Source organism: Pseudomonas sp. DVZ6 (genome assembly GCF_024259445.1).
Taxonomy (GTDB): Bacteria; Pseudomonadota; Gammaproteobacteria; order Pseudomonadales; family Pseudomonadaceae; genus Aquipseudomonas; species Aquipseudomonas peradeniyensis.
Genome location: NZ_JANCLM010000007.1, coordinates 1 through 54,468, shown reverse-complemented (window position 1 = coordinate 54,468; position 54,468 = coordinate 1). Strand labels below are relative to the sequence as shown.

At 64.6% G+C, this 54,468-nt stretch carries 57 protein-coding genes (1 of these 57 only partly in view); 33 read left to right on the top strand and 24 right to left on the bottom strand.

Annotated features, from left to right (window positions below):
* Both NMG10_RS05965 and NMG10_RS05960 read left to right on the top strand, forming a co-directional pair.
* Positions 1 to 879, top strand: partial view of an FAD/NAD(P)-binding oxidoreductase gene (locus NMG10_RS05965; RefSeq protein ID WP_254463961.1) — the 3' portion only. 402 nt of this gene lie to the left of the window's left edge; 879 of the gene's 1,281 nt are visible here — the last part of the coding sequence; the start codon falls outside the window, past its left edge; its stop codon occupies positions 877 to 879.
* Positions 876 to 1,694, top strand: a complete 819-nt coding sequence (locus tag NMG10_RS05960; protein WP_254463960.1) for a sulfite exporter TauE/SafE family protein — start codon at positions 876 to 878, stop codon at positions 1,692 to 1,694. The genes NMG10_RS05965 and NMG10_RS05960 overlap by 4 nt, the downstream gene beginning before the upstream one ends.
* Here NMG10_RS05960 and NMG10_RS05955 read toward each other — a convergent pair.
* On the bottom strand, positions 1,683 to 2,570 hold the full coding sequence (locus NMG10_RS05955; RefSeq protein ID WP_254463959.1) for a LysR family transcriptional regulator: 888 nt from the start codon (positions 2,568 to 2,570) through the stop codon (positions 1,683 to 1,685). The genes NMG10_RS05960 and NMG10_RS05955 overlap by 12 nt on opposite strands.
* 239 nt (positions 2,571 to 2,809) lie before the next feature.
* On the opposite strand from NMG10_RS05955, the gene NMG10_RS05950 reads away from it, so the two are divergent.
* A complete protein-coding gene (locus tag NMG10_RS05950; protein WP_254463958.1) occupies positions 2,810 to 4,459 on the top strand; it encodes a GMC family oxidoreductase in 1,650 nt (549 codons plus the stop codon).
* Between the two features lie 97 nt (positions 4,460 to 4,556).
* Positions 4,557 to 6,176 carry an MFS transporter gene (locus tag NMG10_RS05945; RefSeq protein ID WP_254463957.1) on the top strand — a complete coding sequence of 540 codons (1,620 nt, stop codon included), beginning with the start codon at positions 4,557 to 4,559 and terminating at the stop codon, positions 6,174 to 6,176.
* Between the two features lie 278 nt (positions 6,177 to 6,454).
* On the opposite strand, the gene NMG10_RS05940 is transcribed toward NMG10_RS05945, so the two are convergent.
* The 4 genes from NMG10_RS05940 to glyQ all read right to left on the bottom strand — a co-directional run bounded on the left by NMG10_RS05940 (position 6,455) and on the right by glyQ (position 10,821).
* Complete coding sequence (locus NMG10_RS05940) at positions 6,455 to 7,225, bottom strand: 1-acyl-sn-glycerol-3-phosphate acyltransferase (RefSeq protein WP_203649224.1); 771 nt, start codon at positions 7,223 to 7,225, stop codon at positions 6,455 to 6,457.
* Between the two features lie 65 nt (positions 7,226 to 7,290).
* Positions 7,291 to 7,818 carry a D-glycero-beta-D-manno-heptose 1,7-bisphosphate 7-phosphatase gene (gmhB, locus tag NMG10_RS05935; RefSeq protein WP_254463956.1) on the bottom strand — a complete coding sequence of 176 codons (528 nt, stop codon included), beginning with the start codon at positions 7,816 to 7,818 and terminating at the stop codon, positions 7,291 to 7,293.
* A 4-nt stretch (positions 7,819 to 7,822) separates the two neighbouring features.
* On the bottom strand, positions 7,823 to 9,877 hold the full coding sequence (glyS, locus tag NMG10_RS05930; protein WP_186712236.1) for a glycine--tRNA ligase subunit beta: 2,055 nt from the start codon (positions 9,875 to 9,877) through the stop codon (positions 7,823 to 7,825).
* On the bottom strand, positions 9,874 to 10,821 hold the full coding sequence (gene glyQ / locus NMG10_RS05925; protein ID WP_011531473.1) for a glycine--tRNA ligase subunit alpha: 948 nt from the start codon (positions 10,819 to 10,821) through the stop codon (positions 9,874 to 9,876). The genes glyS and glyQ overlap by 4 nt, the downstream gene beginning before the upstream one ends.
* 83 nt (positions 10,822 to 10,904) lie before the next feature.
* Here glyQ and NMG10_RS05920 point away from each other — a divergent pair, with 83 nt between their 5' ends.
* Positions 10,905 to 11,456: a DNA-3-methyladenine glycosylase I gene (locus NMG10_RS05920; RefSeq protein ID WP_050707617.1), complete on the top strand. Its 552-nt coding sequence runs from the start codon at positions 10,905 to 10,907 to the stop codon at positions 11,454 to 11,456.
* A gap of 41 nt (positions 11,457 to 11,497) precedes the next feature.
* Positions 11,498 to 12,385, top strand: a complete 888-nt coding sequence (locus NMG10_RS05915) for a lysophospholipid acyltransferase (RefSeq protein ID WP_203649220.1) — start codon at positions 11,498 to 11,500, stop codon at positions 12,383 to 12,385.
* A 108-nt stretch (positions 12,386 to 12,493) separates the two neighbouring features.
* Here NMG10_RS05915 and NMG10_RS05910 read toward each other — a convergent pair whose 3' ends face one another.
* The 5 genes from NMG10_RS05910 to def all read right to left on the bottom strand — a co-directional run bounded on the left by NMG10_RS05910 (position 12,494) and on the right by def (position 17,136).
* The gene (locus NMG10_RS05910; RefSeq protein ID WP_186712233.1) at positions 12,494 to 12,802 is read right to left on the bottom strand and encodes a tetratricopeptide repeat protein; all 309 of its coding nucleotides are present in this window, start codon (positions 12,800 to 12,802) and stop codon (positions 12,494 to 12,496) included.
* A gap of 125 nt (positions 12,803 to 12,927) precedes the next feature.
* Positions 12,928 to 14,301, bottom strand: a complete 1,374-nt coding sequence (gene trkA / locus NMG10_RS05905) for a Trk system potassium transporter TrkA (protein ID WP_050707620.1) — start codon at positions 14,299 to 14,301, stop codon at positions 12,928 to 12,930.
* Positions 14,302 to 14,327: 26 nt separating this feature from the next.
* A complete protein-coding gene (gene rsmB, locus NMG10_RS05900; protein WP_232855442.1) occupies positions 14,328 to 15,638 on the bottom strand; it encodes a 16S rRNA (cytosine(967)-C(5))-methyltransferase RsmB in 1,311 nt (436 codons plus the stop codon).
* Entirely contained in the window at positions 15,635 to 16,567 is a 933-nt protein-coding gene (fmt, locus tag NMG10_RS05895; RefSeq protein ID WP_254463955.1) for a methionyl-tRNA formyltransferase, read from the bottom strand. The genes rsmB and fmt overlap by 4 nt, the downstream gene beginning before the upstream one ends.
* Positions 16,568 to 16,629: 62 nt before the next feature.
* Entirely contained in the window at positions 16,630 to 17,136 is a 507-nt protein-coding gene (gene def, locus NMG10_RS05890) for a peptide deformylase (RefSeq protein WP_028690050.1), read from the bottom strand.
* A 208-nt stretch (positions 17,137 to 17,344) separates the two neighbouring features.
* On the opposite strand from def, the gene dprA reads away from it, so the two are divergent.
* From dprA to NMG10_RS05875, 3 genes are all read left to right on the top strand, one after another.
* The gene (gene dprA / locus NMG10_RS05885; RefSeq protein WP_232855444.1) at positions 17,345 to 18,442 is read left to right on the top strand and encodes a DNA-processing protein DprA; all 1,098 of its coding nucleotides are present in this window, start codon (positions 17,345 to 17,347) and stop codon (positions 18,440 to 18,442) included.
* Positions 18,443 to 18,481: 39 nt separating this feature from the next.
* A complete protein-coding gene (locus NMG10_RS05880; RefSeq protein ID WP_028690052.1) occupies positions 18,482 to 19,039 on the top strand; it encodes an L-threonylcarbamoyladenylate synthase in 558 nt (185 codons plus the stop codon).
* Positions 19,040 to 19,472: 433 nt separating this feature from the next.
* Positions 19,473 to 19,784, top strand: a complete 312-nt coding sequence (locus NMG10_RS05875; protein WP_254463954.1) for a DUF3077 domain-containing protein — start codon at positions 19,473 to 19,475, stop codon at positions 19,782 to 19,784.
* Between the two features lie 98 nt (positions 19,785 to 19,882).
* Here the strand turns inward: NMG10_RS05875 and NMG10_RS05870 are convergent, their stop codons facing one another.
* Positions 19,883 to 20,860, bottom strand: coding sequence for an NADPH:quinone reductase (locus NMG10_RS05870; protein WP_254463953.1), 978 nt, complete (start codon positions 20,858 to 20,860; stop codon positions 19,883 to 19,885).
* Positions 20,861 to 20,992: 132 nt separating this feature from the next.
* On the opposite strand from NMG10_RS05870, the gene hemF reads away from it, so the two are divergent.
* Both hemF and aroE read left to right on the top strand, forming a co-directional pair.
* On the top strand, positions 20,993 to 21,904 hold the full coding sequence (hemF, locus tag NMG10_RS05865; protein ID WP_232855447.1) for an oxygen-dependent coproporphyrinogen oxidase: 912 nt from the start codon (positions 20,993 to 20,995) through the stop codon (positions 21,902 to 21,904).
* Between the two features lie 25 nt (positions 21,905 to 21,929).
* Positions 21,930 to 22,754, top strand: a complete 825-nt coding sequence (aroE, locus tag NMG10_RS05860; protein WP_254463952.1) for a shikimate dehydrogenase — start codon at positions 21,930 to 21,932, stop codon at positions 22,752 to 22,754.
* Between the two features lie 124 nt (positions 22,755 to 22,878).
* Here aroE and NMG10_RS05855 read toward each other — a convergent pair whose 3' ends face one another.
* The 3 genes from NMG10_RS05855 to betC form a co-directional block, all read right to left on the bottom strand.
* On the bottom strand, positions 22,879 to 24,444 hold the full coding sequence (locus tag NMG10_RS05855) for a SulP family inorganic anion transporter (protein WP_254463951.1): 1,566 nt from the start codon (positions 24,442 to 24,444) through the stop codon (positions 22,879 to 22,881).
* Positions 24,445 to 24,593: 149 nt separating this feature from the next.
* Positions 24,594 to 25,517, bottom strand: coding sequence for a choline ABC transporter substrate-binding protein (choX, locus tag NMG10_RS05850; protein WP_232855451.1), 924 nt, complete (start codon positions 25,515 to 25,517; stop codon positions 24,594 to 24,596).
* A gap of 14 nt (positions 25,518 to 25,531) precedes the next feature.
* Positions 25,532 to 27,049 carry a choline-sulfatase gene (betC, locus tag NMG10_RS05845; RefSeq protein WP_232855452.1) on the bottom strand — a complete coding sequence of 506 codons (1,518 nt, stop codon included), beginning with the start codon at positions 27,047 to 27,049 and terminating at the stop codon, positions 25,532 to 25,534.
* Between the two features lie 108 nt (positions 27,050 to 27,157).
* On the opposite strand from betC, the gene NMG10_RS05840 reads away from it, so the two are divergent.
* Both NMG10_RS05840 and NMG10_RS05835 read left to right on the top strand, forming a co-directional pair.
* The gene (locus NMG10_RS05840; RefSeq protein ID WP_232855453.1) at positions 27,158 to 28,054 is read left to right on the top strand and encodes a LysR family transcriptional regulator; all 897 of its coding nucleotides are present in this window, start codon (positions 27,158 to 27,160) and stop codon (positions 28,052 to 28,054) included.
* Between the two features lie 160 nt (positions 28,055 to 28,214).
* On the top strand, positions 28,215 to 28,547 hold the full coding sequence (locus NMG10_RS05835; protein WP_254463950.1) for a DOPA 4,5-dioxygenase family protein: 333 nt from the start codon (positions 28,215 to 28,217) through the stop codon (positions 28,545 to 28,547).
* 119 nt (positions 28,548 to 28,666) lie between these two features.
* On the opposite strand, the gene trpA is transcribed toward NMG10_RS05835, so the two are convergent.
* Together trpA and trpB are read right to left on the bottom strand one after the other, a co-directional pair.
* Entirely contained in the window at positions 28,667 to 29,476 is an 810-nt protein-coding gene (gene trpA, locus NMG10_RS05830) for a tryptophan synthase subunit alpha (protein ID WP_203649191.1), read from the bottom strand.
* Positions 29,473 to 30,690: a tryptophan synthase subunit beta gene (gene trpB, locus NMG10_RS05825; protein ID WP_110736082.1), complete on the bottom strand. Its 1,218-nt coding sequence runs from the start codon at positions 30,688 to 30,690 to the stop codon at positions 29,473 to 29,475. The genes trpA and trpB overlap by 4 nt, the downstream gene beginning before the upstream one ends.
* 214 nt (positions 30,691 to 30,904) lie before the next feature.
* Between trpB and NMG10_RS05820 the strand changes: the two genes are divergently transcribed.
* The gene (locus NMG10_RS05820) at positions 30,905 to 31,801 is read left to right on the top strand and encodes a LysR family transcriptional regulator (RefSeq protein WP_232855455.1); all 897 of its coding nucleotides are present in this window, start codon (positions 30,905 to 30,907) and stop codon (positions 31,799 to 31,801) included.
* Here NMG10_RS05820 and NMG10_RS05815 read toward each other — a convergent pair.
* Positions 31,798 to 32,121 carry a YqjD family protein gene (locus NMG10_RS05815; RefSeq protein WP_203649189.1) on the bottom strand — a complete coding sequence of 108 codons (324 nt, stop codon included), beginning with the start codon at positions 32,119 to 32,121 and terminating at the stop codon, positions 31,798 to 31,800. The two genes, NMG10_RS05820 and NMG10_RS05815, sit on opposite strands and share 4 nt — an antisense overlap.
* Positions 32,122 to 32,271: 150 nt before the next feature.
* On the opposite strand from NMG10_RS05815, the gene NMG10_RS05810 reads away from it, so the two are divergent.
* Positions 32,272 to 32,487 (top strand): dodecin, encoded by a 216-nt coding sequence (locus tag NMG10_RS05810; protein WP_011531496.1) that lies wholly within the window; start codon positions 32,272 to 32,274, stop codon positions 32,485 to 32,487.
* 102 nt (positions 32,488 to 32,589) lie between these two features.
* Positions 32,590 to 32,811 carry a DUF1161 domain-containing protein gene (locus NMG10_RS05805; RefSeq protein ID WP_110736077.1) on the top strand — a complete coding sequence of 74 codons (222 nt, stop codon included), beginning with the start codon at positions 32,590 to 32,592 and terminating at the stop codon, positions 32,809 to 32,811.
* Between the two features lie 99 nt (positions 32,812 to 32,910).
* Here NMG10_RS05805 and NMG10_RS05800 read toward each other — a convergent pair whose 3' ends face one another.
* Complete coding sequence (locus NMG10_RS05800) at positions 32,911 to 33,915, bottom strand: LLM class flavin-dependent oxidoreductase (protein ID WP_203649187.1); 1,005 nt, start codon at positions 33,913 to 33,915, stop codon at positions 32,911 to 32,913.
* A 152-nt stretch (positions 33,916 to 34,067) separates the two neighbouring features.
* On the opposite strand from NMG10_RS05800, the gene NMG10_RS05795 reads away from it, so the two are divergent.
* Both NMG10_RS05795 and NMG10_RS05790 read left to right on the top strand, forming a co-directional pair.
* On the top strand, positions 34,068 to 34,493 hold the full coding sequence (locus NMG10_RS05795; protein ID WP_203649185.1) for an OsmC family protein: 426 nt from the start codon (positions 34,068 to 34,070) through the stop codon (positions 34,491 to 34,493).
* 75 nt (positions 34,494 to 34,568) lie between these two features.
* Positions 34,569 to 34,802: a DUF1161 domain-containing protein gene (locus NMG10_RS05790; protein ID WP_203649183.1), complete on the top strand. Its 234-nt coding sequence runs from the start codon at positions 34,569 to 34,571 to the stop codon at positions 34,800 to 34,802.
* Between the two features lie 137 nt (positions 34,803 to 34,939).
* Here the strand turns inward: NMG10_RS05790 and NMG10_RS05785 are convergent, their stop codons facing one another.
* Positions 34,940 to 35,353: a hypothetical protein gene (locus tag NMG10_RS05785; protein WP_203649181.1), complete on the bottom strand. Its 414-nt coding sequence runs from the start codon at positions 35,351 to 35,353 to the stop codon at positions 34,940 to 34,942.
* A gap of 55 nt (positions 35,354 to 35,408) precedes the next feature.
* Positions 35,409 to 35,828 carry a hypothetical protein gene (locus NMG10_RS05780; RefSeq protein WP_254463949.1) on the bottom strand — a complete coding sequence of 140 codons (420 nt, stop codon included), beginning with the start codon at positions 35,826 to 35,828 and terminating at the stop codon, positions 35,409 to 35,411.
* Positions 35,829 to 35,916: 88 nt separating this feature from the next.
* On the opposite strand from NMG10_RS05780, the gene NMG10_RS05775 reads away from it, so the two are divergent.
* Positions 35,917 to 37,008, top strand: coding sequence for an aminopeptidase (locus tag NMG10_RS05775; RefSeq protein ID WP_254463948.1), 1,092 nt, complete (start codon positions 35,917 to 35,919; stop codon positions 37,006 to 37,008).
* 57 nt (positions 37,009 to 37,065) lie between these two features.
* Here NMG10_RS05775 and NMG10_RS05770 read toward each other — a convergent pair whose 3' ends face one another.
* A complete protein-coding gene (locus NMG10_RS05770; RefSeq protein WP_203649175.1) occupies positions 37,066 to 37,713 on the bottom strand; it encodes an HAD family hydrolase in 648 nt (215 codons plus the stop codon).
* Between the two features lie 103 nt (positions 37,714 to 37,816).
* The gene (locus tag NMG10_RS05765) at positions 37,817 to 38,365 is read right to left on the bottom strand and encodes a gamma carbonic anhydrase family protein (protein WP_232855458.1); all 549 of its coding nucleotides are present in this window, start codon (positions 38,363 to 38,365) and stop codon (positions 37,817 to 37,819) included.
* A 102-nt stretch (positions 38,366 to 38,467) separates the two neighbouring features.
* Between NMG10_RS05765 and prlC the strand changes: the two genes are divergently transcribed.
* The 5 genes from prlC to NMG10_RS05740 all read left to right on the top strand — a co-directional run bounded on the left by prlC (position 38,468) and on the right by NMG10_RS05740 (position 44,753).
* Positions 38,468 to 40,519 carry an oligopeptidase A gene (gene prlC / locus NMG10_RS05760; protein WP_254463947.1) on the top strand — a complete coding sequence of 684 codons (2,052 nt, stop codon included), beginning with the start codon at positions 38,468 to 38,470 and terminating at the stop codon, positions 40,517 to 40,519.
* Positions 40,516 to 40,794 carry a YheV family putative zinc ribbon protein gene (locus NMG10_RS05755; RefSeq protein ID WP_110736062.1) on the top strand — a complete coding sequence of 93 codons (279 nt, stop codon included), beginning with the start codon at positions 40,516 to 40,518 and terminating at the stop codon, positions 40,792 to 40,794. The genes prlC and NMG10_RS05755 overlap by 4 nt, the downstream gene beginning before the upstream one ends.
* A gap of 159 nt (positions 40,795 to 40,953) precedes the next feature.
* Positions 40,954 to 42,012 carry a PA0069 family radical SAM protein gene (locus tag NMG10_RS05750; RefSeq protein ID WP_254464000.1) on the top strand — a complete coding sequence of 353 codons (1,059 nt, stop codon included), beginning with the start codon at positions 40,954 to 40,956 and terminating at the stop codon, positions 42,010 to 42,012.
* 297 nt (positions 42,013 to 42,309) lie between these two features.
* Complete coding sequence (locus NMG10_RS05745) at positions 42,310 to 43,029, top strand: carbonic anhydrase (protein WP_203649169.1); 720 nt, start codon at positions 42,310 to 42,312, stop codon at positions 43,027 to 43,029.
* Between the two features lie 191 nt (positions 43,030 to 43,220).
* Positions 43,221 to 44,753 (top strand): SulP family inorganic anion transporter, encoded by a 1,533-nt coding sequence (locus NMG10_RS05740; protein ID WP_254463946.1) that lies wholly within the window; start codon positions 43,221 to 43,223, stop codon positions 44,751 to 44,753.
* A 136-nt stretch (positions 44,754 to 44,889) separates the two neighbouring features.
* On the opposite strand, the gene NMG10_RS05735 is transcribed toward NMG10_RS05740, so the two are convergent.
* The gene (locus tag NMG10_RS05735) at positions 44,890 to 45,531 is read right to left on the bottom strand and encodes a hypothetical protein (protein WP_232855460.1); all 642 of its coding nucleotides are present in this window, start codon (positions 45,529 to 45,531) and stop codon (positions 44,890 to 44,892) included.
* 381 nt (positions 45,532 to 45,912) lie between these two features.
* Here NMG10_RS05735 and coxB point away from each other — a divergent pair, with 381 nt between their 5' ends.
* The 4 genes from coxB to NMG10_RS05715 are packed head-to-tail and all read left to right on the top strand — an operon-like array spanning position 45,913 to position 50,145.
* Entirely contained in the window at positions 45,913 to 47,040 is a 1,128-nt protein-coding gene (coxB, locus tag NMG10_RS05730) for a cytochrome c oxidase subunit II (protein ID WP_203649163.1), read from the top strand.
* 43 nt (positions 47,041 to 47,083) lie between these two features.
* A complete protein-coding gene (gene ctaD, locus NMG10_RS05725; RefSeq protein WP_203649161.1) occupies positions 47,084 to 48,673 on the top strand; it encodes a cytochrome c oxidase subunit I in 1,590 nt (529 codons plus the stop codon).
* Positions 48,674 to 48,683: 10 nt separating this feature from the next.
* The gene (locus NMG10_RS05720; protein ID WP_203649159.1) at positions 48,684 to 49,241 is read left to right on the top strand and encodes a cytochrome c oxidase assembly protein; all 558 of its coding nucleotides are present in this window, start codon (positions 48,684 to 48,686) and stop codon (positions 49,239 to 49,241) included.
* A gap of 16 nt (positions 49,242 to 49,257) precedes the next feature.
* Positions 49,258 to 50,145 carry a cytochrome c oxidase subunit 3 gene (locus tag NMG10_RS05715; protein ID WP_203649157.1) on the top strand — a complete coding sequence of 296 codons (888 nt, stop codon included), beginning with the start codon at positions 49,258 to 49,260 and terminating at the stop codon, positions 50,143 to 50,145.
* Between the two features lie 149 nt (positions 50,146 to 50,294).
* On the opposite strand, the gene NMG10_RS05710 is transcribed toward NMG10_RS05715, so the two are convergent.
* The gene (locus NMG10_RS05710) at positions 50,295 to 50,498 is read right to left on the bottom strand and encodes a twin transmembrane helix small protein (protein WP_110736050.1); all 204 of its coding nucleotides are present in this window, start codon (positions 50,496 to 50,498) and stop codon (positions 50,295 to 50,297) included.
* Between the two features lie 63 nt (positions 50,499 to 50,561).
* Between NMG10_RS05710 and NMG10_RS05705 the strand changes: the two genes are divergently transcribed.
* The 5 genes from NMG10_RS05705 to NMG10_RS05685 are packed head-to-tail and all read left to right on the top strand — an operon-like array spanning position 50,562 to position 54,445.
* A complete protein-coding gene (locus NMG10_RS05705; RefSeq protein WP_232855463.1) occupies positions 50,562 to 51,305 on the top strand; it encodes an SURF1 family protein in 744 nt (247 codons plus the stop codon).
* The gene (locus NMG10_RS05700; protein WP_232855464.1) at positions 51,271 to 51,849 is read left to right on the top strand and encodes a hypothetical protein; all 579 of its coding nucleotides are present in this window, start codon (positions 51,271 to 51,273) and stop codon (positions 51,847 to 51,849) included. Before NMG10_RS05705 ends, NMG10_RS05700 begins: the two co-directional genes overlap by 35 nt.
* Before the next feature lie 9 nt (positions 51,850 to 51,858).
* A complete protein-coding gene (locus NMG10_RS05695; protein WP_254463945.1) occupies positions 51,859 to 52,932 on the top strand; it encodes a heme A synthase in 1,074 nt (357 codons plus the stop codon).
* On the top strand, positions 52,917 to 53,816 hold the full coding sequence (gene cyoE, locus NMG10_RS05690) for a heme o synthase (RefSeq protein WP_232855466.1): 900 nt from the start codon (positions 52,917 to 52,919) through the stop codon (positions 53,814 to 53,816). The genes NMG10_RS05695 and cyoE overlap by 16 nt, the downstream gene beginning before the upstream one ends.
* The gene (locus NMG10_RS05685; RefSeq protein WP_028688687.1) at positions 53,813 to 54,445 is read left to right on the top strand and encodes an SCO family protein; all 633 of its coding nucleotides are present in this window, start codon (positions 53,813 to 53,815) and stop codon (positions 54,443 to 54,445) included. Before cyoE ends, NMG10_RS05685 begins: the two co-directional genes overlap by 4 nt.
* Positions 54,446 to 54,468 lie beyond the last annotated feature (23 nt).

Genomic DNA, 54,468 nt, shown 5'->3' with positions numbered 1-54,468 from the left:
CGCAACGGCGTCACCTCCAACTACCGCTACGACCTGGCGCCCTACACCTGGCAACTGGTGCAGAACCTCAAGCAGGGGCGCGCCCTCTTCACCCAGCCGCCGATGCCGATCAAATGCGCCGGTGCGCCGCAGAAGGCGCTGTACCTGTCCTGCGATCACTGGTTGCGCAATGGGCACCTGGGCAATGTCAGGGCCAGCTTCTTCAATGCCGGGGCGGTGCTGTTCGGTGTACCGGACTATGTGCCGGCGCTGATGAGCTACATCGACAAGTACGGCGTGGACCTGAACTATCAGCATCGCCTGACGGCGGTGGATGGTCCGAACAAGCGCGCCACGTTCATCCGTACCCTCCCCGACGGCAGCACCGAGACCCGGGTCGAGGCCTTTGACATGCTGCATGTGGTGCCGCCCCAGGTGGCGCCTGACTTCATCCGCCAGAGCCCGCTGGCCGATGCGGCGGGCTGGGTGGATGTCGATCCCCATACCCTGCGTCATCGCCAGTTCGGCAATGTCCACGCGCTGGGTGACGTGGCCAATACCAGCAACGCCAAGACCGCCGCCGCCGCCCGCAAGCAGGCGCCGGTGGTGGCCAACAATGTGCTGGTGGCACTCGGTCGCCTGTCGACCCTGGCCCAGTACGACGGCTACGGCTCCTGCCCGTTGACGGTCGAGCGCGGCAAGATCGTCCTGGCCGAGTTCACCTATGGCGGCAAGGTCGCGCCGAGCTTCCCGCGCTGGCTGCTCGATGGCCGCAAGCCAACCCGCCTGGCCTGGTTGCTCAAGGCGCAGATCCTGCCGCCGCTGTACTGGAAGGCCATGCTCAAGGGCCGCGAGTGGCTGGCCCGGCCGCAACCTCTGGTGGTCGAGGCGCAGCAGTGATCGAACAGCAACTGCTGGGCGCCGGGCTCGGCGCGATCATTGGCGCGGTGCTGGCCCTGACCGGCGCAGGCGGCGGCATCCTCGCGGTGCCGCTACTGGTGTTCGGCCTGGGGCTGAGCATGGTTGAGGCGGCGCCGATCGGCCTGCTGGCGGTGGGGCTGGCAGCTGCGGTCGGTGCGGTGCTCGGCCTGCGCCAGGGGCTGGTGCGCTACCGGGCGGCCCTGTTTATCGCGGTGATCGGGATTGCCTGTGCGCCCTTCGGGCTTATGCTCGCTCACCGAGTCCCCAATACGCCGTTGGCCTTGGTGTTCGCCGGGGTGCTGGTGTACGCCTGCCTGCGGATCTGGCGCAAGGCGGCGCGTGAGCTGCGTGGCGAGTCACCCTGTGGTGAGCGGGAGATCATGCCCTGTGTGCTTAACCCGCTGCAGGGGCGCTTGCGCTGGACCCTGCCCTGCGCCCGGGCGCTGGCATTCACCGGGATGCTGTCGGGGTTGCTGTCAGGCCTGCTGGGTGTCGGTGGTGGCTTCGTGATCATCCCGGCACTGAACCGCTATACCAACCTGAACATGAAAAGCATCGTCGCCACCTCGCTGGCGGTGATCGCCCTGGTGTCCATCGGCAGCGTGGTCAGCGCCAGCGTGGCGGGGGTGATGCACTGGAGGGTCGGGGCGCCGTTCGCCGTGGGGGCGGTGCTGGGTCTCTTGCTGGCGCGGCCATTGGCGAGCAAGCTGGCCGGCCCTCGTCTGCAGCAGCTGTTCGCCGTGGTGGGCTGTAGCGCTGCGGTACTGCTGGCCGGCAAGGCGCTACTCGGCTAGCAACTCGTCCTGTTCGGCAGCGCACAGCGCCAGCAGGTAGTCCCACAACACCCGCAGGCGTACCGACTTGTGCAGCTCGCGGCGGGTGCAGATCCAGTAGCTGCGCTGGATGGTCTCGCTGGGCAGCACACGCACCAGCTTGGAGTCGTGGCGAGCCATGTAGTTGGGTAGCACGGCAATACCCAGCCCAGCCTGCGCGGCTTGCTGCTGGGCGATCACGCTGGTGCTGCGGAACACCACGTTGGGCGCCCGGCAGAAACTGTTGAGGAACAGCAGCTCCTGGCTGAACAGCAGGTCGTCGACATAGCCGATCCAGCTGTGCCGGGCCAGGTCTTCGCGGCTGTGCAGCGGTGGCGCGCGGTCCAGGTAGTCCTGGCTGGCATACAGGGCCAGGCGATAGTCGGTGAGCTTGCGGGTGATCAGCAGGTCGGCGTTGGGGCGTTCCAGGTGAATGCTGATCTCGGCTTCGCGGTTGAGGATGCTGACGAACCGCGGCACCGCCACCAGTTCCACTTCGAGCCCCGGGTAGCGCTGGAACAAGGCTTTCATGCGCGGGGTGAAGAACATGATGCCGATGCCTTCGGTCACCCCCAGGCGGATCTTGCCCAATGGCGTGATGGCCTGGGTGATTTCTTCCTGCGCCAGCAGGGCGACGTTCTCCATGGCTTCGGCATGCTTGAGCAGGGCCTGGCCGGAAGGCGTGAGTTCGTAACCCTGGGCGTGCTGGACGAACAGCGCGGTGCCCAGGTGCTTTTCGATGCTCTCGATATGCCGGGCCACGGTGCTGTGGGTGGTGTTGAGGCGCTTGGCGGCGGTAAGCAGGCGACCGCTGCGCTGCAACTCGAGGAAAAACCGCAGATCGTTCCAGTCGAACATGCTTGTTCCTTTGGCTGTTCGCGCTGGCCCTTTCGCCGGTAAACCCACTCCCACAGGCTCACCGCCGACCCTGAATTCGGCGATAACCCTGTGGGAGCGGGTTTACCCGCGAAGGGGCCGGCTCAGGTATGGCGCTGTGCTAAAACGCACAACGGCTGCGCGAAATCTCGTGTTTCCTCGGCGAAATTAATCAATAAGATGGATCGGGACAAGAATAATAATCAGGCGCGAGGTTGCACATGCCATCAGCCGATCCTGTCTACGACTATGTGGTCGTGGGTGCCGGTCCCGCCGGTTGCCTGCTGGCCAACCGCTTGTCCGCCGACCCTTCGTGCCGCGTATTGCTGCTCGAGGCGGGTGGCCGCGACAATTATCCCTGGATTCACATCCCCGTCGGTTACCTCTACTGCATCGGCAACCCACGCACCGACTGGTGTCTCAAGACCGAGGCCCAGCCCGGCCTGAACGGTCGCAGCCTGGGTTATCCACGGGGCAAGGTGCTGGGCGGCTGCTCGTCGATCAACGGCATGATCTACATGCGTGGCCAGGCCGCCGACTACGACCGCTGGGCCGAGCAAGGCAATGACGGGTGGGCGTGGAAGGATGTGTTGCCCTTGTTCAAGGCCAGCGAGAACCACTTCGCCGGCTCCAGCGACAGCCACGGCGTCGAGGGGGAATGGCGGGTCGAGAAGCAGCGCTACAGCTGGCCGATCCTCGATGCCTTCCGCGATGCCGCCGAGCAGAGTGGCATTGCCAAGGTCGGCGACTTCAATACGGGTGACAACGCCGGCTGTGGATACTTTCAGGTCAATCAGCGCAGCGGTGTGCGCTGGAACTCGGCCAAGGCGTTTCTCAGGCCCATCCTCAAGCGCCCCAACCTGACAGTGTTGACGGGCGTACAGGTCGACCAGGTGCTGCTCGACAATACCCGCGCCCGGGCGGTGAAGGCCTTGTGGCAAGGTGCCTGGCATGAGTTCGCCGCCCGTCGAGAGATCATCCTGTGCGCGGGCTCCGTGGGCTCGCCCGGCATTCTGCAACGCTCCGGCATCGGCCCACGCAAGCTGCTCGAAGACCTGGGTATCGGTGTACGCCACGATATGCCCGGGGTTGGCGGCAACCTTCAGGACCATCTGCAGTTGCGGTTGATCTACCAGATCCGCAACACCCGCACCCTCAACCAGATGGCCAACAGCCTGTGGGGCAAGCTGGGCATGGGCCTGCGCTACGCCTACGACCGCAGCGGCCCGCTGGCCATGGCGCCGAGCCAGCTGGGCGCCTTCGCCCGTTCAGGCCCCGAGCAGGCAACCGCCAACCTGCAGTACCACGTGCAGCCGTTGTCGCTGGACCGTTTCGGCGAACCGCTGCACCGCTTCCCGGCCTTCACCGCCTCGGTGTGCAACCTGCGCCCGGCGAGCCGTGGGCGCATCGACATCCGCTCGGCGGACATGAATGCCGCGCCGGTGATCGACCCCAACTACCTCAGTGACCCCGAGGACCTGCGCGTCGCCGCCGAGGCCATCCGCCTCACCCGGCGCATCGTCCAGGCCCCTGCCCTGGCGGCGTTCGATCCTCGCGAGTACTTGCCAGGCCCTGCCCTGCAGAGCGACGAAGATCTGCACCAGGCCGCCGCTCAGATCGGCACCACCATCTTCCACCCGGTGGGCACCTGCCGCATGGGCAGCGGCACGCTCGACGTTGTGGATAACCAGCTGCGCGTGCATGGCATCCCAGGCTTGCGCGTGGCCGACGCTTCGATCATGCCGCAGATCGTTTCCGGCAATACCTGTTCACCCACGTTGATGATTGCCGAAAAGGCGGCACAACTGATCCTCAAGGGGGCCAATACCCAGACCAACCTCAGCGACGCCAGCGCGATACCGACGCCCTGACCCGGGTGTTTGCAACAGCGGCGGCTTGTGGTCGCAAGTCGCCGGCAGTGGAACAACAAGAATAATCACTGTGGCCTGCGGGCCGAGGACAGCAACGATGTCGGATTACATCCAGGAACAGGGGGCGGCGGCGAGCAGCCCAAGCCGTCGTGAAGAGCGCAAGATCATTTTCGCGTCATCCCTCGGGACGGTGTTCGAGTGGTATGACTTTTTTCTCTATGGCGCGCTGGCTGCGGTCATCAGCAAGCAGTTCTTCGCGGGGGTCAACGACACCACCGCCTTCATCTTCGCCCTGATGGCCTTCGCCGCCGGCTTCCTGGTGCGCCCGTTCGGCGCGCTGGTGTTCGGCCGGCTGGGCGACATGATCGGGCGCAAGTACACCTTCCTGGTGACCATCGTGCTGATGGGCTTGTCGACCTTCGCGGTGGGGTTGTTGCCGACCTACGCCAGCATCGGCATCGCCGCGCCGATCATCCTGGTAGTGCTGCGCATGCTCCAGGGATTGGCGCTGGGCGGTGAATACGGTGGTGCGGCCACCTATGTCGCCGAACACGCGCCTCATGGCAAACGTGGCTTCCACACCGGCTTCATCCAATCCACTGCCACACTGGGCCTGCTGTTGTCGCTGACCGTCGTCCTGGCCAGCCGCTATATCAGTGGCGACCAGTTCGAAACCTGGGGCTGGCGCCTGCCGTTCCTGCTGTCGATCGTGCTGCTGGCGATTTCCACCTGGATCCGCATGAGCATGCACGAGTCGCCGGCCTTCGTGAAAATGAAGGCCCAGGGCAAGGTGAGCAAATCGCCGATCCGTGAGTCGTTCACCTCGTGGCCCAACCTCAAGGTGGTGCTCACCGCGCTGTTCAGTATCAACGCCGGGCAGGCGGTGACCTTCTACACCGCGCAGTTCTACGTGCTGTTCTTCATGACCCAGATGCTCAAGATGGACCCGGCCCAGGCCAACACCCTGCTGATCATCAGCGTGGTGATCGGTGCGCCGTTCTTCGTGTTCTTCGGCTGGCTGTCGGACCGGGTCGGGCGCAAGCCGATCCTGATGCTTGGCCTTTTGCTGGCGACGGTGTTGTACTTCCCGCTGTTCAAGGCCCTGAGCCATTACGCCAATCCGCAGATCGACGCTGCCAGTCGCCAGGCGCCGATCGTCGTCACCGCCGATCCCAAGGGCTGCACCTTCCAGTTCGACCCGGTGGGCAAGGCACGCTTCGACAGCCCGTGCGACAAGGTCAAGACGTTCCTGGTCAAGCAGGGGCTGCCCTACAGTTCGGTGAATGTCGCTGGCAGCGAGGTGATCGTCAGCATCGGCGACAAGACCATCAATGGCTTCGACGAGACGGCCATGCGCAGTGCCATCGATAGCGCCGGCTACCCGGCCAAGGCGGATCCTGCGCATGTGAACCAGGTGATGGTGGTGGTGCTCATCGTCGCCATGATCCTGATCGCCACCATGACCTACGGGCCGTTGGCGGCGGTTATGGTCGAACTGTTCCCGACGCGTATCCGCTACACCTCGATGTCCCTGCCCTACCACATCGGCAACGGCTGGTTCGGTGGTTTCCTGCCGACGGTGTCGTTCGCGTTGGTGGTGTACACCGGGGATATCTTCTATGGGCTGTGGTACCCGGTGCTGATCACCGGGGTGAGCCTGGTGGTGGGGATCTTCTGCCTGAAAGAGACTCGGGATGTGGATATCGACAAGGTTTAGGCAGTACAGATGACACGACGTGGGAGCGGGCTTGCCCCGCGATACCGGCGCAGCCGGTGCCATCCATCGCGGGGCAAGCCCGCTCCCACGTACTCGCTATGCCACCATCAAACGAGCACAAAAAAACCGGCGTAAAAGCCGGTTTTTTTATCGCGGGAAAAAACTTATGCACGATTTTCGAAAAAACGTCATACATGGAAATAAATATCTAATTCAATAACTTAGCTATGTTTGGAGACGCTTAATCCAAAAATTGCTAACACGTTATCCACAGATCGTCAGGCAGGCTGCTGCTCGGGTTTTTCCGCCGCGGGCGGCAGCGAACCCATGGCGCGTTGGGCCGCCTCGTTCCATGCCTGGGCTCGGTCGTTGAGCTCAGCGATGGCTCGCGGACCTGTCCCCTCCGGGTACATCGGCTCGCCAATCACCACCTCGATGGTGCCCGGGCGCTTGCCCCAGCCTTCACGCGGCCAGAACTTGCCGGCATTGTGGGCGATCGGCAGCACCGGCAGGCCTGCGTTCACCGCCAATGCGGTACCACCACGGGAGAACTTGCCGATCTGACCGTGCGGCACGCGGGTGCCTTCGGGGAAGATCAACACCCAGGTGCCCTGCTTGAGCAGCTCGTCGCCCTGGCTGGCAACCTGGCGCAGGGCCTCCTTCGGGTTCTTCCGGTCGATGGCGATCGGTCGCAGCATGGCCATGGCCCAGCCGAAGAACGGCACATACAGCAGCTCGCGCTTGAGCACCTGGCTCAGCGGCGAGAAATACGCCGACAGGAAGAACGTCTCCCAGGTGCTCTGGTGGTTGGACAGGATCACGCAAGGTACCTCAGGCACGTTCTCGGCGCCGGTGATCTTGTAGTCGATCCGCAGGATCGTCCGTACCAGGAACAGCGCGCAGCGGCACCAGTAGACGTTGATGAACCGGTAGCGCTTGGGGAACGGCAGGAAAGGCGCGACAAAGAAGCTCAGCGAGCACCACAGCAGCGAACTGGTGCCCAACAGCAGGTAAAAAAGAAAGATTCTGATCGCCTGCAGGATCGACATAGTGGCATGTACCGTTGCGGGGCGTGCCCGCCTAATGAAAAGTGCGCCGTTCCTGGCGCACTCATTTAAATAAGTTCTCTGGCGATGGCTGCCAGATCGTCGAAAATCAGTGTAGTTTGCGGGACACCTTTTTCCAGGGTCCTTTCACCCTTGCCGGTTTTCACCAACACGGGTTGTGCATCGACGGCCAGGGCCGCCTCCAGGTCACCTTTGCTGTCACCGACGAACCATACGTCGGCCAGCGGTACCTGGTAGTGCTCGGCAATGGTCCGCAGCATGCCAGGCTTGGGCTTGCGGCAGTCGCAGCCCTCGTCCGGGCCGTGCGGACAATGCACGATCAGGCCAACTTCGCCGCCCTGCTCGGCCACCAGCGCGCGCAGGCGTGCATGCATGGCCTCGAGGGTTTCCAGCGGGTAGTAGCCGCGGGCAATGCCGGACTGGTTGGTGGCAACCGCCACCGTCCAGCCCGCCTTGCTCAACTGCGCGATGGCCTCGATCGAGCCGGGAATGGGGATCCACTCCTCCAGCGACTTGATGTAGGCGTCGGAGTCGTGGTTGATCACTCCGTCTCGATCAAGAATCAGCAGTTTCAACGACTCACCCCAGCAGCGAGATATCGGCCACGCCCAGGAACAGACCGCGCAGGCGGCTGAGCAGGGCATAACGGTTGGCGCGTACCTTGGCGTCCTCGGCGTTGACCATCACCGCCTCGAAGAAGGCGTCGACCGGGTCACGCAGGGCCGCCAGGCGGGCCAGGGCCTCGCTGTACTGACGCGCGGCCGCCATCGGTTGCACGGCCTGGTCGGCCTGCTGGATGGCCGAGTACAGGGAGAACTCGTTGGCGTTGTCGAAGTACTTCGGCTCGACCTGGTCGGCGATGGCGCCTTCGGCCTTGCCCAGCAGGTTGGATACGCGCTTGTTCGCCGCGGCCAGGGCTTCGGCTTCCGGCAGCTTGCGGAAGGCCTGCACGGCCTGTACGCGCTGGTCGAAGTCCAGCGCCGAGCCCGGCTTCAGGGCACGCACCGACAGGTAGGTGGAGACGTCGATGCCTTCGTCCTCGTAGCGCGCGCGCAGGCGGTCGAAGACGAACTCCAGCACCTGCTCGGACAGGCCGGCGGCCTTGACCTTGGCACCGAACTGCTTGACCGCGAACTCGACCGCGACGGCCAGGTCCAGGTCCAGCTGCTTCTCGATCAGGATGCGCAGCACGCCCAGGGCGGCACGACGCAGGGCGTACGGGTCCTTGCTGCCGGTGGGCAGCATGCCGATGCCGAAGATGCCGACCAGGGTGTCGAGCTTGTCGGCGATGGCCACGGCGGCACCGGTGAGGGTCTGCGGCAGCTCGGCGCCGGCGCCGCGCGGCATGTACTGCTCGTTCAGCGCCAGGGCGACGTCTTGCGGCTCGCCGTCGTTCAGGGCGTAGTAGTAGCCGGCGATGCCCTGCATTTCAGGGAATTCGCCGACCATTTCCGAGGCCAGGTCGCACTTGGACAGCAGGCCGGCACGGCCGGCGTTGGCGGCGCTGCCGCCGATGTACGGGGCAATGAAGGCGGCCAGCTTGGAAACGCGCTCGGCCTTGTCGAACACGGTGCCCAGCTGAGCCTGGAACACCACGTTCTTCAGGCGCTCGTTGAAGCTTTCCAGCGGCTGCTTCTTGTCCTGCTTGAAGAAGAACTCGGCGTCGGTCAGGCGTGGGCGCACGACCTTCTCGTTGCCTTCGACGATCTGCTTCGGATCGCGGCTCTCGACGTTGGCCACGGTGATGAAGCGCGGCAGCAGCTTGCCTTCGCTGTCCAGCAGGCAGAAGTACTTCTGGTTGTCCTGCATGGTGGTGATCAGGGCTTCCTGCGGCACCTCGAGGAAACGCTCCTCGAACGAGCACACCAGCGGCACCGGCCACTCGACCAGGGCGGTCACTTCGTCCAGCAGCGCCGGTGGCACGATGGCCGTGCCTTCCTGCTGCATGGCCAGCTCGGCGGTGCGCTTGCTGATCAGCTCGCGACGCTCGGCGAAGTCGGCCAGCACGTGGGCCTTGCGCAGGTCCTCGACGTAGTTGGCCGGGGTGGTGATGAGCACGTTTTCCGGGTGGTGGAAGCGGTGGCCACGGGATTCACGGCCGGCCTTCTGGGCCAGGATGGTGCAATCGACCACCTGGTCGCCGAGCAGCATCACCAGCCACTGGGTCGGGCGCACGAACTCTTCACGGCTGGCGCCCCAGTGCATGCGCTTGGGGATCGGCAGGTCGTTGAGCGAATCCTCGACGATGGTCGGCAGCAGGCTGGCGGTGGCCTTGCCCGGAATGTGCTGGGAGAAGCGCAGCTTGGGGCCGCTCTGGTCGATGTCCGACAGCTCCACGCCGCACTTCTTGGCGAAGCCCAGGGCGGCCTGGGTCGGCTGGCCTTCGGCGTTGAACGCGGCCTGCACCGGCGGGCCGTCGATGTTGATGCTGCGGTCCGGCTGCTGCACGTCCAGCTGGCGGATCAGCACGGCCAGGCGGCGCGGCGCGGCGTAGACCTGCTTGCCGGTGTAGTTCAGGCCGGCGGCCTGCAGGCCTTTCTCGATACCGGCGAGGAACGCGTCGCCCAAGCTGGCGAGGGCCTTCGGTGGCAGCTCTTCGGTGCCCAGTTCAACCAGGAAATCTTGAGCACTCATTGTGCAGCCTCCAGCTTAGCCAACACTTCGTCACGCAGTTCGGGAGAGGCCATCGGGAAGCCCAGGCGTGCGCGGGCTTGCAGATAGCTTTGCGCCACGTCCCGGGCCAGGGTACGTACGCGCAGGATGTAGCGCTGGCGCTCGGTCACCGAGATGGCGCGGCGGGCGTCCAGCAGGTTGAAGGTGTGCGAGGCCTTCAGGACCATTTCGTAGGTCGGCAGCGGCAGGTCCAGCTTGATCAGGCGGTTCGCTTCGCTTTCGTAGAAGTCGAACAGTTCGAACAGCTTCTCGACGTTGGCGTGCTCGAAGTTGTAGGTCGACTGTTCCACTTCGTTCTGGTGGAACACGTCGCCGTAGGTGACCTTGCCGAACGGACCGTCGGCCCATACCAGGTCGTAGACCGAGTCCACACCCTGCAGGTACATGGCCAGGCGCTCCAGGCCGTAGGTGATCTCACCGGTGACCGGGTAGCACTCGATGCCACCGACCTGCTGGAAGTAGGTGAACTGGGTCACTTCCATGCCGTTCAGCCAGATTTCCCAACCCAGGCCCCAGGCACCGAGGGTCGGCGATTCCCAGTTGTCTTCGACGAAGCGGATGTCGTGAACCAGTGGATCCAGGCCGATGGCTTTCAGCGAGCCGAGGTACAGCTCCTGGAAGTTGGCCGGGTTCGGCTTGAGTACCACCTGGAACTGGTAGTAGTGCTGCAGGCGGTTGGGGTTTTCGCCATACCGCCCGTCGGCGGGGCGACGGCTGGGCTGCACGTAGGCGGCGTTCCAGGTCTCCGGGCCTACGGCGCGCAGGAAGGTAGCGGTGTGGAAAGTGCCGGCGCCTACTTCCATATCGTAGGGCTGAAGCACCACACAACCTTGCTCGGCCCAGTAGTTCTGCAGGGCGAGGATCAGGTCTTGGAAGGTACGCACGGCTGGCGTAGGCTGGCTCACGAAATTCACCTGTATCTGGGGATGCGGATGTAAAGAGCGGGAGTATACCCGATTCGCCTCGCCCTCTACGTTATTGGAGCCTTATGCCACGCTGCTTTTGGTGTTCCGACGATCCGTTGTACCAGGCCTATCACGACCATGAGTGGGGAACGCCGCAGCGCGATCCGGCGTTGCTCTTCGAGATGCTTTTGCTCGAAGGGTTCCAGGCGGGGTTGTCGTGGATCACGGTACTGAAGAAACGCGAGCGCTATCGCCAGGTGCTGGATGGCTTCGATCCGGTGAAACTGGCGCGCCTGAGCGACGAGCGCATCGAGGAGCTGATGCTTGATCCCGGCATCATTCGCAACCGCCTCAAGCTCAAGGCCGTGCGCCGCAATGCCCAGGCCTGGCTGGCTGTGGATAACCCCGCCGAATGGCTGTGGTCGTTCGTCGGCGGTGCGCCGAAGATCAACCAGTTCCAGGGGCGCGGCGACGTGCCGGCGGTCACCGATGAGGCCAAGGCCATGAGCAAGGCCCTGCAGAAGGCCGGCTTCACCTTTGTCGGGCCGACCATCTGCTACGCCTTCATGCAGGCCACCGGCATGGTCATGGACCACACCACCGACTGTGATCGTTACGCCGCGCTGGTGCGCTGACGGGGTACAATGCGCGCCTTGCTGAAATAAGGAATTCGCCTGTGGAAAAGTTCAAGGGCGCCCTGATGGTCGGGGTGCTGCGCCTGTTTGCCAAGCTGCCCTGGGGCGCTGTGCAGCGCGTCGGCGCCGGTATCGGCTGGCTGATGTGGAAAATCCCCAATGGCTCGCGCAATGTCGTGCGGATCAACCTGGCCAAGTGTTTCCCGGAGATGGACCCGGTCGAGCGCGAGCAGCTGGTTGGCCGCGCGTTGAAGGATATCGGCAAGTCGTTTGTCGAGAGCGCCTGCGCCTGGATCTGGCCGCCGCAGCGCTCGCTGGAGCTGGTCAAGGAAGTGCACGGCCTGGAAGTGCTGGAGCAGGCCCTGGCCTCGGGCAAGGGCGTGGTCGGCATCACCAGCCACCTGGGCAACTGGGAGGTGCTCAACCACTTCTACTGCAACCAGTGCAAACCGATCATCTTCTACCGCCCGCCCAAATTGAAGGCTGTGGATGACTTGCTGCGTGAACAGCGCGTACAGATGGGCAACCGCGTGGCGCCTTCGACCAAGGAAGGCATCCTCAGCGTGATCAAGGAAGTGCGTCGGGGTGGCCAGGTGGGGATTCCGGCCGACCCGGAGCCGGCGGAGTCGGCGGGCGTGTTCGTGCCGTTCCTCGGCACCCAGGCGCTGACCAGCAAGTTCGTGCCGAACATGCTGGCTGGCGGCAAGGCGGTGGGTGTTTTCCTGCATGCCCTGCGGTTGCCGGATGGCTCGGGCTTCAAGGTGTTCCTGGAAGCGGCGCCGGAAGCGATGTACAGCACCGATGTGACTGAATCGGCGGCGGCCATGAGCAAGGTGGTCGAGCGTTATGTGCGCGAGTACCCGAGCCAGTACATGTGGAGCATGAAGCGCTTCAAGAAGCGTCCGGCGGGCGAGCCGCGCTGGTATTGAGATTGCTGGGGGCGCTTCGCGGCACAAGGCCGCTCCTACAAGGTGACCGCGATCCCCTGTAGGAGCGGCCTTGTGCCGCGAAAGGGCTGCAAAGCAGCCCCGGCGATCTCAGATCTTGTTCAATTTCTTCAGGAACACGGTCATCTCTTTCTCAGCCTGCTTGTCGCCATGGGCCTGCGCCGCGACGATCCCCTCTTCCCAGGCCTTGCGCGCGCCGTCCAGATCCCCGCTCAACTGATACGCCTTCCCCAGCAGTTTCCACGCCGCCGAGTACTTCGGATCCTGCTTCACACAAGCTGCCAGGTGCACCGCTGCTTCAGCCCCATTGCCCTCGTCCAGCCAGGCCTTGCCCAGCCCGAACCTCAGCAGCGGGTTATCCACACCCTTGGCCAGCATCTTCTCCAGCGATTCGCGCATAGGTTTCTCTCCCGAATCCATGATGTTGCGGGCGCCTGTGGGAGCGGGTTCACCCGCGAATGCGTCGCTGAATCGGCAATCGTATTCGCGGGTAAACCCGCTCCCACAGGGGTTGGCTTTCTCTTCTAGAAAAAACTCAGGCCCACGTGGAACAGCTTCTCCACGTCCCGAATATGCTTTTTATCCACAACGAACAGGATCACATGGTCGCCCGACTCGATCACCGTGTCGTCGTGGGCGATCAGCACTTCCTCGTCGCGGATGATCGCGCCGATGGTGGTGCCCGGCGGCAGCGAGATGTCCTCGATGGCCTTGCCCACTACCTTGCTCGACTTCGAATCGCCATGGGCCACCGCCTCGATGGCCTCGGCCGCGCCGCGGCGTAGCGAGTGCACGCTGACGATATCGCCGCGGCGCACGTGGGCCAGCAAGGTGCCGATGGTGGCCAGCTGCGGGCTGATGGCGATGTCGATCTCGCCGCCCTGCACCAGGTCGACGTAGGCCGGGTTGTTGATGATGGTCATCACCTTGCGCGAGCCCAGGCGCTTGGCCAGCAGCGACGACATGATGTTGGCCTCGTCGTCATTGGTCAGGGCCAGGAAGATGTCGGCGTCGGCGATGTTCTCTTCGAGCATCAGGTCGCGGTCGGAGGCGCTGCCCTGCAGCACCACGGTGCTTTCGAGGGTGTCGGAGAGGTAGCGGCAGCGCGCCGGGTTCATCTCGATGATCTTTACCTGGTAGCGACTCTCGATGGCCTCGGCCAGGCGCTCGCCGATCTGTCCGCCGCCGGCGATGACCACGCGCTTGTTGGTCTCGTCGATACGCCGCAGCTCGCCCATCACCGCGCGGATGTCCTTCTTCGCGGCGATGAAGAACACCTCATCGTCGGCCTCGATCACCGTGTCGCCCTGGGGCGTGATCGGCCGGTCACGACGGAAGATCGCCGCCACGCGGGTGTCGACGTTGGGCATGTGGGCGCGGATCTGGCGCAGTTGCTGGCCCACCAGCGGGCCGCCGTAGTAGGCCCTGACCGCCACCAGTTGGGCCTTGCCTTCGGCGAAGTCGATCACCTGCAGCGAGCCCGGGTGTTCGATCAGGCGCTTGATGTAGTTGGTCACCACCTGCTCGGGGCTGATCAGCACGTCCACCGGGATGTGGTCGTTGTCGAACAGCTCTTCGCGGGTCAGGTAGGCCGACTCGCGCACCCGGGCGATCTTGGTCGGGGTGTGGAACAACGAATAGGCGACCTGGCAGGCGACCATGTTGGTCTCGTCGCTGTTGGTCACCGCCACCAGCATGTCGGCGTCGTCGGCGCCGGCCTGGCGCAGCACCGTCGGCAGCGAGGCGCGGCCCTGCACGGTGCGGATGTCCAGGCGATCGCCCAGGTCGCGCAGGCGCTCGCTGTCGGTGTCGACCACGGTGATGTCGTTGGCTTCGCTGGCCAGGTGCTCTGCCAGCGTACCGCCTACCTGGCCTGCGCCGAGGATGATGATCTTCATCCGCTACTCCCTACCCTTTTTGTTCTTTACCCGCGCGAGGCGGCAATCTTGATCAGCTTGGCATAGTAGAACCCGTCGTGGCCGCCTTCCTGGGCCAGCAGCTGGCGGCCGTGGGGCTGGCGCAGGCCGGCCTCAAGGGCCAGGTCCAGCTCGCGGGCGCCGGGGGTGCGGGCGAGGAAGGCGTCGATCACTTCGGTGTTCTCGGTTGGCAGGCTCGAGCAGGTCGCGTAAAGCAGCATGCCGCCCACTTCCAGGGTCGGCCACAAGGCATCGAGCAGCTCGCCTTGCAGCGTTGCCAGGGCCGGGATGTCCTCGGCCTGGCGGGTCAGCTTGATGTCCGGGTGGCGGCGGATCACGCCGGTGGCCGAGCAGGGCGCATCGAGCAGGATGCGCTGGAATGGCTTGCCGTCCCACCAACTGGTGGTGTCGCGGGCGTCGCAGGCGATCAGCTCGGCGTCGAGCTTGAGGCGGTCGAGGTTCTCGCGCACGCGGGCCAGGCGTTTGGCTTCCAGGTCGATGGCGACCATGTGGGCCAGGCCAGGTTCGGCTTCCAGCAGGTGGCAGGTCTTGCCGCCCGGGGCGCAGCAGGCGTCGAGCACGCGCTGGCCGGGGGCCAGTTCGAGCAGGTCGGCGGACAGTTGCGCGGCTTCGTCCTGCACGCTCACCCAGCCGTCGGCGAAGCCCGGCAAACCACGTACGTCGCAGGCTTCGGCCAGGACGATACCGTCGCGGCTGAACTGGCAGGCGCTGGCCTGGATGCCAGCCTCGGCCAGCAGCACCAGGTAGGCGTCGCGGCTGTGGTGGCGGCGGTTGATCCGCAGGATCATCGGCGGGTGGGCGTTGTTGGCGGCGCAGATGGCTTCCCATTGCTCCGGCCAGAACGTTTTCAGCGCCTTCTGCAGCCAGCGCGGGTGTGCGGTGCGTACCACGGGGTCGCGTTCCATGCCGGCGAGCAGCTCCTCGCCTTCACGCTGGGCGCGGCGCAGCACGGCATTGAGCAGGCCCTTGGCCCACGGCTTCTTGAGCTTGTCGGCGCAACCCACGGTCTCGCCGATGGCGGCGTGGGCCGGGATGCGCGTGTAGAACAGCTGGTACAGGCCGACCAGCAGCAGCGCCTGTACATCGGCGTCGGCGGCCTTGAACGGCTTCTGCAGCAGTTGCGCGGCCAGCAGGTCCAGGCGCGGCTGCCAGCGGGCGGTACCGAAGGCCAGGTCCTGGGTCAGGCCACGGTCGCGCTCTTCGACCTTGTCCAGTTGCGCCGGCAACGAGCTGTTCAGCGAGGCCTTGCCGCTGAGCACGGCGGCAAGGGCGCGGGCGGCGGCCAGGCGTGGGTTCATTGGCCAAGCACCTTGCCGCTGGCGAACTTCTCGCGGCGGCTGTTGAACAGGTCGCTGAAGGCCAGGGCCTTGCCGCCGGGCAGTTGCAGGCGGGTCAGGCTCAGGGCGCCGTCACCGCAGGCGACGACCAGGCCGTCCTTGCTGGCGGAGAGGATTTCACCGGGGGCGCCCTGGCCTGTGGACAAGTTGGCGGCCAGCACCTTCACGCTTTCGCCGTCGAGGGTGCTGTGGCACACCGGCCAGGGGTTGAAGGCACGGATCAGGCGCTCCAGCTCCACGGCCGGGCGGCTCCAGTCGATGCGTGCTTCGTCCTTGTTCAGCTTGTGGGCGTAGGTGGCCAGGGCATCGTCCTGGACTTCACCTTGCAGCGAACCGTCGGCCAAGCCGGCAATTGCCTGGACTACAGCAGGTGGGCCCATTTCGGCGAGGCGGTCATGCAGGGTGCCACCGGTATCCTCGGCGCTGATCGGGGTGACCACCTTGAGCAGCATCGGGCCGGTATCCAGGCCGGCTTCCATGCGCATCACGGTCACGCCGCTCTCGGCGTCGCCGGCTTCCACGGCGCGCTGGATCGGCGCCGCGCCGCGCCAGCGTGGCAGCAGGGAGGCGTGGCTGTTGATGCAACCCAGGCGCGGGATATCCAGCACAGCCTGGGGCAGGATCAGCCCGTAGGCGACCACCACCATCAGGTCCGGCTTCAGTGCGGCGAGTTCGGCTTGTGCATCGGCATTGCGCAGGGTCTGCGGCTGGTACACCGGGATGTCATGGGCCACGGCCAGCGCCTTGACCGCGCTCGGCATGAGCTTCTGGCCACGGCCGGCCGGGCGGTCGGGCTGGGTGTAGACGGCCACGATCTCGTACGGGCTGTCGAGCAGGGCCTTGAGGTGTTCGGCGGCAAACTCTGGAGTGCCTGCGAAGACGATGCGCATGGAGTTCTCGCTTCTTCAAAAAGAAAAAGGCTTGCCGGAGCAAGCCTTCTGGAAGGTGGGGATCAGGCTTGCTGGCGGTGCTGCTTTTCCAGCTTCTTCTTGATCCGGTCGCGTTTGAGCTGGGACAGGTAGTCGACGAACAGCTTGCCGTTGAGGTGATCGAACTCGTGCTGCACACACACCGCCAGCAGGCCTTCGCATTCCAGTTCGTAGGGCTTGCCGTCGCGGTCCTGGGCCTTGACCCGAACGCGCAGCGGGCGGTCGACGTTCTCGTAGAAGCCGGGCACCGACAGGCAGCCTTCCTGGTACTGACCCATGTCGTGGGTCAGTTCCTCGACCGTGGGGTTGATGAAGACGCGCGGCTCGCTACGGTCTTCGCTCAGGTCCATCACCACGACCTGCTTGTGCACGTTGACCTGGGTGGCGGCCAGGCCGATGCCAGGCGCCTCGTACATGGTCTCGAACATGTCGTCGATCAGCTGGCTCAAGGCGTCGTCAAACTCCGTCACCGGTTTGGCGATGGTGCGCAGGCGCGGATCGGGGAATTCGAGAATGTTCAAAATGGCCATGGTGGTCAGGCAGTCACTGTGCGGTCGGTTGAAAACTGAGCACACATAATAAAGGGAAATGGGGCGTTCGGCACCTGTGAAGCTTGGCTAGGGTCTCTATGGGCTTGATAGCTGCCATTTCATGGACAGCTTTTCAAAGTGTTATTCACAAAGATATCCACAGGTTGTGCCACGTATCTGGCCCCCTGTCGATCAAGGACGATCCACCATGAACCCATCCCGTTCGTCGCCTTGTCCGCCTGCGGAACTGGAGGCGCGACTGCGTCTTCATAGCCTTCCGGATATTGGCTTGCGTCGTTTCCATACCCTCATCGACGCGTTCGGCAGTGCCTCGTCGGCACTCAGCGCGCCGGCCAGCGCCTGGCAGGCGTTGGGGCTGAAGGATGCCAGTATAGACGCCCGGCGCAGCCCGCAAGTGCGCGACGGCGCATTGGCTGCAATGCGCTGGATAGAGCGTCCGGGCCAGCATTTACTGATGTGGGACAGGCCTGGCTACCCGGCGTTGCTGGCCGAGATAGACGATCCGCCGCCGCTGTTGTTCGTCGCGGGCGAGCCCGCTTTGCTCGAGCAACCGCAACTGGCGATCGTGGGCAGCAGGCGTGCTTCACCCCCGGCGCTGGATACCGCGGGCGCGTTTTCCCGATGCCTTTCCCAGGCGGGTTTCACCATCACCAGCGGGCTGGCACTGGGCGTCGACGGTGCCGCTCATCGGGCTGCGTTGAAGGCTGGCGGGTACACCATCGGGGTGCTCGGCACGGGGTTGCAAAAACTTTATCCACAGCGCCACCGTGACCTGGCCAGGGCGATGATCGACAGCGGTAGCGCGCTGGTTTCCGAGTATCCGCTGGACGCTGGGCCACTGGCCGGCAACTTTCCGCGCCGTAACCGGATCATCAGCGGCTTGTCGCTGGGTGTGCTGGTGGTCGAGGCCAGCCTCGCCAGTGGCTCGTTGATCACCGCACGGCTCGCCGCCGAACAGGGGCGGGAGGTGTACGCGATTCCTGGGTCCATTCATCACCCCGGCGCCAAGGGCTGCCACCAGCTGATCCGCGATGGCGCCCTGCTGGTGGAAAGCGTGGAGCAGATCCTCGACAGCCTGCGCGGTTGGCAGAACCTGCCGCCCGCAGTTGTGGATAAACCCGCCCATCCCCTGCTCGCCCTGCTCCACGCTGCCCCCCACACCAGCGAGGGCCTGGCCCACAGCAGCGGCCTGCCGTTGGCCCAGGTGCTTGCCAGTCTCACCGAGCTGGAGCTCGAAGGCCGGGTGAGCAACGAAGCCGGGCGTTGGTTTGCCCGTGCCGGCTAAGTACACTGCGCGCACGGCGTTTATGCGGAGAGACGGAAAATGGTGAGCAGTTGGCGTGTGCAACAAGCCGCGCGCGAGGTGAAGGCGGGTGCGGTGATCGCCTATCCGACGGAAGCGGTCTGGGGCCTGGGCTGCGACCCGTGGAACGAGGACGCGGTGTATCGCCTGCTGGCGCTCAAGTCGCGCCCTGTGGATAAAGGGCTGATCCTGGTCGCCGACAACATCCGCCAGTTCGACTTTCTGTTCGAGGATTTCCCCCAGGACTGGATCGACCGCATGAGCGCCACTTGGCCAGGGCCTAACACCTGGCTGGTGCCGCACCAGGGCCTGCTGCCCGAATGGGTGACCGGGCAGCACGACACCGTGGCGCTGCGGGTCAGCGATCATCCACAGGTGCGGGAGTTGTGCGCGCTGGTCGGGCCGCTGATCTCCACCTCCTGCAACCCGGCCGGGCGGCCGGCGGCCAAGAGTCGGTTGCGGGTGGAGCAGTATTTCCACAACGAGCTGGATATGGTGCTGGGTGGGGCGTTGGGTGGGCGGAAGAACCCGAGCCTGATTCGCGACCTGGCGACCGGCGAGGTTGTGCGCCCGGGTTGATACCGCTGGCGAGGGCTTCGCCCTCGTTTCGCGGCACAAGGCCGCTCCTACAGGCAATCGCGATCCCCTGTAGGAGCGGCCTTGTGCCGCGAAAGGGCCGCAAAGCGGCCCCAGAATCCCCGCCGATTTTTCTGATTTGCACCCAGATGGCTGCCCATTCTGAATTCAGAGAAATATCCTACGCAGTCTGTCGACTGCCATTACCTTCTCAGTGGGAACTCCTGCCTCTAGGCTCCAGACCATCGCCGAATAATTTGGCGATCGGGTGTGGTAGCCCGGGTATTCGATTTCCCATGTCAGTCCATGGCGGCTGTGCGTGGGAGGCTTTCGAGCCTGCCTGGTTTGGGAATCGCCCGGGTCTACCACCTCGCGTACAGTCGCCACCCAATTCGCGTGGTAGCGGGGCCGGTGGTTTTTTAAGGAGCGAATTCCCATGACTAGAAAGCTTGTTCCCGATCCACCACTCCCAAACACCACAACCCACCCTTTCGGCCGCTGCGACGCCGGCCACCCTCCACTCTTCACCGTAAACCCCAACATCGAAGCCCACGACGCCCTGGTACACGTCGCGCTCTACCTGCGCTGTGCCTACGACACCGGCATCAAGGCCCTCGACCACCTGCGCGATGAGGGGCGAGGCATGTACTGGTCCAGCCTGCATTCGCTGGAAATGGCGGAGGGGTTGGTGGAGGCGATGCTCGATGGCCTCGAGTCGGCTCCAGCGTTGAAGAAACCCGCCGGCTGAACTGACGCAATCGCGGGGCAAGCCCGCTCCCACGCCGGTCTCTGATTATGGCGTGGGAGCGGCGGTGCGCCGCTGCGACTTGCCCCGCGATAGGGCCCTCAAGGTAGAAGCACAGTCGAGCCAACAGTCCGCCGCGCCGACAACTCCGTCTGCGCCTTGGCCGCCTCGCTCAATGGATACCGCTGCTGGATATCCACAGCGAGCTTGCCACTGGCGATCATCGCGAACAGGTCGTCAGCCATTGCCTGGGTGTTCTCGGCATTGTTGGCGTAGCTCCCCAGCGTCGGCCGGGTGACATACAACGACCCCTTCTGCGACAGGATCCCCAAGTTGACCCCGGTTACCGCGCCGGAGGCATTGCCAAAGCTGACCATCAAACCGCGCGGCCGCAGGCAATCCAGCGAAGTCAGCCAGGTATCGGCGCCCACTCCGTCATACACCACCGAGCACTTCTGACCGTCGGTCAGCTCCAGCACGCGCTCCGCCACGTCTTCATGGCTGTAGTCGATGGTCGCCCAGGCGCCGAGGGCCTTGGCCCGTTCGGCTTTCTCAGCAGAGCTGACGGTACCGATCAGCTTCGCCCCCAGTGCCTTGGCCCACTGGCATGCCAGCGACCCCACACCGCCGGCGGCGGCGTGGAACAGCACGAAGTCCCCCGGCTGCACGGCATGGGTCTGCTTGAGCAAATACTGCGTGGTCAGCCCCTTGAGCATCACCGCTGCCGCCTGTTCGAAGCTGATCGCCTCCGGCAGCTTCACCAGGTTGGCCTCCGGCAGCGTATGCACCTCGCTGTAGGCCCCCAGCGGCCCACCGGCATAGGCCACGCGGTCGCCGACCTTGATCCGGCTGACGCCCTCGCCCACCGCCTCGACCACGCCGGCCGCTTCGGTGCCCAGGCCAGACGGCAGCGCAGGCGGCGCATACAGCCCGCTGCGGAAATAGGTGTCGATGAAATTCAAGCCGATCGCATGGTTACGCACCCGCACTTGCTGCGGGCCGGGCGGTGCCGGGTCGAACTCCACCAGTTGCAGGACTTCCGGGCCGCCATGCTGGCTGAACTGGATACGCTTGGCCATCACACACTCCTGTTGTCGAGGGTCGCAAAGGCCTTCTATCGGACGCCTTTGCTTGACCGCCGTCAACTGCGACGCGGCGTCGGCCGGTGGTATGCTACGCGGCGAATTTTCCCGCTCCTTCCAGGTGACCCGATGACCAGCCGCACCGAGGCCGTAAAAGCCTACCTGCTCGACCTGCAAGACCGCATCTGCTCTGCCCTCGAAACCGAAGACGGCGGCGCCCGCTTCGTCGAGGATGCCTGGGTGCGCGATGCCGGCGGCGGCGGTCGCACACGGGTGATCGGCGAGGGCAAGGTGATCGAGAAAGGTGGGGTGAATTTTTCCCACGTGTTCGGCGCCGGCCTGCCGCCGTCGGCCAGTGCCCACCGGCCGGAGCTGGCGGGCCGTGGTTTCGAGGCCCTGGGCGTGTCGCTGGTGATCCACCCGCACAACCCGCATGTGCCGACTTCCCACGCCAACGTGCGCTTCTTCATCGCCGAAAAAGAAGGCGAAGAGGCGGTATGGTGGTTCGGCGGTGGCTTCGACCTGACCCCGTACTACGGCAATGAAGAAGACTGCGTGCACTGGCACCGCGTCGCCGAGCAGGCCTGCGCGCCGTTCGGCGCCGATGTCTACCCACACTACAAGGCCTGGTGCGACCGCTATTTCCACCTCAAGCACCGTGGCGAGCCGCGTGGCATTGGCGGCCTGTTCTTCGACGACCTGAACGAGTGGGACTTCGACACCTGCTTCGCCTTCATGCGCGCCATCGGCGACGCCTACGTCGATGCCTATCTGCCGATCATCCAGCGCCGCAAAGACACGCCGTACACTGCCAAGCAGCGTGAATTCCAGGAATACCGCCGTGGCCGCTACGTCGAGTTCAACCTGGTCTACGACCGCGGCACCCTGTTCGGTTTGCAGTCAGGCGGTCGCACCGAGTCGATCCTGATGTCGCTGCCGCCGCAGGTACGCTGGGGTTACGATTGGAAAGCGGAGCCTGGCAGCGAGGAAGCGCTCCTGACCGACTACTTCCTGCAGGACCGCGACTGGCTCGCCCAGTAAGCCAGTGGATAACCGAGGAGCCCTCATGGACCAATACGTCGTATTCGGCAACCCCATCGGCCACAGCAAGTCGCCGCTGATCCACCGCCTGTTCGCCGACCAGACCGGCCAGGACCTGGAGTACGGCACCCTGCTGGCGCCGCTGGATGAGTTCAGCGACTGCGCCACAGGCTTCTTCAAGCAAGGCAGCGGCGCCAACGTCACCGTGCCGTTCAAGGAAGAGGCCTATCGCCTGTGCGACAGCCTCACCCCGCGTGCACAGCGTGCCGGTGCGGTGAACACCCTGACCAAGCTGGCTGACGGCACCTTGCAGGGTGACAACACCGACGGTGCGGGGCTGGTGCGTGACCTGACGGTGAACGCCGGGGTGGTCTTGACTGGCAAGCGCATCCTTATCCTTGGCGCCGGCGGTGCTGTTCGAGGTGTGCTGGAGCCTATCCTGGCGCACAACCCGCAATCGCTGGTTATCGCCAACCGCACCGTGGAAAAGGCCGAGCAACTGGCGCGCGAATTCGATGAGCTTGGGCCGGTGGTGGCCAGTGGTTTCGGCTGGTTGCAGGAGCCGGTGGACGTGATCATCAACGCCACTTCGGCGAGCCTGTCCGGCGAGCTGCCGCCGATTGCCGACAGCCTGGTCGAGGCGGGGCGCACGGTCTGCTATGACATGATGTATGGCAAGGAGCCGACGCCGTTCTGCCAGTGGGCCACCAAGCTTGGCGCGGCCAAGGTGCTGGATGGGCTGGGGATGCTGGCCGAGCAGGCGGCTGAGGCGTTCTTTATCTGGCGGGGAGTTAGGCCGGAGACTGGGCCGGTCTTGGATGAGCTGCGCCGACTACTCGCTCGTAGCTGAGATTGCTGGGGCCGCTTTGCGGCCCTTTCGCGGCACAAGGCCGCTCCTACAGAGGACCGCGCACTCTTGTAGGAGCGGCCTTGTGCCGCGAAAGGGCTGCAAAGCAGCCCCAGGATCTAAAAGGTCAATCATCGAACCGGATCGGACACTGCTCCACCCCCTCCAGCTTCTGTAACTCCTCGATCACTTGCGGCCGGGCCCGGTGCAGCGTCAGGCTGCCGCCAAGGCGCATCAGCCGACGCGCCTCGCGGTGCAACATATCCACACCCGAATAGTCGATGAAGTTCACCTGTCGCGCATCGATCACCACATGCGGCCCCTGGCAGCGCTGCAAGCGCACCTGCAGGTAATGCGCCGCGCCGAAGAAGATCGACCCGCCCACCCGCAACACGTCCGCCTCCCCTTCCCGGCTCTGCTGCACTCGCGGCCTCGAGGTGCGCTTGAGGTAGAAGAACAGCGATGCCAGCACCCCGGCGTAGATCGCCGTTTGCAGCTCCAGCAGCAGGGTCGCGGCGGCGGTCAGCGCCATCACCAGGAACTCCGAGCGGCTGACCCGGAACAGCGCGCGGATGCCGCGATGGTCCACCAGCCCCCAGCAGATCAGCAGGATGCTGCCTGCCATTGCCGGGATCGGCAGATGGGCGATCAGCCCGGCACCAGCAACCGCGAACAGCGCCACCCACAGCGCCGAGAACACCCCGGCCAACGGTGAGCGGGCGCCTGCGTCGTAGCTGAGCCCGGAGCGGGTAAAGGAGCCGGAGGACAGGTAGCCGGAGAACAATGCCCCCATGATGTTCGACAGGCCCTGGGCGCGGATCTCCTGGTTGGCGTCGATCAGTTGCTCGGAACGGGCGGACAGCGAACGGGCTATGGACAGGCTGGTGACCAGCCCGAGCATACCGACAGCCACGGCGCTGGGCAGCAGGCGCAGCATCAGTTCCACATCGAGTAGCGGCAGTGGGCTGAGCGGTGGCAACTGGCCGATGAAAGCAGGCACGCGTGGCACATGGCCGAACACGCCGGGCAACAGCCAAGCCGCCAGGCTGACCAGCAGCAGACTTATCAACAGGCTCGGCCAACGTGGACGCCAAAGCTTCAACACCCCGCCAATCACCAGGGTGCTCAGTCCCAGGACCAGCGAAGGCATGTCGACCTCGCCCATATGGCCAGCCAGTTCCTGCACGGTCTTCAGAGCCGTGGCCTGGCTAGGTAGGTCCAGGCCCAGCAGGTTGGGCAATTGGCCCAGGGCGATGACAACGGCGGCACCGAGGGTGAAGCCCAGCACCACCGAATGGGAGACGAAGTTGACCAGCGCGCCGAAGCGCAGCAGCCCCAGCAAGAGTTGGAAGATGCCGCCGAGAAAGGTCAGCAGCAGCACCAGGGTCACGTAGTCGGCGCTGCCGACCACGGCCAGTGGGCTGATGCTGGCGTACAGGACGATGGAGATAGCGGCGGTGGGGCCGCAGATCAGGTGCCAGGAAGAGCCCCATAGGCAGGCGACCAGCACCGGCACGATGGCGGCGTACAGGCCGTACTCGGCGGGCAGGCCGGCGATCAGGGCGTAGGCGATAGATTGCGGCAGGGCGAGGATGGCGCCGCTCAGGCCCACCAGCATGTCCTGGCGCAGGCTGCGGCCCGATTGGCGGGGGACCCAGGTGAGGAAGGGCAGCAGGTGGGTAAGACGAGACATGCGTCATTCCTGTTCAGTATCGCTGGCGAGGGCTTTGCCCTCGTTTCGCGGCACAAGGCCGCTCCTACAGGGATTCGCGCTCGCCTGTAGGAGCGGCCTTGTGCCGCGAAAGGGCCGCAAAGCGGCCCCGGCAGCCTAACAGACAAAAATCAGAGTTTGGCTTTGACCGTTTCTGCTGCATCCCCGCCAGCTTTGGTGGTCACCCCCGCGAGCCAGGCATTAAGCACCTGTGGATGGGCCTTCACCCAACCCCTGGCTGCCTCATCAAAGCTCACCTTCTTATCCACAACCTCGGCCATGATGCTGTTCTCCATATCCAGCGTGAACGTCAGGTTGCCCAGCAACTTCGCCGCATTCGGGCACACCTGTGGATATCCCTTGCGGGTCAGCGTGTACACATCACCTTTGCTGCCAAACCATTTTTCGCCACCCGTGAGGTAATGCATCTTCAACTTCACGTTCATCGGGTGCGGGGTCCAACCCAGGAAGGTGATGAACTGCTGCTTCTTCACTGCCCGATCCACCTGGGCCAACATCGCCTGCTCGCTGGACTCGACCAGCTTCCACTGGCCGAGCTCGAAGTCGTTCTTGTCGATGATCTCCTTCAGCGACAGGTTGGCCGGCGCGCCGGAGCCGATGCCATAGAGCTTCTTGTCGAACTTGTCGGCGTACTTGTGCAGGTCGGCGAAGTCCTTCACGCCGGCCTCCCACACATAATCGGGCACCGCCAGGGTGAACTCGGTGCCCTCCAGGTTGCGCGCCAACTGCTGCACGTCGCCATTGGCGATGAACTTGTCATGAAAACCCTGCTGCGCCGGCATCCAGTTGCCGAGGAAGGCATCCACCCGGCCATCCTTGAGGCCGCCGTAGATGATCGGCACGGCCAGGCTGTCAATCTTCACCTGGTAACCCAGGCTTTCCAGGAGCAGGCGGGCGACAGCGTTGGTGCTGGCAATATCGCTCCAGCCGGGGTCGGCCAGCTTCACGGTGCTGCATTGCGCGTCGCCGTCGGCGGCGTGGGCCGTGCCCAGGCTCAGGGCCAGGGCGAGCACGGCGGTGGAGAACTTCTGCATGGCGGCCTCTCTTCTCAATCCAGGGGTGCGGGCTGTGGATAACGTGCCTTGCGCTCGAGGTCGTCGAGATCGATGTGGTTGCGCATGTACTGTTGGCTGGCGTCCACCAGGGGTTGGTGGTCCCAGCTTTTCAGCGTGCCGATGGCCAGCGCCTCGGCCACCAGGCGGCGGCGGCGCTGGCTGGCCAGCACCTGCTGGCGCAGGCTGGGGATATCCCAGCGCTGGCGTGCTTCATCGACAAATGCCTGCAGCAGCGCCTGGTGCTCCGGGCTGCCGGTGAGGTTCTCCCGCTCGTGCGGGTCGCGGCTCAGGTCGTAGAGTAAACAGGGGTCGTCCTCGCTGTACACGAACTTGTATGCGCCGCGGCGGATCATCATCAGCGGGCCGACGGTGCCTTCGGCCATGTACTCGCCGATCACCTCGTCATGGCCCCCCTGCCCTTGCAGGTGGCCGAGCAGCGAGCGGCCGTCCAGATGAAGGGTGTTATCCACAGCGCCGCCGGCCAACTCGACCAGGGTCGGCAGCAGATCGCAGGTGGATACGCTGGCGCTGACCCGCGCTGGTGCGAAGCGTTTGGGCGCGTGGATCAGCAACGGCACCCGCGCCGACATCTCGAACCAGTGCATCTTGTACCAGAGCCCGCGCTCGCCAAGCATGTCGCCGTGGTCGCCGGAGAAGACGATCAGGGTGTCGTCGGCCAGGCCGCAGTCTTCCAGCGTCTGCACAAGCAGGCCGATATTGTCGTCGATGTAGCTGCAGGCGCCGAAGTAGGCGCGGCGGGCATCGCGGATCTTGTCCACGGGCAGCGGCTTGTCCCACAGGTCGTAGACCTTGAGCAGGCGTTGCGAGTGCGGGTCTTGCTGGCTCTGGGCGATCATGTCGCGGGGCTGCGGGATATCCACCGCCTCGTAGAGATTCCAGTAGCGTTTGGGGATGGTGTACGGGTCATGCGGGTGGGTCATCGACACGGTCAGGCAGAAGGGCCGGCCATCGTCTTCGCGCACGTGGTCGTAGAGGTACTGGCGTGCCTTGAACACCACCTCTTCGTCGAAATCCAGCTGGTTGGTACGCACGCAGGGTCCGGCCTGCAACACCGAGGACATGTTGTGGTACCAGCTAGGGCGCTCGTCGGGGGCGTCCCAGTTCACCGCCCAGCCGTAATCGGCCGGGTAGATGTCGCTGGTCAGTCTTTGCTCATAGCCATGCAACTGGTCCGGGCCGCAGAAATGCATCTTGCCCGACAGCGCGGTGCGGTAGCCGAGGCGGCGCAGGTAGTGGGCGTAAGTCGGTATATCGGCGGGGAAATCGGCGGCGTTGTCATAGGCGCCGATGCGGCTGGGCAACTGGCCGCTGACCAGGGTGAAGCGCGAGGGGGCGCACAGCGGGCTGTTGCAGTAGGCGGAATCGAACACCACGGCCTGCTCGGCGAGGCGCGCCAGGTTGGGCATCCTGATCGGCGACGGGGTGTAGATCGGCAGCAGCGGCGCGGCCATCTGGTCGGCCATGATGAACAGTATGTTGGGTTGCTTCATGGTGACTTCCATCGTCGAGGGTTATGGAGAACGCTTGCAATCCAGCATGGTGCTGTGGATAACGTGGGTAAAGCCCACGTCGGGCAATGACTGGGATTAGCCAAGCTTATGTTTGAGCACCTTGCGGAACTGTCCCTCGATGCCCTGCGTGTATTCGAGGCCGCCGCACGTCTGCGTGGCTTTACTGCCGCTGCCCTGGAGCTGGGCACCACGCAGCCGGCGGTGAGCCAGCAGGTGAAGCGCCTGGAGGCGCGGCTGGGGACGCGATTGTTCGATCGCATCTACCGGGGCATCGAGCTGACCGAAGCGGGCCAGTTGCTGTTCGAACAGGTGCATCAAGGGTTGCAGGCCATGGACGAGGGTGTTGCCCAGGCCAGTGGCCGCGGGCAGCGCGAGGTGTTGCAGGTGGCCACCGACTTCGCCTTCGCGGCGTTCTGGCTGATGCCGCGCTTGCAACGCTTTCACGAGGCCAATCCACAGGTGGATGTGAGCCTGGTCACCGGCGAGCGCAGCCAGGGGATGTTGCGCCCGGACATCGATGTGGCGGTGCTGTTTGGCGATGGGCGCTTTCACCAGGGTGAGAGCCGCTGGTTGTTCGACGAGGAGGTCTTCCCGGTCTGCAGTCCGCGGCTGGCTCATGGCAAACCCTTGTCAGCCGTGGCTTTGCAACGATTGCCCTTGCTGCATCTGAAGGGCGAGCAGGCCAGTCGCTGGTTCGATTGGGCGGGGGTGTTTCGTGGTCTTGGTGTAGACAGCCCGCCTCCGTCCGGGCAACTACGGTTTGATAACTACACGCTGCTGATTCAGGCCGCGATTGCCGGGCAAGGGGTGGCCATCGGTTGGGCGCACCTGGTTGATGGGCTGGTCGAGCAAGGGTTGTTGTGTCGGCCTATGGAAGGCAGTCTGCGGTCGGAGCGCGGGTATTACGTAGTGCTGCCGCCGCGCAAACGACGCGGGGCGCTGATCCAGCGGTTCGTAGATTGGCTGGAGCTGGAGCGCATGTAGGAGCGGCCTTGTGCCGCGAAAGGGCTGCAAAGCAGCCCCGGTAGTGTTGCGGGATTGCCATAATCTGGGGCCGCTTCGCGCCCCTTTCGCGGCACAAGGCCGCTCCTACAGGGATGGCGTAGACTTCCAGATGTTCGTATTACTGTAATCAGGAGCCACCGTGCAAAGGATCAAGGGCTATCACGCCCACGTGTACTACGACGCATCGACCATGGAACAGGCCCGTGAGCTGTGCGAGGAGGCGGCGCGCCTGTTCTCCGTGACCATGGGGCGCATGCACCAGAAGCCGGTCGGGCCGCACCCGGACTGGAGCTGCCAGTTGGCCTTCGGGCCGGAAGTGGTCGGCGTGGTGCTGCCGTGGCTGGCGCTGTATCGCAATGGGCTGGTGGTGTTCCTGCACCCGGAAACCGGGGATGAGCTGGCGGATCACCGCGATCATGCGATCTGGATGGGGGCGATCAGGCCGTTGGATCTGTCGATTTTCAAAGAGTAGATCGTTGTTGCCTGTGCGGGCCTCTTCGCGGGTAAACCCGCTCCCACAGGTCAGGTGAAACTCTCAGGATCACACCATTACTGTGGGAGCGGGTTTACCCGCGAAGCAGGCGACGCGGATCAGGCCCGGGCGGCGCGCACGCCTTCAGCCAGTGCCGAGCACAGGCTCAGCACATCCTTCACTGCCTGTCCGGCATCCTTGGCCTGGGCGATCTTGTCGACCAGCGCCGAACCCACCACCACGCCATCGGCCAAACGGGCAATGGCTGCGGCCTGTTCGGGCGTGCGGATACCAAAGCCAACACTGATCGGCAGATCGGTATGCCGACGCAGGCGTGCAATGGCCTCGGTCACATGCTCGGTGGTTGCCGAACCGGCACCTGTCACACCGGCCACCGACACGTAGTAGACGAACCCGGAGCTGCGCTCCAGCACGCGCGGCAGGCGCGCATCGTCGGTGGTCGGGGTGGTCAGGCGGATGAAGTCGATACCCGCGGCCTGGGCCGGAGTGGCCAGCTCGGCGTCGTGCTCCGGTGGCAGGTCGACGATGATCAGGCCATCGACGCCGGCTTCCTTCGCCTCGGCGACGAACTGCGCCACGCCGAAACGGTGGATCGGGTTGTAGTAACCCATCAACACGATGGGCGTGGTCTGGTTATCCACACGGAATTCGCGAACCATCTGCAGGGTCTTGGCCAGGGTCTGGCCGGCCTCCAGGGCGCGCAGGGTGGCGAGCTGGATGGCCACGCCGTCGGCCATGGGGTCAGTGAACGGCATCCCCAGTTCGATCACGTCGGCACCGGCCGCTGGCAGGCCCTTGAGGATCTCCAGCGAAGCGTCGTAGCCCGGGTCGCCGGCAGTGACGAAGGTGACCAGTGCCGAGCGGCCTTCGGCCTTCAGTTCGGCGAAGCGTTGTTCGAGACGGCTCATGCCTGTTTCTCCTGGGCGGCCATGTGGTTCATCACGGTTTGCATGTCCTTGTCACCACGACCGGACAGGCAGATCACCATCAGGTGGTCCTTGGGCAGCTTCGGCGCGCGCTTGATCGCCTCGGCCAGGGCGTGGGAGCTTTCCAGCGCCGGGATGATGCCCTCCAGGCGGCAGGTGGCGTGGAAGGCGTCGAGAGCCTCGTCGTCGGTGATACTGACGTACTCCACGCGCTTCACTTCGTGCAGGTAGGCGTGCTCCGGGCCGATGCCGGGGTAGTCCAGGCCTGCCGAGATCGAGTGGGCGTCGGTGATCTGGCCGTCGTCGTCCTGCAGCAGGTAGGTGCGGTTGCCGTGCAGCACGCCCGGCACGCCGCCGTTCAGGCTGGCCGCGTGCTTGTCGGTGTGCACGCCGTGGCCGCCGGCTTCGACGCCGATGATCTGCACGCTGGCATCATCGAGGAAGTCGTGGAACAGGCCCATGGCGTTGGAGCCGCCGCCGACGCAGGCGATCAGGCTGTCGGGCAGGCGCCCTTCCTTCTCCTGCAACTGGGCGCGGGTTTCCTTGCCGATGATCGACTGGAAGTCGCGGACCATCGCCGGGTACGGGTGGGGACCTGCCACGGTGCCGATCAGGTAGAAGGTGTCGTCGACGTTGGTGACCCAGTCACGCAGGGCCTCGTTCATGGCGTCCTTGAGCGTGCCGGTGCCGGCGGTCACCGGGACGATCTCGGCGCCCAGCAGCTTCATGCGGAACACGTTGGCCTGCTGACGCTCGATGTCGGTGGCGCCCATGTAGATCACGCAAGGCAGGCCGAAGCGCGCGGCGACGGTGGCTGTGGCCACGCCATGCATGCCGGCGCCGGTCTCGGCGATCAGGCGTTTCTTGCCCATGCGCTTGGCCAGCAGCACCTGGCCGATGCAGTTGTTCACCTTGTGCGCGCCGGTGTGGTTGAGCTCTTCACGCTTGAAGAAGATCTTCGCGCCGCCGCAGTGCTCGGTCAGGCGCTCGGCGAAGTACAGCGGGTTGGGGCGGCCGATGTAGTCGCGCTGGAAGTAGGCCAGTTCTTCGAGGAACTTGGGGTCGGCCTTGGCGGCTTCGTATTCGCGGGCCAGGTCCAGCACCAGGGGCATCAGGGTTTCGGCCACGTAGCGGCCGCCGAACGAGCCGAACAGGCCGTTGGCATCGGGGCCGGCGCGGTATTGGGTCTGGGTCATGGGGCGCTCCATAAGCGGTGTATGGGTTGGGATCGTGCTGGCTTCTTCGCGGGTAAACCCGCTCCCACAGGTACGGCGTCGCACTTGGAATCTGTGGGAGCGGGCTTGCCCGCGAAGAGGCCGACACTGGTCGATGGGCTTTACTCTACCCACGACATGCCCGGCTGAAAACCGATAAGATTGCGAAAACCTGTCAGGAAAACTCACAAGTCAAATGGCCCAGGACCTTCCCCCCCTCAACGCCCTGCGGGCCTTCGAGGCGACCGCCCGGCTGAACAGTGTCAGCCAGGCTGCCGAAGTACTTCACGTCACCCATGGCGCCGTCAGCCGACAGATCAAGGTGCTTGAGGAGCATCTGGGCGTGGCCCTGTTCGCCAAGGACGGGCGTGGCGTCAAACTCACAGATGCCGGGGTGCGCCTGCGTGATGCCAGCTTCGAGGCCTTCGACCGCTTGCGCAGTGTCTGCGCCGAGCTTTCCCGCGATGCCGACGAAGCGCCCTTCGTGCTCGGTTGTTCCGGCAGCCTGCTGGCGCGCTGGTTCATCCCGCGCCTGGGACGTTTGAAGGCTGACCTGCCGGAGTTGCGCCTGCACCTTTCAGCTGGCGAAGGCGATCTCGATCCTCGCCGCCCGGGGCTGGATGCCCTGCTGGTCTATGCCGAACCGCCCTGGCCGGCGGACATGCAGGTGCATGTGCTCGCCGAAGAGCGGATCGGCCCGGTGATGAGCCCGCACTTCGAAGGCTTCGATCGTTTGAAAGCCGCGCCAGCCGTGGCTTTGCAACGAGAGGCGGTGTTGCACACGACCTCGCGGCCACAGGCCTGGCCGACCTGGGCGCAGCAGCATGGCATCGAGCCCGGCGCGCTGAGTTACGGCCAGGCATTCGAGCATTTGTACTACCTGCTGGAGGCGGCGGTGGCAGGGCTTGGCGTGGCCATCGCGCCACAACCACTGGTGGCGGACGACCTGAAGGCCGGGCGGCTGGCTGCGCCATGGGGCTTCTCACCGACCCGCGCCGCGTTGGCCCTGTGGGTGCCCCGGCGCGCCGCGGACGGGCGCGCCGAGCAGCTGGCGCAATGGCTGCGCCGGGAGCTGCAACAGCAGGCCGGCTAGCTGCGCCGGCACATCAGGTAGGCGGCCAGCAGGCCGAGGGCGCCGACTGCCACACCGGCGGTGGTCCAAGGGTGTTCCTGGGCATAGTCGCGGGTGGCGACACCGGTCTGGCGGGTGCGGGTCTTCACTTCCTCGTAGGCGTCACCGAGCAGGCTGCGTGAATGCTTGAGGGCGTTTTCGGCATTGCCGCGCAGCGCCTTCATGGTCTTGTGCGACTCCTCCGAGGCATCGTGCTTGAGGTGCTCCAGTGTCTTGAGCAGGCTTTCGATCTCGGCTTCCATGCTTTCCAGGGAGGCTTGGCGCAGGGAATTGCGTGGCATGTTGACTCTCCTTCGCGGTATGGGCTGTAAGGAGTGCGACTGCGCGGCAGTGGGAAAGTGCAGTCGAACTTTCTCCTGCGGCGATCGCTCGCAGGTAAACCGGGCCTGCGCTGCTAGGCTCAACGGACTACCCAACCAAGGAGAGCACTCATGTCGGATCATCACACCTACAAGAAGATCGAGCTGGTCGGATCCTCCCCCACCAGCATTGAAGAAGCGATCAACAATGCCCTGGCCGAGGCCGGCAAGAGCATCAAGCACCTGGAGTGGTTCGAGGTGGTCGATACCCGCGGGCATATCCGCGACAACAAGGCCGCGCACTTCCAGGTGACGCTGAAGGTGGGCTTTCGCATCGCCAACAGCTGAAACGAAGCTGGGCTAGGCTTGCCCGGCCTGATCGGGTAATAAGGTTGCAGGGCGCGAGCTTCGCGCCCTTTTCGTCTTTGATCTGTACAAGGAAAGCGATCGATGAAGAAGTTGATTCTGGCCGTGGGGCTGATGGCATTGGCCGGCGGCGCGCTGGCGGCGGGCAAGCCGTGCGAGGAGCTCAAGGCGGAGATTGCGGCGAAGCTGGATGCCAAGGGGGTGAAGGGCTATACGCTGGAGATCGTCAACAAGGGCGATCCGGCGGGCAAGGTGGTCGGCACCTGCGAGGGCGGGACCAAGGAGATTGTCTACCGCCGTGGCTGATGCGCTGGATTCTTCGCGGGCAAGCCCGCTCCCACAGGTATTCCACTGTTATCAAGGTCAGTGAGGTACCTGTGGGAGCGGGTTTACCCGCGAAGAAGATCACTCGGTCTTGAGGGCCTGCGCCATCAGCTCATAGGACCTGATCCGGTCGGCATGCTCATAAAGATCACTGGTAAAGATCAGCTCATCCGCCCCGGTCTGTTCCAGCAGCACCTCCACCTTCGCCCGCACCTTCTGCGGGCTGCCGATCATCGCCAGGCCCAGGAAGCTGCTCACCGCATCGCGCTCATGGGGCAGCCATAGTCCATTCATGCTTTCGACCGGCGGGCGCTGCATCAGGCTCTGGCCACGGATCAGCGCAAGGATGCGCTGGTACACCGACGTCGCCAGGTACTCGGCCTTTTCGTCGGTCTCGGCCACCACCATCGGGATGCCGAGCATCACGTAAGGCTTGTCCAGCGTGGTGGACGGCTTGAAATGGTCACGGTAGATGCGGATCGCCTCGTGCATGTAGCGTGGCGCGAAGTGCGAGGCGAAGGCATAGGGCATGCCGCGCATGCCGGCCAGCTGGGCGCTGAACAGGCTGGAGCCGAGCAGCCACATCGGCACCTCGGTGTCGTGACCGGGCACGGCGATCACTTTTTGATCATCGGTACGCGGGCCGAGGTAGCGTGACAGTTCCTCGACATCGTCGGGGAAGTCGTCGGCACTGCCGGAGCGTTCACGCCGCAGGGCGCGGGCGGTCATCTGGTCGGAACCCGGGGCGCGGCCCAGGCCCAGGTCGATACGGCCAGGGTACAGGCTGGCCAGGGTACCGAACTGCTCGGCAATCACCAGCGGCGCATGGTTGGGCAGCATCACCCCGCCGGAACCGATGCGGATGGTCGAGGTGCCACCGGCCAGGTAGCCGATCAGCACGGCGGTGGCCGAACTGGCGATGCCGTCCATGTTGTGGTGTTCGGCGACCCAGAAGCGGTTGTAGCCAAAGCGTTCGGCGTGCCGGGCCAGGTCCAGCGAGTTGTGCAGCGATTGCGCCGGGCTGCCATCGGCGCGCACGGGCACCAGGTCGAGGGTGGATATCTTCAGGTCTCGCAGGTGCGTCATTGGAGCCTCCGCTTCAGGTGATTGGCCAAGGGCCTTGCGAACTCTGTATGGGCATATTCGGCGGATTCAATGCCTGCCTGCAGATTGATCTGAACTTGGCGCAGGCCCAGTCCTCAGAACTGTACATACCCAACCCATGTCCGGGAGGCAGCATGAAAAAGACAGCATCGGCGGTCTGGCAAGGTGGTCTGAAGGACGGCAAAGGCCAGATTTCCACTGAAAGCGGCGCGCTCAAGCAGGCGCCCTACGGCTTCAACACCCGCTTCGAGGGCAGCCCCGGGACCAACCCGGAGGAGCTGATCGGCGCCGCCCATGCCGGGTGCTTCTCGATGGCGCTGTCGATGATGCTGGGCGAGGCGGGTTTCACCCCGGAACGTATCGATACCGTTGCCGAAGTGAGTCTCGACAAGCAGGCCGACGGCTTTGCCATTACCGCCGTGCACCTCACGCTCAAGGCAACAGTGCCGGGTGCCAGCGAAGCGCAATTCAAGGAGATCGCCAACAAGGCCAAGGCGGGTTGCCCGGTCTCCAAGGTACTGAACGCGACTATCAGCCTGGACGCCACCCTGCTTTCCTAGGCGGCGCAACGGCGGCGGTTTCCTGTAGTCTAAACAGCGTTGGCAGCTCGTCTGCCCTGTCTCAGGAGCCGTTCCATGATCCGCGTAGCAATTGGTGTGCTGGCTTCCCTGCTCGCCACGGTCGCACTGGCCGCGCCCAAGCCGTGCGAGGAACTGAAGGCCGAGATCGAAGCGAAGATCCAGGCGCGCGGGGTGACCTCCTACACGCTGGAGATCGTGCCTAACAGCGAAGTCCGCGATCAGAACATGATCGTGGGCAGCTGCGATGGCGGCACGAAGAAGATCATCTACCAGAAGAACGATAGGTAAGGCCGGCTTCCACCTCTGTAGGAGCGGCCTTGTACCGCGATGGGGCTGCGCAGCAGCACCGGTGATTTTTGTTTGATGCTGAAATCCTGGCGTCCCTATCGCGACACAAGGCCGATCCAGGCGAATGGCTGTGAGTCCTAGGGAATACAGGTCACGTTGCTCGGCTCGTTGACCACCACCTTGCGGTTGGCGTCGTACAGCAGCACCTGCGGTTGCATCGCCGGGGCCCGTGCCTCCAGGCGATAACGCTGGCCGGCCTTGAAGTCGTTGTAGCGCACGGTGAGATAGCAGGTTCGCTCGGTGGGGTCGGTGCTGAAGCCGCCGGAATGGATCTCGTAGTCAAAGCGCACCACCAGTTCGTGCTTGCCCGGCGTCACCTGGAAGTAGCGACCGTCATCCAGGCGCTGGCCGTCGAGGCGGTCGGCCATGATGGTCCTGCCGGGGGTGATGGTGTAGAGATCGACCCAGGCCTTGCCTGGGTCTACGGGCGGCAAGGGGCTGGCGCACGCCCCCAGTGCACTGAGGGCCATCAGCATCATGGGCTGGCGCATGGTGAAACTCCCGCTCGCGGTTCACAGGTTACAAGCATAGCGCCGTTCGCAGGGTTCAGGTGCGCTGGCAGCCTGCCGGCTCACCTTGGCCGATCAGTTTCTGCTGCTGGTCGTAGAGCTTGATCCAGGGGCGGAAACCGATGCTGCCCGCCTGCATCTGGTAGCGTTGCCCGGCGGTGAAGTCCTTGTAGCTGAGATTGAGCTGGCAGTCGCGCCACAGCGGCTCGTCCACCGGGCCGATGTTGCTGGGCGTCACGGTGAACTGGTAGCGCACGGTCAGCTCATGATTGCCGGGCTGCACCTGGAAATAGCGGGTGTCGGCCCAGTCGCGCTCATCGACCTGCAGGGCGTGCAGCGAGTCGTTGTCACCCGGGGCGAGGTCGATCCAGGCCTGGTTCGGGTCGGCGCGCGGCAGGAATGAGGCACAACCGGACAGCAGCACGAGCGTGCCGGCGGCAAACAGCAGAGTACGCATGGCGAAGCTTCCCCTTGGCGAGATAGTCTTGGTCGCATTCGGCCGACGAGCGAGATAGACAGCCTCGATGTTTGGACTTTTTCTTTTCATGCGCTGCAGCCGTCGGGCTCTGGACCGCGTTTTCACCCGGTTGGTTCCCGTGGCGCTGGGCGTCCTGCTGAGCGGTTGCTCCAGCGTGGGCTATTACGGCCAGTTGGCCGAGGGCCAGTGGCAGTTGTTGCGGGCGCGCCAGCCGCTGGATCGGGTGATCGAGGATCCGGCCACCAGCCCGGTGCTGCGCCAGCGCCTGTCGTTTGCCGAAAAGGCCCGGGCGTTTGCCAGCTCGCAGTTGAAGTTGCCGGACAACGGCAGTTACCGGGTCTACGCCGATTTGGGGCGACCGTATGTGGTGTGGAATGTGTTCGCGACACCTGAGCTGTCGTTGCAGCCGGTGACCCATTGCTTCCCCATCGCCGGCTGCGTGGCTTATCGAGGGTATTACCGGCAGGGCGCGGCCCGCGGCGCGGCGGCGTTGATGCGCCAGGAAGGCCTGGATGTCTATGTGGGAGGCGTGGAGGCTTACTCCACCCTGGGATGGTTCGATGACCCGATTCTGTCGACCATGGCCGGCTGGGGGGATGAGCGCCTGGCCACGGTGATCTTCCATGAGCTTGCGCACCAGCGCTTCTACGTGCAGGACGATACCGAGTTCAACGAGTCGTTCGCCTCGTTCGTCGAACAGGAGGGCACCCGGCAATGGCGCGCGGCACGTGGCTTGGCAGCCATCGACGAGGCTGGCGCCCGGCAGCGCGAGCAGTTCACCCGGCTGGTGCTGGCCAGCCGCGAGCGGTTGCAGGCGATCTATGCCGGGCCGTTGGATGAGGCGAGCAAACGGGCGGCCAAGCAGGTTGAGTTCGAGCGGTTGCGCCGGGAATACCGCGAGGTGCGGGATCGGGATTGGGGCGGGGATCGGCGGTTCGATGCCTGGATCTTTGCGCCATTGAACAATGCCAAGTTGTTGCCTTTTGGGCTTTATGATCAGTGGGTTCCGGCGTTTTCGCAGTTGTTCAAGGATGTTGGTGGGGATTGGTTGCGGTTTTACCAGCGAGTCGAAGAATTGGGTCGGATGCCCATTGATAGGCGCAAGGTACAGTTGGAGCGTCTGATGCCATCGCGGGGCAAGCCCGCTCCCACGCCATGATCAGCTGCCAGCGTGGGACAGAGGACAGCGTGGGAGCGGGCTTGCCCCGCGAAGAGGTCAGCGCGTAAAGGCCTGGTGCAACTCGGCCAGTGTCTCGAAATGGAACGCTGGCGCCTCGGCCTCCAGTTCCTCCCGGCTGCCGAACCCATAGCCCACCGCCACGGCCTGCAAGCCATTGCTGCGCGCACCGATCAGGTCATGCTTGCGGTCACCGATCATCAGGGTCTGTGCCGGGTCGAGCCCTTCTTCATCCAGCAGGTGGCGAATCAGCTCGACCTTGTTGGTGCGGGTGCCGTCCAGCTCGCTGCCGTAGATCACCTTGAAGTGCTGGTCGAACTCGAAATGCCGGGCGATCTCGCGGGCATACACCCACGGCTTGGAAGTGGCGATATACAGGGTGCGTCCCTGGCCGTTGAGCGCCTGCAGCAGCTCGGGCACGCCGTCGAACACCAGGTTCTCGTAAAGCCCGGTGACCTTGAAGCGCTCGCGGTAGAAGTTCACCGCATCCCAGGCCTTGGCCTCGTCGAAGCCATAGAACTGCATGAAGGCCTGCAACAGGGGCGGGCCGATGAAGTGCTCGAGGCGGGTCAGGTCCGGCTCGTCGATGCCCAGCTTGGCCAGGGCGTACTGGATCGAGCGGGTGATTCCTGAGCGCGGGTCGGTCAGGGTGCCGTCGAGGTCGAAAAGGATGTTCTGCTGGTGCATGTAATGGATTCCGCTCGAATTCTGGGTCGACTGCTTCGCGGGTAAACCCGCTCCCACAGGCTGTGTGCAAGATCTGTGGGAGCGGGCTTGCCCCGCGATGGCGTCATTGCGGTTGGTCGTAGCCTTCGGCCAGGTGCTGGTCCTTGAGCTTCACGTAGTTGCCGGCACTGTAGGCAAAGAACGCGTGTTCCTGCTCGCTCAGCAGGCGCACCTGCTTCACCGGGCTGCCCATGTACAGGTAGCCGCTGACCAGGCGCTTGCCCGGCGGCACCAGGCTGCCGGCGCCGATGATCACCTCGTCCTCGACGATGGCGCCGTCCATGAGGGTGCTGCCCATGCCGACCAGGATGCGGTTGCCCAGGGTACAGCCATGCAGCATGACTTTATGACCGATGGTCACCTCGTCACCGATGATCAGCGGAAAACCGTCGGGGTTGAACGGCCCGGCGTGGGTGATGTGCAGCACGCTGGCGTCCTGCACGCTGGTGCGCGCGCCGATGCGGATGCGGTGCATGTCGCCGCGTACCACGGTCAGCGGCCAGATCGAGCTGTCCTCGCCGATCTCGACGTCGCCGATGACCACCGCCGAACGGTCGACGAAGGCCCGTGCTCCCACTTTCGGCGTGTGTTGCTGGAAGGTCCGGAGGGCCATGATAGTGTTCCTCTGCAATGCCGATAGGCAGGCTGCCTGCTGCGGTCGGCGTCGATTGTAATTAAGATGGTCCCGTGTTTCTCCTGCCAAGGTACCCGAACCGTGAGTGCGAACAACCCGCTGCTGCAGTCCCATGATCTGCCGCCCTTCTCGGCGATCCGCGCCGAGCATGTGCTGCCGGCGATCGAGCAGATCCTCGCCGACAACCGCAAGGCCATCGCCGAGATCCTCGAAAAGCAGGGCAAGAACCCGACCTGGGCCGGCCTGGTGCTGGCGATGGACGAACTCAACGACCGCCTGGGCGCCGCCTGGAGCCCGGTCAGCCACCTCAATGCGGTGTGCAACAGCCAGGAGCTGCGCGAGGCCTACGAGTCGTGCCTGCCGGCCCTGAGCGCCTATTCCACCGAACTGGGCCAGAATCGCGCCCTGTTCGAAGCCTATGAAGCCCTGGCCGCCAGCCCCGAGGCCGCAGGCTTCGACGTGGCGCAGAAGACCATCATCGACCACGCCCTGCGCGACTTCCGCCTGTCGGGCATCGACCTGCCGGCCGACCAGCAGCGGCGCTACGCCGAAGTGCAGAGCAAGCTCAGCGAGCTGGGCAGCCGCTTCTCCAACCAGCTGCTCGATGCCACCCAGGCCTGGACCAAGCACGTCACCGACGAGGCCGCCCTCGCCGGCCTGACCGACTCGGCCAAGGCGCAGATGGCCGCCGCCGCCCAGGCCAAGGGCCTCGACGGTTGGCTGATCACCCTGGAATTCCCCAGCTATTACGCGGTGATGACCTACGCCGACGACCGCGCCCTGCGCGAAGAGCTGTATGCCGCCTACTGCACCCGCGCCTCCGACCAGGGGCCGAACGCCGGCCAGTTCGACAATGGCCCGGTAATGGAAGAGATCCTCGACCTGCGTCAGGAGCTGGCCAAGCTGCTGGGCTACCCGAACTTCGCCGAGCTGAGCCTGGCCACCAAGATGGCCGAGTCCAGCGACCAGGTGCTGAGCTTCCTGCGCGACCTGGCCAAGCGTTCCAAGCCGTTCGCTGCCCAGGACCTGGAACAGCTCAAGGCCTACGCCGCCGAGCAGGGTACCCCTGAGCTGGCCAGCTGGGACGCCGGCTACTTCGGCGAGAAGCTGCGCGAGCAGCGCTACAGCGTGTCGCAGGAAGCCCTGCGCGCCTACTTCCCGATCGACAAGGTGCTGACCGGCCTGTTCGCCATCGTCCAGCGCCTGTACGGCATCGAGATCGCCGAGCTCAAGGGCTTCGACAGCTGGCACCCGGACGTGCGCCTGTTCGAGATCAAGGAAAACGGCCAGCACGTCGGGCGCTTCTTCTTCGACCTCTATGCCCGCGCCAACAAGCGTGGCGGTGCCTGGATGGACGGCGCCCGCGATCATCGCCGCACCGCCGCCGGCTCGCTGCAGAGCCCGGTGGCCAACCTGGTGTGCAACTTCACCCCGGCCACGCCCGGCAAACCGGCGCTGCTGACCCACGACGAAGTCACCACCCTGTTCCACGAGTTCGGCCACGGCCTGCACCATCTGCTGACCCGCATCGAGCATGCTGGCGTGTCCGGCATCAACGGCGTGGCCTGGGACGCGGTGGAGCTGCCGAGCCAGTTCATGGAGAACTGGTGCTGGGAGCCCGAGGGCTTGGCGCTGATTTCCGGCCACTACGAGACCGGCGAACCACTGCCCCAGGACCTGCTGGACAAAATGCTGGCGGCGAAGAACTTCCAGTCCGGCATGATGATGGTGCGCCAGCTGGAGTTCTCGCTGTTCGACTTCGAGCTGCACGCCACCCACGGCGACGGCCGCAGCGTGCTGCAGGTGCTCGAAGGCGTGCGAGACGAGGTCTCGGTGATGCGTCCGCCGGCCTACAACCGTTTCCCCAACAGCTTCGCGCACATCTTCGCCGGCGGTTACGCGGCGGGTTACTACAGTTACAAGTGGGCCGAAGTGCTGTCGGCCGACGCCTTCTCGCGCTTCGAGGAAGAAGGCGTGCTGAACGCCGAGACCGGCCGTGCCTTCCGCGAAGCCATCCTGGCCCGTGGCGGCTCCCGTGAGCCGATGGTGCTGTTCGTCGACTTCCGTGGCCGTGAGCCTTCCATCGATGCATTGCTGCGCCACAGTGGCCTTACCGAGGACGCGGCGGCATGAGCGAGGTAGCCGTGAGCAAGAGCAAGCGACGTTTCATCGCCGGGGCGGTATGCCCGGCGTGCAGTGAGATGGACAAGCTGATGATGTGGAACGAGGACGGCGTGCCGCACCGCGAGTGCGTGGCCTGCGGGTTCACCGACACCCTGAACGAACAGGGCCTGTCGGTACCCTCGGAGCTGGGCACCCGGGTCAACCACCTGGCGCCCAAGGCGGCGCCGGCCAAGGTGCAGACCGTGCAGTTCTTCCCCAATCCGAAGCTGAAGAAGCCGGAGTAACCGGGTTTCGCAATTCCTTGCGCCCATTCGCGGGTAAACCCGCTCCCACAGGAGTATCACAGGCCTGTGGGAGCGGGTTTACCCGCGAATGGGGCAGGCGGTACTGGCATCACTTCGAAAACCGGATTACTGTGTTTATGTACAGTAATCCGGTCTTCCATCATGAAACCAGCCCCCATTCGCGGCCGCGGCACCGCCGACAACCCCCACAACCGCTTCGCCCCGAGCGTTTCAGTGGCCGAGGACGATGGCTGGTACCAGGAAGTCCCACTCACCCAGGGCACCGAGGTGCGGATCGAGACGGCCAAGACCATCATCGCCCGCAACACCTCCCCCGACCTGCCCTTCGACCGTTCCATCAACCCCTACCGCGGTTGCGAGCACGGCTGCATCTACTGCTATGCGCGCCCCAGCCATGCCTACTGGGACCTCTCTCCCGGTCTCGATTTCGAAACCAAGCTGATCGCCAAGACCAATGCCGCCGAAGTGCTCGAGCAGCAACTGAGCAAGCCGGGATACGCCTGTGCGCCGATCAACCTGGGTTCGAACACCGATCCCTACCAGCCCATCGAGCGTGAGCACCAGCTCACCCGGCGTCTGCTAGAGGTGCTGCTGCGCTACCGCCACCCGGTAACCATCGTCACCAAGGGCTCGCTGGTATTGCGCGACCTCGACCTTCTGAGCGAACTGGCCAGCCAGCGCCTGGCGCGGGTGATGATCAGCCTCACCACTCTCGACGATGAACTCAAGCGCACCCTCGAACCCCGCGCGGCCGCTCCGAAGGCGCGCCTGCGGGCGATCCGCGTGTTGCGTGAGGCCGGCGTTCCGGTGGGCGTGCTGTGTTCGCCGATGATCCCGATGATCAACGACAGCGAGCTGGAGCACCTGCTGGAGGCGGCGAAGGAAGCCGGCGCGCAGAGCGCGGCCTACATGATGCTGCGCCTGCCGCTGGAGGTGGCGCCGCTGTTCGAGCAGTGGCTGCACGATCACTACCCGCAGCGGGCCGCGCATGTGCTGAGCCTGATCCGCCAGAGCCGGGGGGGCGAGTTGTATGACAGCCGTTTCGGCGCTCGGATGCGCGGCGAGGGAGTGTTCGCCGAGCTGTTGGCCCAGCGCTTTCGCAAGGCGGCCAGGCGGTTGGGGTTCGAGGGGCGTGAGGACCTGCAGCTCGATTGCAGCGCTTTCTGCGTCCCCGGCGCACAGATGGCGCTGTTCTAGCAGCGCAATCTCTTTGTCCGAGAGCTATAAGTACAACTAACACAACCCAACAATTTCACTCATGAAGCTTGGCATCTGATGCTTTTTTGCTATTATCCAGTGCTCCCCTCGCCAATCCAGAACGCCCGTTCTAGAGCCAGCGCAATTAAGTTTCAGTTAAGTTTCCTACGCTAGCGTGAGTCATGAGTCAGCAGTGACTGTGATTATTTACCCGTGCGCGTCATCTAAATCCCCGCGTCCCCCCAATCTTTCCCCGGTAACATGGAATTCACTTTCAAACCGTCAAGAGGATGAATCATGCCCGTCAAGGACCCATCCAAGGTTGTCCCGGCCGCACCCGCCGAAAGCGCCGATGCCGCCCTCAAGCATATCGTCGACGGCTTCCTGCGGTTCCACACCGAAGTCTTCCCCGAACAGCAAGAGCTGTTCAAGAAACTGGCCACCGCGCAGAAGCCGCGCGCCATGTTCATCACCTGCGCTGACTCGCGCATCGTGCCTGAGCTGATCACCCAGAGCTCGCCGGGCGACCTGTTCGTCACCCGTAACGTCGGCAACGTCGTGCCACCGTATGGCCAGATGAACGGCGGTGTGTCGAGTGCCATCGAATACGCGGTGCTGGCGCTGGGCGTGCACCACATCATCGTCTGCGGCCACTCCGACTGCGGCGCCATGCGCGCGGTGCTCAACCCGCAGTCGCTGGCCAAGATGCCGACCGTTTCCGCCTGGCTGCGTCACGCCGAGGTAGCGCGGACCGTGATCGAGGACAACTGCTCCTGCGGCAGCGAGCACGAGAGCATGCAACTGGTGACCAAGGAAAACGTCATCGCCCAGTTGCACCACCTGCGTACCCATCCGTCGGTCGCTTCGCGCCTGGCCGCCGGACAGCTGCATATCCACGGCTGGATCTACGACATCGAAACCAGCCAGATCGAAGCCTACGATGCCGCCAGCGATCGCTTCCTGCCGCTGACCGCCGGTGAGCCGATCCCCTCTGCCACACCGAGAGGCCGCTACTAAGCGACCCGAACACGCTGAACAAGCCTTGATTGCCGGCTGCACCCGATGGGTGCGGCGCGGCCTTCGCCTGCCTTGAATCTCCCTGAATACCTTGCCGGCACACCCGCTGGCGGCCCGCGCCTGCGCGTCATTCAGGGTTCCCCGTGCTAGCGGCCAGCGGAATGGCCGTGAATCTAGAAAGGAGCTACATGGTGAACATGACACAGATAAAGGCGGCCCTGCCGCGCGAGTTGCTGGCTTCGGTGGTGGTCTTCCTGGTCGCCCTGCCATTGTGCATGGGCATTGCCATTGCCTCGGGCATGCCACCGGCCAAAGGACTGATCACCGGGATCATCGGCGGTATCGTGGTGGGCTTTCTCGCCGGCTCGCCGTTGCAGGTCAGCGGCCCGGCGGCCGGCCTGGCGGTGCTGGTGTTCGAACTGGTGCGCCAACATGGCGTGGCCATGCTCGGGCCGATCCTGTTGCTGGCCGGATTGCTGCAGCTGCTGGCCGGGCGCCTGCGCCTGGGTTGCTGGTTCCGGGTCACGGCGCCGGCGGTGGTGTACGGTATGTTGGCCGGGATCGGCGTGCTGATCGTGCTTTCCCAGGTGCATGTGATGTTCGATACGGCGCCTCAGCCCTCGGGTGTGGATAACCTGCTGGGCTTCCCGGCGACGCTGGCTTCGGCCCTGCCGCTGGAAAGCGCGGGCAATGGTTGGCAGGCCGGTGCGCTTGGGCTGGGTACTATCGCCATCATGTGGGGCTGGGAGCGTCTGCGCCCGCAGCGCCTGCGCTTCATTCCCGGAGCCCTGCTCGGGGTGGCGGCAATGACCGCCGTCAGCCTGTGGCTGGCGCTGCCGGTCAACCGTGTGCAGGTGCCGGCCGATCTGTCCGAAGCCATCGACTGGCTGCGTCCGGATGACCTGCTCAAGCTCGCCGACCCGACCCTGCTGGTGGCGGCCTTCGCCCTGGCCTTCATCGCCAGCGCCGAGACCTTGCTGTCCGCCGCCGCCGTCGACCGCATGCACAGCGGCCAGCGTTCGGACTTCGACCGTGAGCTGTCGGCGCAGGGCATTGGCAACATGCTCTGCGGGGTGCTGGGTGCGCTGCCGATGACCGGGGTGATCGTGCGCAGCTCGGCCAACGTCCAGGCCGGCGCCCAGACTCGGGCCTCGGCGATATTCCATGGGCTCTGGCTGCTGGCCTTCGTGGTGGCGCTGAGTAGCTTGCTGCAGCAGATCCCGGTGGCCAGCCTGGCTGGAATGCTGGTCTATACCGGCGTGAAGCTGGTGGACTTCAAGGCGTTCCGTGGCCTGGGCCGCTATGGGCGGATGCCGATGTTCACCTATGCGGCGACGGCACTGGCGATCATCTTTACCGACCTGTTGACCGGCGTATTGCTGGGCTTTGCCCTGACCCTGCTGAAGCTGGCACTGAAGGCGGCGCGGTTGAAGATTAACCTGGTGGCGTTGGGTACGCCGGGGCACATGGAACTGCGCCTGAGTGGGGCGGCGACCTTCCTCAAGGTGCCGGCGCTGACCCAGGTGCTTGATACCGTGCCGGAGGGGACGACATTGCATGTGCCGCTGGGCAACCTGAGCTATATCGACCATTCCTGCCTGGAGTTGCTCGAGGACTGGGGGCGCAGTGGCGCGGCCAAGGGCTCGCGGCTGGTGCTGGAGCAGCGGCGGCTGAAGCGGCGGGTCGAGGGACGGTTGCGGACTACGGCGGGGGTTGGGGTTTAGTCTGTCAGATTGCAGGGGCCGCTTTGCGGCCCTTTCGCGGCACAAGGCCGCTCCTACAAGAGATCGCGTTCCCTTGTAGGAGCGGCCTTGTGCCGCGAAAGGGCTGCGCAGCAGCCCCGGCGATTTCGAACGTTGCTCAGGCCGATTGCCCCAACTCCACACCAAGCTGGCGCGACAGGCACGGCCAGCGTTTCCACGCGTTGCCGGTTTCCGGGCTCGACAGCTTGTCGCGGTAGACCTCCACCGATTCCACGGCGAAGCTCTCCTCATCGAGCATCTTGTCCACCGAATGGTGCACCACCTCATCCAGCTGGTTGGCAAACGTCTCGCCGATCAGCTGATGGGCGATCAGGTTGGCGACCGTGGTATCCACCGGAATCAGCGGCTGCTGGAAGTGGCGGATGTACAGGTCGTTGACCTCCTCGACCAGACGATGAGCCAGGTAGGCCTCGTCCAGCAGGCAATCCAGCCCGACCTGCCCCGCCATCACGCTCGGCGGCTGCAGGAAGTAGGCCTCGGCAATCTTCAGTACCGGTTTGATCTGCGTCTCGATGCCTGCTTCGAGCGCCACGTTGTGCGCGGCCTCGAGCAGTTCCGGAACCTCGTTGATGTAGGCGCCGACGAAGCGCGCCAAGGTACCCTGGGCATCCTGCTGGGGTAGTTGGATCGATGGATGCAGGTGTGGCAGTTGCAGTTCGAGGCGGGCTTTCAGTTGGCCTGTGCGGCCCTCATGTTGATGGGCGTTTTCGATCTGCTCGCGTACAGCAGCGATGTTCATGACAACTCCAGGGGCATGGCGTTACAAACGGAAGACACTAAGTTAGCTTGCTTACGAGAATGGCTAAGACGCATTTGTTATATCTCTGAGGCACGTGTAGGAAATTGGCTATATCAATGTGCCATTATTGTGCCCCGGCCCAGCATTCATGCGGCTTTCAGCGCAAACGTTTGGTTGAGTGAAGATCATTTCAAGTGCTGCGTTGCGGACCATTGGTCGGTGTCTATACTCCGGGTGAAACGTGATTCGTTGATGAGGCCCGACTGCCTTAAGCAGGGGGCTCGGTCGTCGAAGCCAGGCAGTCTTGGCCACCGTTCCCCCCTTTGTCGTAGCAGGTCGTCCACGCCTCCGGGACTACAAGAACGATAAGGGGAACCCGCAATGATGCGACATCCACATGTCTGGATGGGCCTGTTGCTGTGGTCGGTTTTCGGTCAGGCACAGGCAGCATGGACGGTGAACATGGCGCCCGGGGCGACGGAAGTCTCCCACGCAGTGTTCGACCTGCACATGACCATCTTCTGGATCTGCGTGATCATCGGCATCGTGGTGTTCGGCGCGATGTTCTGGTCGATGGTCATCCACCGCCGCTCGACCGGGCAAAAGGCTGCGCACTTCCATGAGCACACCTGGGTCGAGATCCTCTGGACCGTGGTCCCTTTCCTGATCCTGGTGGTGATGGCCATCCCGGCCACCAAGACCCTGATCGACATCTACGACGCCAGCGAGTCCGACATCGACATCCAGGTCACCGGCTACCAGTGGAAGTGGCACTACAAGTACCTGGGCCAGGACGTCGAGTTCTTCAGCAACCTGGCCACCCCCGCCGAACAGATCCACAACAAGTCGCCGAAGGACGAGCACTACCTGCTCGAGGTCGACCAGCCGCTGGTGTTGCCGGTGGGCGCCAAGGTGCGCTTCCTGGTGACCGCCGCCGACGTCATCCATTCCTGGTGGGTACCGGCCTTCGCGGTCAAGCGCGACGCTATCCCCGGCTTCGTCAACGAGGCCTGGACCCGGGTCGAGAAGCCGGGCATCTACCGTGGCCAGTGCACCGAGCTGTGCGGCAAGGACCACGGTTTCATGCCGGTGGTGGTCGAGGTGAAGTCCAAGGCCGACTACGACACCTGGCTCGGCGAGCGCAAGGCCGAGGCGGCCAAGCTCAAGGAACTGACCAGCAAGGAATGGACCCTCGAAGAGCTGGTCGCCCGCGGCGACAAGGTCTACCACACCACCTGCGTGGCCTGTCACCAGGCCGAAGGCCAGGGCCTGCCGCCGATGTTCCCGGCGCTCAAGGGCTCGAAGATCGCCACCGGGCCCAAGGACGCCCACCTGGGCATCGTCTTCCACGGCAAGCCCGGCACCGCCATGGCGGCGTTCGGCAAGCAGCTTTCGGAAGTCGATATCGCCGCCGTGGTCACCTACGAGCGCAATGCCTGGGGCAACAACAAGGGCGACATGGTCACGCCGAAGGACGTGCTGGCGCTCAAGCAGGCCGAAGCGCAATGAGCCGGGCTAGCCGCGACAGTCAGTGGATTGCAGGAGACAGGACATGAGTGCAGTGATCGACGACCACGCCCACGGTCATGAACACGCCCACGGCCCGGCCAAGGGCCTGATGCGCTGGGTGCTGACCACCAACCACAAGGACATCGGCACGATGTACCTGTGGTTCGCCTTCAGCATGTTCCTGCTCGGCGGCTCGTTCGCCATGGTGATCCGCGCCGAGCTGTTCCAGCCCGGCCTGCAGATCGTGGAACCGGCGTTCTTCAACCAGATGACCACCATGCACGGGCTGATCATGGTGTTCGGCGCGGTGATGCCGGCCTTCGTCGGCCTGGCCAACTGGATGATCCCGCTGATGATCGGCGCGCCGGACATGGCCCTGCCGCGGATGAACAACTTCAGCTTCTGGCTGCTGCCGGCGGCGTTCCTGCTGCTGGTCTCGACCCTGTTCAGCCCCGGCGGCGGGCCGAACTTCGGCTGGACCTTCTACGCCCCGCTGTCGACCACCTACGCCCCGGCCAGCGTGACCTTCTTCATTTTCGCCATCCACCTGATGGGCATCAGCTCGATCATGGGCGCGATCAACGTGATCGCCACCATCCTCAACCTGCGCGCCCCGGGCATGACCCTGATGAAGATGCCGCTGTTCGTCTGGACCTGGCTGATCACCGCCTTCCTGCTGATCGCGGTGATGCCGGTGCTGGCCGGCGTGGTGACCATGATGCTGATGGACATCCACTTCGGCACCAGCTTTTTCAGCGCCGCCGGCGGTGGCGACCCGGTCTTGTTCCAGCACGTGTTCTGGTTCTTCGGCCACCCCGAGGTGTACATCATGATCCTGCCGGCCTTCGGCGCGGTCAGCTCGATCATCCCGGCGTTCTCGCGCAAGCCGCTGTTCGGCTACACCTCGATGGTCTACGCCACCGGGGCGATCGCCTTCCTGTCATTTATCGTCTGGGCCCACCACATGTTCGTGGTCGGCATCCCGGTGGTGGGCGAGCTGTTCTTCATGTACGCGACCATGCTGATCGCCGTGCCCACCGGGGTGAAGGTGTTCAACTGGGTCAGCACCATGTGGGAAGGCTCGCTGACCTTCGAGACACCGATGCTGTTCGCCATCGCCTTCGTCATCCTGTTCACCATCGGTGGCTTCTCCGGCCTGATGCTGGCCATTGCGCCTGCGGACTTCCAGTACCACGACACCTACTTCGTGGTCGCCCACTTCCACTACGTGCTGGTGCCCGGGGCGATCTTCGGCATCTTTGCCTCGGCCTACTACTGGCTGCCGAAATGGACCGGCCACATGTATGACGAAACCCTCGGCAAGCTGCACTTCTGGCTGTCGTTCGTCGGCATGAACCTGGCCTTCTTCCCCATGCACTTCGTCGGCCTGGCAGGCATGCCGCGGCGGATCCCGGACTACAACCTGCAGTTCGCCGACTTCAACATGGTCTCGTCGGTCGGTGCCTTCATGTTTGGCGCCACGCAGATCTTCTTCCTGTTCATCGTCATCAAGTGCATCCGCGGCGGCGCGCCGGCAGCGGCCAAGCCCTGGGACGGCGCCGAGGGCCTGGAGTGGTCGATCCCGTCGCCGGCGCCCTACCACACCTTCCAGACCCCACCGGAAGTGAAGTAGGAGCCCGCCCATGGACGGCCTGTCGCTCAAACGCCTGGTCACCCGCCTGCTGATGCTGACCGTGGTGATGTTCGCCTTCGGCTTCGCCCTGGTGCCGATCTATGACGTGATGTGCAAGGCCTTCGGCATCAACGGCAAGACCGGCGGGCAGTACGCGGGCACCCAGGTCAGCGACCCGTCGCGCTCGGTGCGGGTGCAGTTCATGTCCACCAACGCCGGTGACATGAGCTGGGAGTTCCACTCCACCGCCGACCAGATCGAGGTCAACCCGGGGGCGGTGAACCAGATGATCTTCATCGCCCGCAACCCGACCAACCAGCCGATGAGTGCCCAGGCCATCCCCAGCATCACCCCGGCCGAGGCCGCGGCGTACTTCCACAAGACCGAATGCTTCTGCTTCACCCAGCAGGTGCTGCAGCCGGGAGAGCGCATCGAGATGCCGGTGCGCTTCATCGTCGACCGTGACCTGCCGGAGTCGGTGAAGCACCTGACACTGGCCTACACCCTGTTCGACATCACCGCTCGCCACCCGCCGGTCGCACAAACCGCGACCGAGGCCGCCCGTTGAGGGAAGGAGATCAAGCATGGCAAGCCACGAGCATTACTACGTCCCGGCGCAGAGCAAGTGGCCGATCATCGCCACGATCGGCATGTTCATCACCGTGTTCGGCCTGGGCACCTGGTTCAACGACCTCAAGGCCGGCCACCCGGAATCCCACGGGCCACTGATTTTCTTCGTCGGTGGGCTGTTCCTGGCGTACATGCTGTTCGGCTGGTTCGGCGCGGTGATCAAGGAGAGCCACGCAGGGCTTTACAGCGCGCAGATGGACCGCTCGTTCCGCTGGGGCATGAGCTGGTTCATCTTCTCCGAGGTGATGTTCTTCCTGGCCTTCTTCGGCGCGCTGTTCTACGTGCGCGTGCTGGCGGGGCCATGGCTGGGCGGTGAGGGAGACAAGGGCGTGGCGCACATGCTCTGGCCCAACTTCGAGTTCGTCTGGCCGCTGCTGCACACGCCGGACCCGAAACTGTTTCCGCCGCCGAAGGAAGTGATCGACCCGTGGCACCTGCCGCTGATCAACACCATCCTGCTGGTGAGCTCCAGCGTGACCGTGACCATTGCCCACCATGCCCTGCGCAAGGGCCATCGCGGCACGCTGAAGCTGTGGCTGGGGCTGACCATCCTGCTGGGGCTGGGGTTCCTTGCGCTACAGGCCTACGAGTACCACGAGGCCTACAACAAACTGGGGCTGACCTTGGGCTCGGGGATCTACGGTGCGACGTTCTTCATGCTCACGGGCTTTCACGGCGCTCACGTGACGCTGGGGACGCTGATCCTGTTCGTGATGTTCTGCCGGGTGATGCGCGGGCATTTCGAGCCGGACAAGCACTTTGGTTTCGAGGCGGCGAGCTGGTACTGGCACTTCGTGGATGTGGTGTGGGTGGGGTTGTTCATCTTTGTGTACGTGCTTTGACGGGTGGCGCGGTCCCCTGTTGTAGGAGCGGCCTCGTGCCGCGAAAGGGCTGCGAAGCAGCCCCGGCGATTTTGCATGATGCCAAGATCCTGGGGCCGCTGCGCAGCCCTTTCGCGGCACAAGGCCGCTCCTACAGGGACCGAGACAATTCAGAACGGCGCGTGGGAGACCAACTGCCCACTGATGAAGCCCCAGGCCACCAGCCCGATGGTCAGGGTGGCGAGGGCGACACGCACGGTAAGGGCCTTGAGCAGGCGGGTCGACTGGTCGTCGTCCTTGACCAGGAACACCAGGCCACTGAACAGGCTGGCGATGGTGGCCAGTAGCATCAGGACTATCGCGGCCTTGAGCATGGCGTAACTCCAGGGGGATGCGGTGATGGGTACAAGTATAGCGCTCGACCTGACGAGGCCCCGGTGAAGCCGTTTCGCCCCGGCCTGCTGCCGACCCTGGTGGTGCTCGCGCTGCTGCCGGGCCTGATCGCGCTCGGCTGCTGGCAATTGCGCCGCGCCGACGAGAAGCGCGACCTGCTCGCCGCCTACACCGAGCGCCAGATCGAGGCGCCGGTCGCTGTCGAACAGCTGCGCCAGCTGCCGGACCCGGCGTTCTACCCCGTGCACCTGTATGGCCGCTTTGACGCCGCGCACAGCCTGCTGCTGGACAACCAGATGCGCGACGGCAAGGCCGGCGTCGAGCTGCTGCAACCCTTCCACGATCAGGCCAGCGGGCTGTGGCTGCTGGTCAACCGCGGCTGGCTGCCCTGGCCCGATCGCCGGGTGCCGGTGCGTTTCGACACCCCGGACCAGGCCCTGGCGCTGGACGCCACGGTCTACGTGGCGCCGGGCAAGACCTTCCAGCTGCACCCGGACAACCCGGACGGCCGCTGGCCGCAACTGCTGACGGCAATCGACCCGGGTGGGCTCTGGCAGCAGCTTGGCCGTGAAGGTTTCACCCATGAGCTGCGCCTGCAGGCCGGCCCGGGTGCCTACCGCCTGGACTGGCCGGTGGTCGCCATGGGCCCGGAAAAGCACCAGGGCTACGCCGTGCAGTGGTTCGCCCTGGCCACCACGCTGGTGTTGCTCTACCTGTATTTCGGCTGGCATCACAACGACAAGGAGAACCGCCATGGCCGCCGCCACGAGTCCACTGGACGCGCCTGATCGCCGCAAGCCGAGGGGACGTCTGCAACTGTTGCTGATCCTGTTCGTCGTGCTCGGGCCGATGATCCTCGCCACCTTCATGTACAAGCTCAAGTTCTGGGTGCCGGAGGGGCGCAGCTATCACGGCGTGATGATCGGCAATGGCGAGGGCCGCGTAGATATCGGCATCGATGCCCGGGACGAGCGTTGGCAGTTGCTGGTCAGCACCCCCGAGGCCTGTGCCGAGGAGTGTCGGCAACTGGTGTACCTGGCCCGGCAGATCCAGGTTGGCCTGGGCCGCGACGCCAGCCGCGCCAGCCATGCCCTGGCGGCGGCCCAGCCACTGGCCGCCGACTACCAGGCGCAGTTGGGCCGCGAATACCCGCAGTTGCAGCGCTACCCGCTGGACGCCCAGCGCTATGTGCAGAAGGTCGGCGAAGCGGGCCCGCAGCTGTGGATCGTCGACCCTCACGGCAACCTGGTGCTGCGCTACGACGCCAAGGTCAACGGCAAGCATGTGCTGGACGACCTGCGCCACCTGCTCAAGCTGTCCAACATCGGCTAGGAGGCCGCCATGGCCAGACCCGGATACCGTCTCGCTGTGTTCGCCACCCTGCTGGCGTTGCTGGTCGTGCTGCTCGGTGCCTATACCCGGCTGACCCATGCTGGCCTTGGCTGTCCCGACTGGCCGGGGTGCTACGGCTTCATCAGCGTGCCCAAGACCGATGCCCAGCTGGCCCATGCCGAGCTGCACTTCCCCGAGCACCCGGTGGAAGAAGCCAAGGGCTGGGCCGAGATGGTCCATCGCTATTTCGCCGGCACCCTGGCGCTGGTGATCGCCCTGCTCGCCTTCCAGGCCGTGCGCCGGCATGCCCGTGATGGCCAGCCCTATCGCCTGCCGGTGTTGCTGCTGGCAGTGGTACTGGCCCAGGCGGCGTTCGGTATGTGGACCGTGACGCTGAAACTGTGGCCGCAAGTAGTGACCGCGCATCTGCTCGGCGGGTTCACCACGGTGAGCCTGCTTTTCCTGCTGTCCCTGCGTCTATCCCGGGCCTTTGCGCCATTGCCGAAATTGCCGCTGAGCCTGCGCCGGATCGCCGCGCTGGCGCTGCTGGTGGTCATCGGCCAGATCGCCCTGGGGGGCTGGGTCAGCGCCAACTACGCGGCGGTGGCCTGCATCGACCTGCCCACCTGCCACGGGCAGTGGTGGCCAGCGGCGGACTTCAGCAACGGCTTCCACCTGACCCAGCACGTCGGCCCCAATTACCTTGGCGGGCAGCTGGACAGCGACGCGCGCACCGCGATCCATATCAGCCATCGCCTGGGCGCGTTGCTGGTCATGCTGGTGCTGCTGACCCTGAGCTGGAAGCTGCACCGTCACGGCCTGGGTGGCCTGGCCCGCCTGGTGTTGCTGGCGCTGGCGCTGCAACTGGGCCTGGGCATCAGCAACGTGCTGTTGCACCTGCCCCTGGGCGTGGCCGTCGCGCACAACGCTGGCGGCGCCCTGCTGCTGCTGTGCATGGTGCTGGTCAACTACCGCATCCGCGTGGTCGACAAGGTCCGTGTGGGCCACGGCTGGCGTCTGACGCCGGTGACCGGCGTGCACCTTTCCCATCACATGAGGAACGATTCGTGGCGACGCTTCTGAGCACGGAACGCCAGCGCGCCGGATGGCGCGACTACATGGAACTGACCAAGCCGAAGGTGGTGGTGCTGATGCTGATCACCTCGCTGGTGGGCATGTTTCTCGCCACCCGCGCGGGGGTGGCCTGGAGCGTCCTGCTGTTCGGCAACCTGGGGATAGGCTTGTGCGCGGGGGCCGCGGCGGCGGTCAACCACGTGGTCGACCGCCGCGTCGATGCGCTCATGGCCCGCACCCACAAGCGTCCGCTGGCCCAGGGCCGGGTAGGGCCCTTGCCGGCACTGCTGTTCGCCTTGCTGCTGGCCGTGGCGGGGATGGCCCTGCTGCTGGCGTTCACCAACCCCCTCACCGCCTGGCTTACCCTGGCCTCGCTGCTGGGTTATGCGGTGCTCTACACCGGCTTTCTCAAGCGCGCCACGCCGCAGAACATCGTGATCGGCGGCCTGGCCGGGGCAGCCCCGCCGTTGCTGGGCTGGGTGGCGGTCAGTGGGCACCTGGGCGCCGAACCGCTGCTGCTGGTGCTGATCATCTTCGCCTGGACGCCGCCGCACTTCTGGGCCTTGGCGATTCATCGCAAGGAGGAGTACGCAAAAGCTGATATTCCCATGCTCCCCGTTACCCACGGCGAGCGCTACACGGCCCTGCATATCCTGCTCTACACCTTGATATTGCTGGCGGTGAGCCTGTTGCCCTATGCCATCCACATGAGCGGACCACTGTACCTGGCCTGTGCCCTGGGGCTGGGGCTGCGCTTCCTGCACTGGGCCTGGGTGTTGTACCGTGGCACCCGGCCGCACGCGGCGATCAAGACGTTCAAGTACTCTATCGGCTACCTGTTCGCCCTGTTCATCGCGTTGCTCGTAGACCATTACCTGTTGCTGAACCTATGACCCGAACCCAGAAAACCGTCTTCATCCTCGTTGCCCTGGTCGCGCTGATCATGGGCCTGACCGTCAACAAGGTGCTCAACGACCGTGGTCAGTTGAACCCCACCGAACTGATCGACGCCGGCATCATCCTGCTGCCGCAGAGCCGCACCGTGCCCGACGTGACCATGACCGACCAGAACGGCCAGCCGCTGGTGCTGGACCAGCTCAAGGGCAAGTGGTCGTTGCTGTTCTTCGGCTACACCTACTGCCCGGACATCTGCCCGACCACCCTGGCCCAGCTGCGCCAGGTGAAGAGCGAGCTGCCCAAGGAGGCGCTGGAGCGTTTGCAGGTGGTGCTGGTGAGCGTCGACCCGAACCGCGACACGCCGAACCAGCTCAAGCAGTACCTGGGCTACTTCGACAAGGATTTCGTCGGGGTGGCGGGGTCGATCGAGGATACCCAGAAGCTGGCCAATGCCTTGAGCATTCCGTTCATTCCGGCCGATACCAGCAAGCCGGGCTACACCGTGGATCACAGCGGCAACCTGGCGGTGGTCGGCCCGGACGGGCGCCAGCGTGGGTTCATCCGTGCGCCGTTCAACAACCAGAAGCTGGTGGCGCAGTTGCCGGGGCTTGTGAAGCGCGACTGACCGTTGAAATGAATCGCGGGGGC

Coding starts and splice junctions, on each gene's coding strand:
- trkA (WP_050707620.1), bottom strand. CDS start 14,301: ATGAAGATCATCATCCTCGGCGCAGGCCAGGTAGGCGGTACGCTGGCA.
- NMG10_RS05950 (WP_254463958.1), top strand. CDS start 2,810: ATGCCATCAGCCGATCCTGTCTACGACTATGTGGTCGTGGGTGCCGGT.
- NMG10_RS05745 (WP_203649169.1), top strand. CDS start 42,310: ATGCCCGTCAAGGACCCATCCAAGGTTGTCCCGGCCGCACCCGCCGAA.
- glyS (WP_186712236.1), bottom strand. CDS start 9,877: ATGAGTGCTCAAGATTTCCTGGTTGAACTGGGCACCGAAGAGCTGCCA.
- NMG10_RS05940 (WP_203649224.1), bottom strand. CDS start 7,225: ATGTCGATCCTGCAGGCGATCAGAATCTTTCTTTTTTACCTGCTGTTG.
- NMG10_RS05775 (WP_254463948.1), top strand. CDS start 35,917: ATGCGCTGCAGCCGTCGGGCTCTGGACCGCGTTTTCACCCGGTTGGTT.
- ctaD (WP_203649161.1), top strand. CDS start 47,084: ATGAGTGCAGTGATCGACGACCACGCCCACGGTCATGAACACGCCCAC.
- fmt (WP_254463955.1), bottom strand. CDS start 16,567: ATGCGCATCGTCTTCGCAGGCACTCCAGAGTTTGCCGCCGAACACCTC.
- NMG10_RS05870 (WP_254463953.1), bottom strand. CDS start 20,860: ATGGCCAAGCGTATCCAGTTCAGCCAGCATGGCGGCCCGGAAGTCCTG.
- NMG10_RS05735 (WP_232855460.1), bottom strand. CDS start 45,531: ATGAACATCGCTGCTGTACGCGAGCAGATCGAAAACGCCCATCAACAT.
- NMG10_RS05685 (WP_028688687.1), top strand. CDS start 53,813: ATGACCCGAACCCAGAAAACCGTCTTCATCCTCGTTGCCCTGGTCGCG.
- rsmB (WP_232855442.1), bottom strand. CDS start 15,638: ATGAACCCACGCCTGGCCGCCGCCCGCGCCCTTGCCGCCGTGCTCAGC.
- dprA (WP_232855444.1), top strand. CDS start 17,345: ATGAACCCATCCCGTTCGTCGCCTTGTCCGCCTGCGGAACTGGAGGCG.
- NMG10_RS05785 (WP_203649181.1), bottom strand. CDS start 35,353: ATGCGCCAGCCCATGATGCTGATGGCCCTCAGTGCACTGGGGGCGTGC.
- NMG10_RS05855 (WP_254463951.1), bottom strand. CDS start 24,444: ATGTCTCGTCTTACCCACCTGCTGCCCTTCCTCACCTGGGTCCCCCGC.
- NMG10_RS05700 (WP_232855464.1), top strand. CDS start 51,271: ATGGCCGCCGCCACGAGTCCACTGGACGCGCCTGATCGCCGCAAGCCG.
- NMG10_RS05765 (WP_232855458.1), bottom strand. CDS start 38,365: ATGGCCCTCCGGACCTTCCAGCAACACACGCCGAAAGTGGGAGCACGG.
- trpA (WP_203649191.1), bottom strand. CDS start 29,476: ATGAGCCGTCTCGAACAACGCTTCGCCGAACTGAAGGCCGAAGGCCGC.
- betC (WP_232855452.1), bottom strand. CDS start 27,049: ATGAAGCAACCCAACATACTGTTCATCATGGCCGACCAGATGGCCGCG.
- NMG10_RS05875 (WP_254463954.1), top strand. CDS start 19,473: ATGACTAGAAAGCTTGTTCCCGATCCACCACTCCCAAACACCACAACC.
- coxB (WP_203649163.1), top strand. CDS start 45,913: ATGATGCGACATCCACATGTCTGGATGGGCCTGTTGCTGTGGTCGGTT.
- NMG10_RS05720 (WP_203649159.1), top strand. CDS start 48,684: ATGGACGGCCTGTCGCTCAAACGCCTGGTCACCCGCCTGCTGATGCTG.
- NMG10_RS05795 (WP_203649185.1), top strand. CDS start 34,068: ATGAAAAAGACAGCATCGGCGGTCTGGCAAGGTGGTCTGAAGGACGGC.
- NMG10_RS05770 (WP_203649175.1), bottom strand. CDS start 37,713: ATGCACCAGCAGAACATCCTTTTCGACCTCGACGGCACCCTGACCGAC.
- NMG10_RS05780 (WP_254463949.1), bottom strand. CDS start 35,828: ATGCGTACTCTGCTGTTTGCCGCCGGCACGCTCGTGCTGCTGTCCGGT.
- NMG10_RS05790 (WP_203649183.1), top strand. CDS start 34,569: ATGATCCGCGTAGCAATTGGTGTGCTGGCTTCCCTGCTCGCCACGGTC.
- NMG10_RS05955 (WP_254463959.1), bottom strand. CDS start 2,570: ATGTTCGACTGGAACGATCTGCGGTTTTTCCTCGAGTTGCAGCGCAGC.
- NMG10_RS05820 (WP_232855455.1), top strand. CDS start 30,905: ATGGCCCAGGACCTTCCCCCCCTCAACGCCCTGCGGGCCTTCGAGGCG.
- NMG10_RS05910 (WP_186712233.1), bottom strand. CDS start 12,802: ATGCGCGAATCGCTGGAGAAGATGCTGGCCAAGGGTGTGGATAACCCG.
- NMG10_RS05840 (WP_232855453.1), top strand. CDS start 27,158: ATGTTTGAGCACCTTGCGGAACTGTCCCTCGATGCCCTGCGTGTATTC.
- hemF (WP_232855447.1), top strand. CDS start 20,993: ATGACCAGCCGCACCGAGGCCGTAAAAGCCTACCTGCTCGACCTGCAA.
- NMG10_RS05815 (WP_203649189.1), bottom strand. CDS start 32,121: ATGCCACGCAATTCCCTGCGCCAAGCCTCCCTGGAAAGCATGGAAGCC.
- NMG10_RS05800 (WP_203649187.1), bottom strand. CDS start 33,915: ATGACGCACCTGCGAGACCTGAAGATATCCACCCTCGACCTGGTGCCC.
- NMG10_RS05715 (WP_203649157.1), top strand. CDS start 49,258: ATGGCAAGCCACGAGCATTACTACGTCCCGGCGCAGAGCAAGTGGCCG.
- NMG10_RS05920 (WP_050707617.1), top strand. CDS start 10,905: ATGCCACGCTGCTTTTGGTGTTCCGACGATCCGTTGTACCAGGCCTAT.
- NMG10_RS05880 (WP_028690052.1), top strand. CDS start 18,482: ATGGTGAGCAGTTGGCGTGTGCAACAAGCCGCGCGCGAGGTGAAGGCG.
- choX (WP_232855451.1), bottom strand. CDS start 25,517: ATGCAGAAGTTCTCCACCGCCGTGCTCGCCCTGGCCCTGAGCCTGGGC.
- NMG10_RS05945 (WP_254463957.1), top strand. CDS start 4,557: ATGTCGGATTACATCCAGGAACAGGGGGCGGCGGCGAGCAGCCCAAGC.
- aroE (WP_254463952.1), top strand. CDS start 21,930: ATGGACCAATACGTCGTATTCGGCAACCCCATCGGCCACAGCAAGTCG.
- def (WP_028690050.1), bottom strand. CDS start 17,136: ATGGCCATTTTGAACATTCTCGAATTCCCCGATCCGCGCCTGCGCACC.
- NMG10_RS05810 (WP_011531496.1), top strand. CDS start 32,272: ATGTCGGATCATCACACCTACAAGAAGATCGAGCTGGTCGGATCCTCC.
- NMG10_RS05805 (WP_110736077.1), top strand. CDS start 32,590: ATGAAGAAGTTGATTCTGGCCGTGGGGCTGATGGCATTGGCCGGCGGC.
- trpB (WP_110736082.1), bottom strand. CDS start 30,690: ATGACCCAGACCCAATACCGCGCCGGCCCCGATGCCAACGGCCTGTTC.
- NMG10_RS05695 (WP_254463945.1), top strand. CDS start 51,859: ATGGCCAGACCCGGATACCGTCTCGCTGTGTTCGCCACCCTGCTGGCG.
- NMG10_RS05755 (WP_110736062.1), top strand. CDS start 40,516: ATGAGCGAGGTAGCCGTGAGCAAGAGCAAGCGACGTTTCATCGCCGGG.
- NMG10_RS05710 (WP_110736050.1), bottom strand. CDS start 50,498: ATGCTCAAGGCCGCGATAGTCCTGATGCTACTGGCCACCATCGCCAGC.